The organism is Pseudomonas agarici (genome assembly GCF_001543125.1).
Lineage (GTDB): Bacteria > Pseudomonadota > Gammaproteobacteria > Pseudomonadales > Pseudomonadaceae > Aquipseudomonas > Aquipseudomonas agarici.
In genome coordinates this window covers 5125498-5183168 of record NZ_CP014135.1, presented here as the reverse complement: position 1 = coordinate 5183168, position 57671 = coordinate 5125498, and the positions used below count along the sequence as shown (strand labels likewise).

Here is a 57671-nt window from a genome sequence, read left to right as displayed (position 1 = left end):
CCCGTGGGCGAGAGGGTCGTATCGGTGCTCCAGTTGGTCGTGGAGCTGAGTGATCCATCGGCATTGAACGCGAAAGCCCGGATGGTACCGCGCCAATCGGCAGGGTCATACTGCGAGGTATAGAACAAGGTATTGGTGCTCAGGCTCGAGGAGCTCGATGCGCCACCACCGCCAGACCCGGCCTTGGAGGTGATGTCATTCAGCGCCGCCGACAATGCCGCGTTCAACCCCGCACTGTCGGTCGCCTGATAGTAGTTGCCATGCCCGTACCGTGCGCTATCGGCCAGCATCTGATTGTCGGCGGTAAACCCCACGGAGTAGGTAAACATATTTTGTTTCGGGAAGTCTGCGGCGTCCCAACTCTTGCCTGCGGCATCGTTGCCCGAGGAGCGCACGTCGATGTCATAGGCGAACTTGGCGATATCGTCCAGATAAAGCGTGTTGCCCTCGGCATCGCCACTGAGATTGTTGCCGTCGTTATCGATCCTGTCCCAGTTCGGCAGATTGCCGCCACCCAACGGATCGCTGCTCGCAAAGCTACGGTCGTAGGTCGGCAAGCCGTCGGTGATGACCACGCCGTAGTTCTTCTGGCAGCGATACTGGACCGGGCTGGTGTAGGTAGTTGGTGTCGAGTTGTAGTAGGGCGTCATCCCCCGCAAGTAACGCGTGATCTCGTAATAGGTTTCAGCCAGCGGCGTATTGGCGATTGCGGACAAACCGTTGATCGAGGAGATCAACGCACTGTAGTTGGTGTCTGCCTGGGCCTGGGTGGTCGAACCGGTCACCGGAGACAAATCACTGATTATTCGGGCGATATTGCCGCCCCGACCATTATCACTACTGGTCGGGGCGTTGAACGTTGCCAAGCCAATGCGCAGGTTGCGGTTGCTGGTAACCAGCGCCGATGACACGTTGCGGGCAACGTTGATCCGATAATCATTGGGGATGCTGCTGTCGGTGGCGTAATCCTTTTTTGTCAGCCCCGCCGAGATCATCCTGGCGATGAGATAAGCCACATACCGGTTGGAAATCCGCGTATTGCCACCACCGACCGGGTCCGGAAACTTGATGCAGTAAACTGTGCTACTCGGCGTGTTGCTGGCACCTACACCCATTCTGAAACCGTCGTAGTTCGTGTCGCAACCGCCTTGGTAGAAATCGTTGATGAACTGGTTTTCATTCATCATATCGAGCGCGATCAGGCCGTTGACGCTAGTGCTGCAACTGAACGTCGAGGCGCAGTTGTACACCTGGGGAGTGGTCGTCGACTGATGGAAGTCCGTCGCGCGAATCAGGTTGTTCATGCTCCCGGAATTATCCACCAACAGCATCACGTTCGGCGTGACCGAGCCGGCGCTCAACAGCGGCGAGTCAGAAGGTGTGAAGGCATAAACCGGAGCGCTGAGGTACAGTCCGAAAAAGGCGCCGGCTATCAGTTTGACGAGCCGTGAATACACGCTGCCTGCGCCCTTATTTCTTGACATAGATACTCTCCAGCACGGTGCGCGACGTGCCCTGATTGCCCACGCCGGTAATCCTGTAGGTGGTCCAGGAAAGGCCATCCTCCATGCCCGCGGCATCGACATTGACCGGATCCTTGGTGGTGCCCAGCTTCTGTATACCGTAGAAACCGTTGGTCACGGCCACCCAGGTCACTCCAGAGGTGGCATTCGTACCGGCGCTCAGCGGTTGGGCATTGTTAAGCGCTTCGGCAGGTGGCGCGCAGCGCACGGTGCTGGAGCAAACCGGCGGATTGTAGTTCGACGCCTGGACGACAGTTTCCCCTACCCGCAACGCACTTTCCGCGAACTGGAATGACTCGTTGCGCACCTTGACGCTACCGAACATTTTTTCCTGCAGGTTGGCATTTTGCATCGACGAGATACCGATCAGGGTCAGCAACAGCAAAAACACCAGACTGACCAGCAATGCCATGCCGCGCTGGGATTGCCGCTTAAGTGGAATGGCCCTATGGGCAAAGGTATTCAAGGCATGCCCTCCTTATCTGAGCCAGTTGCGCACGGCTGCCACAACGTTGAATGTACGATCGCTGACCCTGCCGGCGGGATCCCTCAAGGTCAGCGTCAGCCTGACACTGCGAATCAACCTGGGATTGCTCGGGGTTGCGGAATAACTGAATGCCGTGCTGTCGAGCAGGGTCCTGGCCATTCCGAACGATACGGCAAAGGCCTGCACATTGCTGATCAAGGGCTGACGGGCATTGAGCGGGCCGATATAGATCTGATTGTTGGCGAAGGAATAGATCGATTGCCTCACCGATAGGGCAATTTGCCCGACGCCTGGCGCCCTGGCTCCGCTATAAGCCGTAGATTGCACCAGGCAATCGGACACAATCGTCCAGGTCGGAGCCGCGCCGTGGTTACCGACATCGGCGGTGATCAGCGTCAGGGCCTGATTAGCACTATCCCAACTGATCGGCGTGTTGAATGCCGCCATGAAGGTGTTATTGAGGCTCGAGTCGTCCACCGTCGCGACACAGCCGAACATCCCGGTCATACGAATTTCCTGGAGCATCTTGCTGAGGACGAACCGCGCATCCTCCTGCATACCGGCCGCACCAGCCTGGCTGGCGTAGGTATTCCTCGCCGCCATGAATATCTGGGTGATACCCGCGACCACAATCAGCCCCAGCATCAGGGCCACCATCATTTCGATCAGGCCAACACCTGCGCAAAACTTTTTCATAGGCCGTTCCACACAGTGGCAACCCGGCTGACCAGGGAGACCGTTGAAGTGACGTTCGCGTTCGCCGCCCGTGTGTCGGTCCAGACGACGGTGATAGTGACGACACCGGCCGCTACCGCAATCGACCCCGAGACGATCCCCGCGCCGGGGATATTGTTCAGGCTGGTAACGAAATCGGACAAATCCTGATCGCGGATCGTCGAGGTCGCGCTTGGCGCCACGAGACTCCCCAACTGATAGTCAGCCCCTGGATTGAGGCAAGGATTGCGCGTGGCATTTGAACAGGGGTTGGCGCGAATACGGTCCAGTATGTCGTAGGTGATAAAACTGATCTGGGTCCCTATCGTCGAGCTGTCGGTGTTCTTCAGGGCATTGAGCTGTAACGCCGCCGCGCCGAGCAGGCCGATCGCCATGACCAGCATGGCCACCAGCACCTCCACCAACGTGACCCCGGACTGATGATTAGCCGTCATTGACAAACTCCATTGAGCACGATCCGGCCTGTCAGGCATACGGTAACCGTATTGGTGTAAGCCCCCTCGACAAAGGTCAAGGGGGTATTCGCGGCGGGATCGGCAAGCCCGCCCAGGTTGTTGAACTCAATGAACGCCACGTTATTGCTCGCCACCGTCGCGGAACTCGACATTGCCGGCGTGCTACGCAAAATCGTCGAGTTGGAACTCAGGGTGGTGGTCAGCGCCGTGGTCCAGGCGGCGCCGGCAGTCGAGGGGGCAATGCGCACATTCACGCCTCGATTGATTGCCTCCAGGCGGGTGTAATTGAGCGCGCGCATCAGATCGTTTGCCTCGGTCTCGGCCTTGGATCGCTGGATGCTCGATGTGAATGAAGGCACCGCGAGGGTCAACACAATTGCCAGCACCGCCACCGTGACCATCAGCTCGACCAGCGTGAAACCTTTGGCACGTTGAAACATATGCGTACTCCCACCCCGCCTGCACGGAACTATAACTAGCCCTGTCGCGCAAACAATCGACAACAGGATATACGGTTGTTTTGGATGGACCAGCAAGCATCAGGGTAAAAATCAACAGGGAGTTGGTCGATATGCCACAACGAGGTTTCACATTGAGCGAACTGCTGCTCGGGCTGAGCCTGATCGCCATTTTGGCGCATCTGGCCTCCGCATCGTTCGAGAACCTCATGGACTCGCAGCATCGCAGAATTTCCGCCGACGAGCTCGCCACCGGCTTGCGCACGGCCCGCACCGAAGCGATCTTGCGCCAGAGGAGCGTGATCATTCACCCGTTGGACGGTGACTGGAGCCAGGGCTGGAGGATCGTGATCGACCAGAACGGAAATGGCCATGAAGACCCGGACAACCCGATCCTGAGTGAACGGCGCGGTGATGGGCGAACGCCCGTCAGGGGCAATACCACCACCAGAAGTTTTATCCGGTTCACCAGCCTGGGCGAACTGCGCTACGAGAACGGCTCGTCGCGGGGCGGCACGCTGCATATCTGTGCCAGGGAGCAGGCCATCAGCCACCGGCAGGTGGTACTGGCCGCCACCGGCAGGGTGAGAATCACTGCACAAGAGCGCCCCGAGGCGCTCTGTCAAACGGAGGGCTCAGAGCAACGAACGAACGCGTAGCTCCTTGGGCACGGAGAAGGTGATATTTTCCTCGCGACCGGCCAGTTCCTCGGCAGCGCAGGCGCCCCAGGCCTGGAGCTGCTGGATCACGCCACGCACCAGCACTTCCGGGGCCGAGGCGCCAGCGGTGATGCCGATACGCTCGACGCCATCGAACCAGCTACGCTGCATGTCCTGCGCGCCGTCGATCAGGTAGGCTGGGGTCGCCATGCGCTCGGCCAGTTCACGCAAGCGATTGGAGTTGGAGCTGTTCGGGCTGCCAACCACGAGCACCACATCGCATTCGTTTGCCAGTTGCTTGACCGCGTCCTGGCGATTTTGCGTGGCGTAGCAGATGTCGTCTTTGCGCGGCCCGCCAATGGCCGGAAAACGTGCCCGAAGAGCATCGATGACCCGGCTGGTGTCGTCCATCGACAAAGTGGTCTGGGTCACGAAGGCCAACTGGTCGGGGTTGCGTACCTGCAAGGCGGCGACGTCTTTCTCGTCCTCTACCAAGTAGATGGCACCGCCGTTGCTGGCGTCGTACTGCCCCATGGTGCCTTCCACTTCCGGATGCCCCGCGTGACCGATCAGGATGCATTCACGACCCTCGCGACTGTAGCGCGCAACTTCGATATGCACCTTGGTCACCAGCGGGCAGGTGGCATCGAACACCTTCAAGCCACGACCGGCCGCCTCGCTGCGCACGGCCTGGGAAACGCCGTGGGCACTAAAAATGACGATGACGTCATCCGGCACCTGGTCCAATTCTTCGACGAAGATGGCACCACGGGCGCGCAGGTCTTCGACGACAAATTTGTTGTGCACCACTTCGTGGCGCACGTAGATCGGCGGTCCGAAGACCTCCAGAGCCCGGTTGACGATTTCAATCGCCCGGTCCACACCGGCGCAGAAGCCACGGGGGTTGGCGAGTTTGATTTGCATGCTATGCCTCGTGTCTTGCGCGCAAGGGGTCAATCATTGGGTCGCCGTAACGGCCCGATGCTCTTAAAGCGCCTTGACCTCGAATATTTCCACATCGAAGGTCAGGGTCTTGCCGGCCAACGGGTGATTGAAGTCGACGGTCACTTCGACGTCATCGAAAGCCTTGACCACACCGGGCAGCTCGGTATTGGCCGCGTCGTTGAAGATCACCAGCAAGCCTTCCGACAGTTCCATGTCCTGGAACTGCGAACGCGGGATGATCTGTACGTTCTGCGGGTTGGGCTGGCCAAAGGCATTTTCCGCCGCAATGCTCAGGCTACGCTTGTCGCCGGCCTTGAAGCCGAACAAGGCAGCTTCGAAACCGGGTAGCAGGCTGCCGTCGCCGACCTTGAAAGTCGCCGGGGCCTTGTCGAAAGTACTGTCGACCGTGTCGCCGTTTTCCAGGCGCAAAGCGAAGTGCAAAGTCACCTGGGTGTTCTGACCGATCCGTTGTTCAGCCACTGCGTGTTCAGTCATGAACGGTTTCTCCGGACTTTTTGCTTTTGAACATGTCCAGCGCCAGCATCACCGCGCCCACGCTAATGGCGCTGTCGGCAACGTTGAATGCCGGGAAGTACCAGCGGTTCTGCCAGTGCACTAGGATAAAGTCGATCACATGCCCCAGGGCAATACGGTCGTACAAATTGCCCAACGCTCCGCCCAGCACCAACGCCAGAGCGATGGCCAACCAGGTTTCGTCGCGCCCCAGGCGCTTGAGCCAGACCACCAATACCGCACTGACCACCACCGCGATCAAGGCGAACAGCCAACGCTGCCAGCCAGCGCTGTCGGCCAATAAGCTGAAGGCGGCACCGGTGTTGTAGGCCAGGGTCCAGCTAAAGTAGTCGGGAATGATCACAATCTGCTGGTACAGGGTCAGCGAGCTTTCGAAGTGGAACTTACTGACCTGATCGATGACCAGAACCACCAAGGTCAACCACAACCAGCCCAGGCGGCCGAAACGGCCGACACCGGCATTAGGCATAGTGACGCACCTCGCCTTCGCCGCTGATGTTGTCGATGCAACGACCGCAGAGCTCTGGATGCTCCGGACTCACCCCGACATCCTCGCGGCAATGCCAGCAACGGGCACACTTGGCGTGAGCGGACTTGACCACCTTGAGCTTCAGGCCCGGCACTTCGGTGACCACCGCATCCGTCGGCGCCAGCGCCAATGGCGCCACGGTGGCGGTGGAGGTGATCAGCACGAAGCGCAGTTCGTTGCCGAGCTTGTTCAGGTCGCCGACCAGTGCTTCTTCGGCGAACAGGGTAACTTGCGCCTGCAGGTTGCCGCCGATGGCCTTGGCGGCGCGCAGATTCTCCATTTCCTTGTTGACCGCGGCCTTGACCGCCATGATCCGCTCCCAGTAGGCGCGATCCAGCTCGAAGCCTTCCGGCAGCTCGCTGAGACCGTCATACCAGGTGTTGAGCATCACCGATTCGTTGCGCTCGCCCGGCAGGTACTGCCACAGTTCGTCGGCGGTAAAGGCCAGGATCGGTGCGATCCAACGCACCAGCGCCTCAGAGATATGGAACAGCGCCGTTTGGCAGGAACGCCGGGCCTTGCTGTTGGCGCCGGTGGTGTACTGGCGATCCTTAATGATGTCCAGGTAGAAACCGCCCAACTCCTGCACGCAGAAGTTATGCACCTTGGAGTAGACGTTCCAGAAACGGTACTCACCGTAGTGCAGCTCCAGCTCGCGTTGCAGCAACAGGGTACGATCCACTGCCCAGCGATCCAGAGCAAGCATTTCTTCCGCCGGCAGGAGATCGCTGGCCGGGTTGAAACCGCTCAGGTTGGAGAGCAGGAAACGCGCGGTGTTGCGGATACGCCGGTAGGCGTCGGCACTGCGTTGCAGGATCTGATCGGAGACCGCCATTTCGCCCGAGTAGTCGGTCGAGGCGACCCACAGACGCATGATGTCGGCGCCCAGAGTGTCGTTGACTTTCTGTGGCGCGATCACGTTGCCCAGGGATTTGGACATCTTGCGACCCGCTTCGTCGACGGTGAAACCGTGGGTCAGCAGCTCGCGGTACGGTGCGTGGTTGTCGATGGCGCAACCGGTCAGCAGCGAGGAGTGGAACCAGCCGCGATGCTGGTCCGAACCTTCCAGGTACAGGTCGGCACGTGAGCCGCTCTCGTGGCCCATCGGGTGCGAACCGCGCAGCACGTGCCAGTGGGTGGTGCCGGAGTCGAACCAGACGTCGAGAGTGTCGCTGATCTTGTCGTACAGCGGCGCTTCGTCGCCCAGCAACTCGGCGGCCTCCAGCTTGAACCAGGCCTCGATGCCCTCTTTCTCGACACGCTGGGCCACCTGCTCCATCAGTTCAACGGTGCGCGGATGCAGCTCGCCGCTTTGCTTGTTGAGGAAGAACGGAATCGGCACGCCCCAATTACGCTGGCGCGAGATGCACCAGTCCGGACGGTTGGCGATCATCGAATGCAGGCGTGCCTGGCCCCAGGCCGGCACGAACTGGGTCTCTTCGATGGCCTTGATGGCCCGCTCGCGCAGGGTATCGCCGGCCACTGGCGCCTTGTCCATGCCGATGAACCATTGCGCGGTGGCACGATAGATCAACGGGGTCTTGTGGCGCCAGCAATGCATGTAGCTGTGGCTGATGGTCTCGGTGTGCAGCAGAGCACCGACTTCACTGAGCTTGTCGATGATGTTCGGGTTGGCTTTCCAGATGAACTGGCCACCGAAAAACTCCAGGGAATCGACGTACACGCCATTGCTCTGTACCGGCGCGAGGATGTCGTCGTTGACCATGCCGTAGTGCTTGCAGGTCTTGAAGTCGTCCTCGCCGTAGGCCGGAGCGGAGTGAACCACGCCGGTGCCAGCACCCAGTTCCACGTAGTCGGCCAGATAGACCGGCGACAGGCGATCATGGAACGGGTGACGGAAGTTGATCAACTCCAGGGCTTCACCCTTGGCGGTAGCCACCACCGAACCTTCCAGGCCGTAGCGCGACAGGCACGATTGCACCAGTTCTTCGGCCAGCAGCAGCCATTTGTCGCCGACATCGACCAGGGCATAGCTGAACTCGGGATGAACGTTCAGCGCCTGGTTGGCCGGAATCGTCCATGGGGTGGTGGTCCAGATCACGATCGAGGCCGGCTTGGCCAGCGATGACAGGCCGAACGCGGCGGCCAGCTTGTCCGGATCGGCAATCGGGAATGCCACGTCGATGGTCGAGGACTTCTTGTCCTGGTACTCGACCTCGGCTTCAGCCAGGGCCGAACCGCAATCGAAACACCAGTTTACCGGTTTGAGGCCCTTGAACACGAAGCCGCCCTTGACGATTTCGGCCAGGGCACGGATTTCACCGGCTTCGTTCTTGAAATCCATGGTCTTGTAGGGGTTGGCCCAATCGCCCAATACACCCAGGCGGATGAATTCGGCCTTTTGCCCTTCGATCTGCTCGGTGGCGTAGGCACGGCACAGTTCGCGAGTCTTGTCCGCGCCCAGGTTCTTGCCGTGGGTCACTTCGACTTTGTGCTCGATCGGCAAGCCATGGCAGTCCCAACCCGGCACATACGGCGCATCGAAGCCGGCCAGGGTCTTGGAGCGGATGATCATGTCCTTGAGAATTTTGTTCAGCGCATGACCGATGTGAATCGTGCCGTTGGCATACGGAGGACCGTCGTGAAGGACGAACTTCGGACGATCCTTGCCAATCTCGCGCAACTTCCGGTACAGGCCAATGCTGTCCCAGCGCTGCAGGATCTGCGGTTCGCGCTGTGGCAGGCCGGCCTTCATTGGGAAGGCGGTGTCCGGAAGGTTAAGCGTGGCTTTGTAGTCGGTCATTTCAGGCTCTTTTTAAGCGGTGAACCCTGCCAATGGGCACGGGCGACGGCGACGTCCGCATTGATCGCCGTCTTGAGCGCCTCCAGGGAGGCGAATCGCTGCTCATCGCGCAGCTTGTGGTGGAAAACCACGGTCAAACGCCGGCCATAGAGATCACCGGCAAAATCCAGCAGATGCACTTCCAGGTGAGCACTGCCATCACCCGACACCGTGGGTCGCACGCCGATATTGGCGACGCCCGGCCACCGCTGGCCGTCGATCTCGACACTGACCAGGTAGACTCCCGTCAGCGGCACGCGACGGCGCTTGAGCTGCACGTTGGCCGTGGGCGTGCCCAATTGGCGCGCCAGCTTCTGTCCGTGTAATACCCGCCCGCCAATCCAGAACGGACGGCCCAGCAACTGCTCGGCCAAGGCAAAATCAGCTGCGGCCAGGGCATCACGCACCTGCGTGCTGCTGGCCCGCAAACCATCGAGTTCAACCGTCTGCGCCGCTTCGACGGTAAAGCCACGGCGACTACCGGCCTTCAGCAGAAACTCGAAATCACCCGCCCGGTCGCAGCCGAAACGGAAGTCATCACCGACCTCCAGGTGCTGCACGCCCAGCCCGTCCACCAGGATGGTATCGACGAACTCGGCGGCACTGAGTTTGCTCAAGCACTGGTTGAACGCCAGGCACAACACCCGATCCACGCCTTCGGCAGCCAGCAGTTGCAGTTTGTCGCGTAAACGAGCCAAGCGGGCCGGTGCGGTCTCTGGAGCGAAAAATTCACGGGGCTGCGGCTCGAAGATCACCACGCAGCTAGGCACGCCCAACTCCAGCGCGCGCGCGCGCAGTCGAGCCAGGATAGCCTGGTGACCCCGGTGAACACCGTCAAAGTTGCCAATAGTGGCGACACAGCCCCGATGCTGGGGACGTAAGTTGTGAAGACCTCGAACCAGCTGCATAACGCGCTTCTTGCTCATAAAGTGGTCGATTATACCCATACCCGGTGGTGGACGACAGGCAACAGCTGCATCCAAATCAATCGAACAGACAAAACGCTCACACCCAGCCTCTCCCCGACAGAAACAAGCCTGACTCTACAGCGAACAAGCTTGCCCATCACAGCAACGACCGGCGATTGAAATGCCGCAGGCGCAACCCCAACAACAGCAACGTGCCAAAGTAGGCTATCACCCCGGCCGCCACCAATGCGCCCAGGCGCAGGAAGCGTTCAAGCATATGCCCCTGATCCCAGCTCGGCATCCAGTGCATCAAGCCCAGTAATACCACCGACATTACGCCGACAGCGACCAGCAACTTCAGCAGATACGCCGCCCAACCCGGTTGTGGCATGAACAGCTTCTGCTTGCGCAACTGCCAGAACAGCAGACCGGCATTGATGCAAGCACCCCCACTGATGGCCAAGGCCAGCCCGGCATGGGCCAGTGGCCCGATAAAGACCAGGTTGAGCAACTGCGTGACGACCAGGGTAAAAATCGCGATTTTTACCGGTGTGCGAATGTTCTGCTGCGCGTAAAAACCCGGTGCCAGCACCTTGATCATGATGATCCCGAGCAGGCCGATCGAATAAGCAATCAGTGCCCGCTGGGTCATGGACGCGTCGAAAGCACTGAACTGACCGTACTGGAACAGTGAAACGGTCAGGGGTTCGGAGAGCACCGCCAATGCCAGGGAGCACGGTAGCACCAGCAGGCAGCACAGTCGCAGCCCCCAATCGAGAATGCGTGAGTACTCGTGGCGATCCTGGCTGGCGTAGGTCTTGGACAGGATCGGCAGCAGGATGGTCCCCAGAGCCACACCCAGCACGCCGGACGGCAGCTCCATCAAGCGGTCGGCATAATACATCCAGGACACCGAACCCGCCATCAGGAACGAGGCGAAGATGGTATTGATGATCAACGAGATCTGACTGACCGATACCCCGAGAATGGCCGGCAACATCTGCTTCATAACGCGCCAGACCCCGGTATCGCGCAAGCTCAGGCGTGGCAGTACCAGCATGCCGATTTTCTTCAGGTGCGGCAGTTGGTAGAGCAATTGCGCCAGGCCGCCCGCCAGAACCGCCCACCCCAGCGCCATCACCGGCGGGTCGAAATACGGCGTCAAGCACAACGCAAAGATGATCATGCTGACATTCAGCAGGGTCGGCACGAACGCCGGGACCGAGAAGCGGTTCCAGGTATTGAGGATCGCACCGGCCAGGGACGACAGCGAAATCAGCAATATATAGGGAAAGGTCACCCGCAGAAGATCCGCGGTCAGCTTGAACTTCTCGGGCGTATCGGTGAAGCCGGGCGCGGTCGCCCAGATGACCCAGGGCGCAGCAACCATCCCGAGCACCGTCACCAGAGCCAGGACCAAAGTCAGCATGCCGCTCACATAGGCAATGAAGGTGCGTGTCGCCTCTTCGCCCTGCTGGCTCTTGTATTCCGCCAGGATCGGCACGAATGCCTGGGAGAAAGCCCCCTCGGCAAAAATTCGCCGCAGCAGGTTGGGCAACTTAAAGGCAATAAAAAAGGCATCGGTGGCCATGCCGGCACCGAAGGCGCGCGCGATGATGGTATCGCGAACAAACCCCAGAACCCGGGAAATCATCGTGATAGAGCTAACGGCGGCCAACGACTTGAGCAAATTCATTGAGAGATTGTGTGCCTTTGGGTAAAGAACAGGCGAATAAAGCGCCCAGCTATGCGATACTCCGCGCCGCAACAGCACAGAGCCAAAACTCGCGAGTTTACAGGTCATACGCCGGAAAGAAATATCCCGTCACCAGCCCTTGTGAAAACGTAGCGAGCGAAGGCAAGACAAGGCAAAAACAAGCCTGGGGTCCTACCCGACTTAGGGATCTGCATGAGCATTCCGAGCTTGTTTTTGACGCAGTATTGTCGGCGCGGTCGTTTTCACGAAAACTGCATCGACCACTCAGCGGAACGCATTGCCTGCCCTTGACAAGACTTCAACTCATCGGCATGATTCGCGGCCTATTTTGTTTGCTATTTCCTAAAAAGTCTTTCGAGGAGCTCGACGGTGGCCAACTCACCTTCCGCCAAAAAACGTGCAAAACAGGCTGAGAAGCGTCGCAGCCACAACGCCAGCCTGCGTTCCATGGTTCGTACCTACATCAAGAACGTAGTGAAAGCCATCGACGCAAAAGACGCTGCTAAAGCTCAAGCTGCCTATGTTCTGGCTGTTCCTGTTATCGACCGCATGGCCGATAAAGGTATCATCCACAAGAACAAGGCCGCTCGCCATAAAGGTCGCCTGAATGGCCATATCAAGGCCCTGAACCTTGCTGCCGCAGCCTAAGCGACACGCTTGTTAAAAAACCGACCCCAGGGTCGGTTTTTTATTGCCCGGAATATTTACCCTGAATGGCGATGCAGAACACTACAACCTGTCTTCCCGCGCCCATGGGCGACGCGGGAGCCAGCGGCGAAATCAGGGGTTCTGCGGCCAAGGTAGAATCGGAATGGCCGTCACTGCATTCTGCGGACTGCCTTCGATCAAGCGATCGCTATAGACCAGATACACCAGCGTATTGCGCTTCTTATCGAGGAAGCGCACCACCTGCATGGTCTTGAACACCAGCGACGTGCGCTCCTTGAACACCTCATCACCCTCCTTCAACTCACCACTGAAGCGAATTGGTCCAACCTGGCGACAGGCAATCGAAGCCTCGGCACGATCCTCCGCCAAGCCCAGACCACCCTTCAGGCCACCCGTCTTGGCCCGAGACAAATAGCACGTCACCCCTTCGACCTTCGGATCATCGAACGCCTCGACCACAATCCGGTCATTCGGACCGACAAACTTGAACACCGTGGACACTCGACCGATCTCTTCAGCCGACACCAACAACGGCGTCACCAGGAACAACCCCAATAACCCTTTCACCCACTTCATGCCCTTCTCCTTCGAGCCCATTACACTAGAATCAGATTATCGCGATGAACCAGCTCAGGCTCTGCCATATAACCCAGCAAACCGACAATCGCATCCGATGACTGACCAATGATCTTCTGCGCCTCTAAAGCGCTGTAGTTGGCGAGCCCACGGGCAATCTCACGACCATCCGGTGCCACGCACACCACCATTTCGCCACGCCGGAAGCTCCCCTGCACCCGTTTCACCCCTACCGGCAGCAAGCTCTTATGATCACGCACCAGGGCATTGACCGCCCCATCATCCAGCACCAGCGTGCCACGGGTCTGAAGATGCCCGGCCAGCCATTGCTTGCGTGCGGCCAGCATGCCGCGCTCGGGCGACAACAAGGTACCGATACGCTCGCCCGCCTTCAGGCGATCCAGCACCCGCTCCAGGCGACCGCCAACGATGATCGTATGCGCACCGGAGCGCGCCGCCAGCCGTGCCGCACGTAGCTTGGTCTGCATACCACCGCGCCCCAAGGCGCCACCGGTACCGCCCGCCACCGCATCCAGCGCCGGATCATCGGCACGCGCCTCGTAGATCAGTTGGGCATCGGGATTGTGGCGCGGATCGGCGTCGAACATGCCGTCGCGATCCGTCAGGATCACCAGCAGGTCCGCTTCCACCAGATTGGCAACCAGCGCCGCCAGGGTATCGTTGTCGCCGAAACGGATTTCATCGGTGACCACGGTGTCATTCTCGTTGATCACTGGGATCACCTTGAGCTCCACCAGGGCTCGCAACGTACTGCGTGCATTGAGGTAACGCTTGCGATCGGACAGGTCGTCGTGGGTCAGCAGAATCTGCGCGGTATGGCGACCATGCTCGGCAAAGCTCGACTCCCAAGCCTGCACCAGCCCCATCTGACCAATGGCTGCTGCGGCCTGCAACTCATGCATGGCACTCGGTCGCACCGTCCAGCCAAGCCGGCTCATGCCTGCCGCCACCGCGCCGGACGACACCAGCACCAGCTCCACGCCCGCCTCGTGCAAGGCCACCATTTGCTCGACCCAGACCCCCATTGCCGCGCGATCCAGCCCCTTGCCGTCCGCCGTCAGCAACGCGCTGCCGATCTTCACAACCCAACGCCGCGCACCTGTCACCTTGCTCCGCATGATCTTCCAACCTTAGCTTGCGAGCAGCGCGACCGAGCACCACCCACGCAATTATGTGATTGACGTTTACCGATACAGTATTCGCACGAACAGTCGGCCAGCGCAGGCCGGACACGACAAAAACAAGCGAGGAACGACCGGGATCGTGCCCAACTACTGGGATCTACACGAGCGTTCCGAGACTGTCTTTAACGCCGCATGGCCGAGCGCCGCCACTTTTCGCACGGATACTAAAACGCCGCTTCAGTGAGCGGCGTACTAGTTTACCGAAGGAATCAGTCGCGGACGTAAATGATTTCCGGACCATCCTCGTCATCGACATCTTCTTCATCCCAATCATCGTCACCGATATCATGGACGCTCTTGACGCCACTGCGGCGCAAGGCGCGCTGGTCGTCCAGGGCCTGCAACTGGGCACGCGCCTCATCTTCGATGCGCTGGTCGAGGTCGCGCAACTCTTCGGCATAGGCCGGATCGTTGGCCAGGCGGTCGAGACGATCTTCCAAGTAACGCATGATATCGCGAGTCAGGCGCTCGGTCCCTTCCTTGGCAATCGCCGAGATCACATAGACCGGGCCGGTCCACTGCAGGCGCTCGACCACTTCCTTGACCCGCTGCTCATGTTCTTCTTCGAGAATCTGGTCGCATTTGTTCAGCACCAGCCAGCGATCACGCTCCGCCAGCGACGGACTGAAACGAGTCAGCTCGTTGACGATCACTTCGGCGGCGTCCGGCGCACTGCTGTCATCCAGCGGCGCCATGTCGACGAGGTGCAGCAACAGCCGGGTACGCGCCAGGTGCTTGAGGAAGCGAATCCCCAGGCCAGCACCTTGCGAAGCACCTTCGATCAGCCCCGGAATGTCGGCAATGACAAAGCTTTTCCAGCGATCGACACTGACCACCCCCAAGTTCGGCACCAACGTAGTGAACGGATAATCGGCCACCTTCGGTTTGGCGGCCGAGACCGAGCGGATAAAGGTACTTTTACCCGCATTCGGCAAGCCCAACAGACCGACATCAGCCAGCACCTTCATTTCCAGCTTGAGGTCACGCTGCTCGCCCGGTTTGCCGGGCGTGGTCTGGCGCGGCGCCCGGTTGGTACTGGATTTGAAGCGGGTGTTGCCCAGGCCATGCCAGCCACCATGAACCACCAACAGACGCTGACCGGCCTTGACCAAGTCACCGATAACTTCCTGGGTGGCGGAATCGATCACCGTGGTGCCGACCGGCACGCGCAGCTCCAGATCCTCACCTTTCTTGCCGGTGCAATCGGTGCTGCCGCCATTGGAACCGCGCTCAGCATCGAAGTGCCGGGTGTAGCGGTAGTCCACCAGAGTATTGAGGTTTTCGTCGGCGACCATGTAGATCGAGCCGCCATCACCGCCATCACCGCCGTTGGGACCACCGTTCTCGATGAATTTTTCCCGGCGAAAGCTCATACAACCGTTGCCGCCGTCACCAGCCTTTACGCGAATCGATACTTCATCAACGAACTTCATAACACATGCCTCTCGTCACCGGGACGAGCCGAATAACCACAAATATCAAGTATAAGACTCTTGCAAAGATGAGCGCGGCAACTCAGGCCTTGCCCGAAACCTGCCTGCGCGGCGAGCTTTCGAACAAACCCGCTCAACCACCGAAAAATCCAGCGCCGACAGCCCATACAAACAGCTTTGCAAGAGACTCACCCTACAAACGAAAAAGCCCCGTCGCAAGACGGGGCTTCTCCAGCATCCTCGCGATTAAGCCGCGACAACGCTCACGTAACGACGATTGAAAGCGCCTTTTACTTCAAACTTGATCACACCTTCGACTTTAGCGAAGAGAGTGTGGTCCTTACCCATGCCAACGCCGTAACCGGCGTGGAACTGGGTGCCGCGCTGACGCACGATGATGTTGCCCGCTTTGATAGCCTGGCCGCCATACATCTTCACGCCAAGGCGTTTAGCTTCTGAGTCGCGACCGTTACGGGTACTACCACCCGCTTTTTTGTGTGCCATGAGTTCAATTCTCCAAAAAGGGGATTAGGCTGAAATTAAGCCTGAATACCGGTGATTTTGATCTCGGTGTACCACTGACGGTGGCCCATACGCTTCATGTGATGCTTACGACGACGGAACTTGATGATGCGGACTTTATCGTGACGACCTTGGGAGATCACTTCAGCCACAACGGTAGCGCCTGCAACAACTGGAGCGCCGATGTTCACGTCATCGCCATTGGCGACCAACAGAACGCGATCAAAGGTAACGGATTCGCCGGTGGCGATTTCCAGTTTTTCGATCTTCAGGTATTCACCTGGAGCGACTTTGTACTGCTTGCCGCCGGTAACGATTACTGCGTAAGACATGGTATTTCTCCGATAATCCTGCTCACCCAGCGCTTTATAGGTAAAGGTAGTGGCTGGCATGGCTGCAGGGGGCTGGAACGGCCCCGGTGCAATTGCGTAAGGCAGGTGCTGCCCAGGAAGTTCAGGGTGCGCGATTGTACGCAAGCTGCCCGATCCTTGCAAGTGCAGACCAGGCGTCGTGAACGCGTGGCGAGCGAAGGGAAGACCGGGGAAAAAAGCGGGCGAGGACGCGTAGTTTAGTGGTCTAAATGAGCAGTGCGAGCCTGCTTTTGCCGCACGATTATCGAGCGCGGCGACTTGCACTGCGCCTGGCGGCGCCTTGACAGGCCGGGACCCCCGCCCTAGCATGCCGCGCAACCCTTCTGGAGCGACTCTCGCTGATGCAACCCCAAGCATTCTACCGCACGGTGGCGGACGATTTTAGCGCCGTCGACGGCATCATCAAGAAGCAGCTGACTTCTCGGGTGCCGCTGGTCTCGAAAATCGGCGACTACATCACCTCGGCCGGGGGCAAACGCCTGCGTCCTTTATTAGTGTTGCTGTGCGGCAAGGCCCTGGGTCGAGAAGGCGATGACCTACGCCTGCTGGCGGCGACCATCGAGTTCCTGCACACCGCCACCCTGTTGCATGACGATGTGGTCGACATGTCCGGCATGCGCCGTGGCCGCTCCACCGCCAACGCCATGTGGGGCAACGCCCCCAGCGTGCTGGTGGGCGACTTCCTGTATTCGCGCTCCTTCGAGATGATGGTCGAACTGGGCTCGATGCCGGTCATGAAGATCCTCGCCCAAGCCACGCGTATCATCGCCGAAGGCGAAGTGCTGCAGTTGTCCAAGGTGCGTGACGCCAGTACCACCGAAGAAACCTACATGGAAGTTATCCGCGGTAAGACCGCGATGCTCTTCGAAGCCTCCACCCACAGTGCCGCCGCCCTGTGCCAGGCCACGGAGGAACAAGCCGAAGCCCTGCGCACCTTCGGCGACCACCTGGGCATAGCCTTCCAGTTGGTCGACGACCTGCTGGACTACAAAGGCGATGCCCAGACCCTGGGCAAGAACGTCGGTGACGACCTCGCCGAAGGCAAGCCGACCCTGCCGCTGATCTATACCATGCGCGAAGGGACACCGGAGCAGGCCACCCTGGTACGCCAGGCGATCCAAAAAGGCGGGATCGAGGACCTGGAAAGCATTCGCGCCGCTGTTGAAGCCTCGGGTTCGCTGGAATACACCGCGCAACTGGCCCGTGACTACGTCGCACGCGCAATCGCTTGTCTGGAAGTCTTGCCAGCCAGCGAGTATCGCGATGCGCTGGTAGAACTGAGTGAATTCGCGGTCGCCCGTACTCACTGATCGCGGCGGTTTGTGGGAGCGGCCAATCGACGTCCGATTGCCCGCTTCGCTTCTGGCGTCCTTGAGACCCCTTCACAGCCAAGCCGCAATGCCGGACCGGCTGCCACCCCGGCCCGCCCACAACGCTCCTTCTCAGGCAAAACCCTATATAATGTGCGTTTTTAGCCTTCCTGAACCTGAGGAGCCTTAGTGAGCACGTTGCCAGCCTGCCCGAAATGCAATAGCGAATTCACCTACGAAGACGGTACCCAACTGGTCTGCCCGGAATGCGCCCATGAATGGTCCGCTACCGACGAAGCCGGGACGGCGCCCGCTGACAGCGTGAAAAAAGATGCCGTGGGCAACGTCCTGCAAGATGGCGATACCATCACTGTGATCAAAGACCTTAAAGTCAAGGGCACCTCCCTGGTAGTCAAGGTCGGGACCAAGGTCAAGAACATCCGCCTGTGCGACGGCGATCACGATATCGACTGTAAGATCGACGGCATCGGACCCATGAAGCTGAAATCAGAGTTCGTCAAAAAGGTCTGAACAAACACGGCATCTCCCCTGAGAGCCAGCTCCCACGGGAATCACAGCGCACCCCTACGCTTGACGCCAGACAACTCATCCACAGAAAAACCGGGAATTCGCTAATAGGTACTTGTCATTTGTTGAATAAGAACTATTCTCATTGATACCCATCAAGGAGATGAGACCATGACTTATTTGATCGATGCTTGGCTGGACCGCCCACACCCTTATCTGCGCATCCTGCATCGGGAAACCGGTGAAGTTTGTGCAGTCCTGGAAGAAGAAGCCCTGAATGAACTACAGGACCAGGGTGACCTGGATGTCAGCAGCCTGAGCTCCAGTGAGCCGTTGGTGCTCAAAGAACTGGTGCGCAGTCTGTTTCTATTCTGTTATGCCCGGGCCTTGCGCCCGACGGGAGACCTGAACAGCAAGCTGCAGGTGTGACAACGATGCCTGTGCCGGTGCGATTCCCGTGGGAGCAGGACCTGGTGGCCCTCAAGGGTGCCAGAAGCTTCGCGGGCAAGCCGCAATGCCGGAGCACCTGCTCCTACAGGGCCGTAACTTGTTACAGAACGTCGAGCAACTCGACGTCGAACACCAGAACGCTGTGCGGCGGAATGCTGCCAACGCCTTGAGCGCCGTAGGCCAATTCACTCGGCACATACAGGCGCCATTTGCTGCCGGTATTCATCAGTTGCAGGGCTTCGGTCCAACCGGCAATCACGCCGCCTACCGGGAACTCGGCCGGCTGGCTACGCTCGTAGGAACTGTCGAACACGGTGCCGTCGATCAGAGTGCCGTGGTAGTGCGTGCGAACCGTGTCTTCACGGGATGGCTTGGCGCCTTCGCCTTGGGTCAGCACCTCGAACTGCAAGCCCGATGCCAGGGTAGTGATGCCCTCACGCTTGGCGTTTTCAGCCAGGAATGCCAAGCCGGTCGCAGCCGCGGCTTCAGCCTTGGTGGCGGCCTCGGCCTGCATGACTTCACGGATAACCTTGAAGCTGGCGGACAGTTCATCCTGGCCCACACGGCTAGGCTTACCACCGAATGCGTCAGTCAGGCCGGCCAGGATTGCATCGAGACTCACGCCCGGTGGCGGGTTGTCACGCAGTTGGTCGCCCAACTGACGGCCAATACCGTAGCTGACGCGGGTTTCGTCGGTGGACAGATTTACTTCGGACATTTCACTGCTCCGCTATGGGTCTGCTTTGGAAAACACCCTGAAACATGGCATTTCCCTCGCGCCCGGAACCAAAAAGGGCAAGCAGACTAGCACAGAAGCGTCCAGCGTTAGCAGCCTCGCCAACCAAAATGGCAGAAGGCGATGGCACCCGCATGCGCCCCTCGACACCGGCAGGCACTCCACACATTTCGTCGTGTACCGGACCCACTGAAACGGCAGCGTTGGCATCAGCACAAGGCGAAAACGATACCGCCCATGCGTTTCACAACACACGGGCGGCACGAGAGACTACAAAGCGCGCTGATCAGTACTTGGTCAACTTGTCCAGGTAACCCATCGCAAAGGCCGAGACCACAAAGGTCATATGGATGATCACATACCACTGCAAGTGCACCGGATCGATGTTCTTGGCGTCCATGAATACCCGCAGCAGATGAATCGAGGAAATTGCCACGATGGAAGCCGCCACCTTCATTTTCAACGAAGTGGAATCCATCTTGCCCAGCCAACTGAGCTTCTCCTTGTCTTCGTCGATATCCAGTTGGGAAACGAAGTTCTCGTAGCCGGAGATCATCACCATCACCAGCAACCCGCCCACCAACGCCATGTCGATCAGCGACAGCAGCACCAGGATCAAGTCGGCCTCGGCCATGGCGAACACGTTGGGGATGACGTGAAGCACCTCCTGGAAAAATTTCAGCGCCAATGCCAGCAATCCTAAGGACAACCCGAAGTAGATCGGCGCCAGGAGCCAGCGCGAGGCATACATTGCATTTTCGATAAACCGTTCCATGAATCTCACATATCGCCTGAAAATGGCGACGAGTATACCAGCCGTGAAACTCGAGGGAAAAAAGCACGCGGCAACTGCCTCGTTCAACAGAGTGAGCGCTCTACAACGGCGATTTTCTGCTAGTGTCGACATCAACGACCTCGCGCATGCACTGTGGACAGGAAAATTCAACAATGGATTTGCGACGCCCCCTGGGTTGCCTCGGACTATCGGTAGCTCTGCTGATAAGCGGCTGCTCCCCCAACGATAAACAGCAACAGATCAGTCTCGAGGAAAAAACCGCACAATTCGAAAAAACCCTCGACGCAATCCAAGACCCCAAGCTCAAGGACGCCGTCGCAGACCTCGGCGGCTCATTGCTGCTGCTCGAACGCGCCCGAGCGCGCCTGCAGAACAAGCCGATCGAGACCCAGTACAGCGACGATGCCCTGGCGCTGCTTAAGCACTATCCCACTCCGCAGGCCTTGGCCGACACCTATATCAACGGGTTGTTCGTGCTGCGCAAGGACTCCAGCTCCGACTACCTGACTGACCTGCAGCCGATCTTCCCGTTCAGTTTCAACTATCCCGCGGGGTTCCCCTTCCCCCATGCGTTGGAATGGCAGTCGGTAACCTTAAGTAACAAGCAGGTCGTTCCCTTCCAACCAGAATGGTCGGAAACCGATCCCGGCATTCAGTTGAGCCCGTCCAGCGCCAACGTGACCAATCCGGACGAGCTGACGGTGACCTACCCTTACATCGATGGGGTAGAAGTCGAAAATCGCAACCAACCCCAGCCATTGACCCTGCACGGCAAGATCGAAGTGATTGCGCCTCGCAAGGTCTTTACCTTCAACCTGACCCGCCAAGACATCGGCAAGCAACAGAACAATGAAAACATCAATCTGACCCTGGTCTCCCTTGACCGGAACAATGCTGAGATCGAACTACGCAATAGCGCGTCGCAAGCCGCGCCGGTCGGCGATACCCCGCTGAACTCACTGATCGTCCAGGCCAAGGACAGCACCGGACAGTTCCTGGCGCGCTCGGGGGCCATCAATGAAAACGCCGCGCAGATCGCGTTCTACCAGCAGCAGTTGGATGAAATGCTCAAGCAGAAAAGTTGGAGCGACGCATTCGAGCAGAAACTCGACAATCAGCGAAAAGACTTCGAGGCCAAGCAGAGCAGCCATTACATCCGTGTGTACTTCAATGGCATCGTTGACACGCTGGAAATCAGCGTGCTGGATTTCTCCGGCGCCACCGTCAACCGCAAGGAGTTAGACCTTCCGATACGCCAGTTCGACAACACCACCCGCCAGGAAATTCGCCCACTGCCGATGCCAGTAGTGGTGTACGACGACCAGGCGACCCACTACCTCAAGGGCGCCAACCTCGACGCCGAACACCTGAAAAAAAGCATCAGCATCAGCCAGTCAGTGGACGACGCCAGTGCCGCGCGCATTGAGTTCTACCATCCGAAGACCTTCAACGACGAGCTGCTCGGTACCTCTTTCAGTCCTGGCGACAGCCCCGTAACGTTCTTTGCCGAAGACGAACAGGGAAAACGCGGTAAACCGCTGGAACTGTCCAGGGAAGCGTTCGAGGTCAATCCACTGGAAAGCACCATCACCTACGACCTCAACCTATTCCCGGAAACGCCGGCCTATGCTGTCGGTTCGATACCGCTGTTTCTCGCCGAGGTCCAGAAAAACACCCTGGACGCTCGCCAGCTTCCCAAAGGCCTGGAACTCAAGGGCAACGCGCTGGTGGTCGAGCAGAAGCTGTTCCCGGTCGAATCCTGGCGCTTTTATGCCAAGGACGACAGCGGCAACTACCTGAAGGAAATACTCGCCACCCGCCACAATGAGAAAGCCGACTCGCCGCCGCTGTATGAAGTGCACTACTTCTACGGCCAACCGACACATCTGGAAAGCTACCAGCGCACGAACCTGAAGACCATCGAGTACGGTTTCGAAGTCAAGCTCGACAAGGCGCGCAGCAACGAACCTGCCGAGTAGTGCCTCAGTGCAGTTCGCAGCCGCCGGGATGTCGACCGCGCTTGCCGTTGATCTGCCGTAGCTGGGCCTGCAGATGCAGGCGCCAAATCTGCGGTTCCTCGGCCAACTGGTAGCCGTGCAGAGTCAGACTTTCGACAATCGAGTCGAGGATCGATTCAGCGACGAAGGGGCCATGGAAAGGCCCCTGGGACTTGATCGCGGAAGGTTGCTCACCGGCCATTCCAGCGGCGAACAAGAGAGTCCACATACCATTATCACCGGCGAGCGGGCGGATAACGCATTCGATACGGGTGACCAGACCCAGGCATTGGCGGGTAAGACAAAGGCTGCGCGACATGGCGGCGACCCTCGGTAAGTCCTGTCTTCAGCCTCCTGCGGGAAGCTGTATCGTTCCAGTGACTACAGTGGATGTCCCTGCCCAGAGAATAGAATAAATCCACCGCACACAGAGTGTTGGAGGACCAACGGACGCAAAAGTTCTGATCATGGAAAACAACTTCAGGCGCAGCGTGCGGGAGCTGGCTTGCCAGCAAAGCTTTTTTGGCGGCTTTAAGGGCTCTTTCGTCGGCCAGCCTACCCCACGAAAGAGCCTACTCTCACAGTCTATGCAGGCCGTTAGCCGTCAGGACGCTTTGACCTGCGCCAGCGCCTGCTCGGCGGCCTCCTTGTCGCCTTCCCTAAGGTCGTCTTCGCCGATCATTTCGGCGATCACCCGCAGACGCTCCACTACCCTTGCATTGACACTGCCCTGCGGGAACTGGCCGTCGGCATCCGGCTCGCCGGCGGGCTCGCCCACCAGTAGGCCCAGCGCCTCGTCGGCCTGACGTACCGCATACACATGGAATTGTCCGGCGCGCACGGCGTGCAGAACCTTCTCATCAAGCATCAGCGTGGCGACGTTGGCCTGCGGGATGATCGCCCCCTGCTCGCCGGTCAGGCCACGGGCTTCACAGAGCCGGAAGAAGCCCTCGATCTTCTCGTTGACCCCGCCGACCGCCTGCACTTCCCCGAACTGGTTGATCGAGCCGGTAATGGCGAAGCATTGTTTGAGCGGAGTTTTCGACAAGGCCGAAATCAGCGTGCAGGCCTCACCGAGAGAGGCGCTGTCGCCGTCAACATAACCGTAGGACTGCTCCAGGGCGATACTCGCGCAGATCGCCAGGGGAAACTCCTGGGCATAACGGCTGCCCAAGTAGCCAGTGAGGATCATCACGCCCTTGGAGTGAATCGGCTGCCCCAGATTGACTTCGCGCTCGATGTCGACGATCCCGCTGCCACCCGGATACACCGTGGCGGAAATCCGCGCCGGTACGCCAAACGCCGAATCGCCGACTTCCAGCACCGTCAAGCCGTTGCACTTACCGACCGCAGCACCGGCAGTATCGATCAGGATGATCCCCGCCAGCATATCGTCGAGGATCCGCGCCGAAACCCGGCCGGTACGCGTGGCCTTGGCCTTGAGCGCCCGTTCGATATGACCGGCATCGGTCCGCTCGTCGCCGGCCAGGTGACGGATGAAATCCGCTTCGCTGACCAGTTGGAACAGATCGCCGATCCGCGCCGACAGACGCCCCTGATGCTCGGCCAGGCGCGCACTGTAGGTCGCCAGCCGGGCTACCGCATCGGCGGTCAAGGGGGCCATGCCTTCCTCCGAGGTACGGGTCTTGAGCAACTGGGCGAACTGCTCCAGGCTTTCATCGACCATCGGGATGTCTTCGTCGAAGTCCACCAGCACCCTGAACATTTCCTGGAAGTCCGGATCCAGGTCCTGCAGGGTGTAGTACAACTGTCGCGCGCCGATGATGATGACCTTGACCTGCAATGGCATCATCTGCGGCGTCAGGGTCACGGTCGCCAGACGCCCCAACTCGCCCAGCGGCGACTCCATCTTCAACTTGCGCGACTGTAAGGCGCGCTTGAGTGCATCCCAGACGAACGGCTCGCTAAGCATCTTCTCCGCTTCGAGGATCAGGAAACCACCGTTGGCGCGATGCAGCGCACCCGGACGCAATTGCCGGTAGGTGGTGTACAGCGCCCCCTGATCGGTGCTGTATTCGATACGACCGAACAGATTATCGTAGGTCGGGTGCGGCTCGAACACCACCGGCGCACCGCCGCTGGCCGGATGGCCGACCACCAGGCTCGGCGCGTACTGCTCTTCCAGCACCTTGCGGGCCACGGCGTCGGTCTTGCTGTCGTCCACCAATTGCTCGACCACGGTCTTGAGCAGGTTGACCTGCATCGCTTGCAGGTAACCGCAGACTGCCGCGTTCTCGGCATATTTCTCCGACAGCGGCGCGAGCAAAGGCTGTAAGGCCAGGGTAATGGTTTCTTCGTTCAACTGGCGTAACTGATTGCTCGATTCGCGCTTCCATTGCGGCAGGCTCGCGAGCTCTTCGTTGAGACGCTCTTCGAGGTCGGCGATATCGGTATGGAAACGCTCGCGCTCGGCCTCCGGCAATTGGGCGAACTCCGCCTCGTCGAGGGCTTTGCCGTCACTCATCGGGGTAAAGGCGATATTGCTGCTGTCGCGATACAGGGCGACTTCCTTTTCCAGCGCCAGGCGTTCGATCACATCCAGGGCACGGTCATAACGCTGGTTGAACGCACGGTCGATGGCACTTTTCTTCTGCTGGTAGGACGGATGCTCGAACACTGCCGGAAACGTCGCCAGCAGATTGTCGATCAGACCGTTGATATCGCTGATGAACGCGCCGGCCTCGCCTGCGGGCAACTCCAGCGCCCGTGGCTCGCGCGGCTCATCGAAATTATTGACGTAGACCCAATCCGAGGGGGTCTGCAGGCGTTTGCCTTCCGCCTTCAGGTAGCGTTTGACGAAGGAAAAACGCCCGGTACCAGGCTCTCCCATGACAAACACGTTGTAACCGGGGCGTGGCATCGCCACCCCAAACTGCAACGCTTCGACCGCGCGTTCCTGGCCAAGCACACCGCGAAAGGGCTCCAGATCATTGGTGGTAGAGAAGCTGAACTGTTCAGCGGAGAAAGGGCGAGTCAGCGCTTCGGGCGCTAGACGCAGGCTGGCAGCAACAGAATCAGGCATCGGGCTTCCTTACATCAGGCGGGGCAGATAACGGCATTCTGGCGCTGGCCGTACCCGACTGGCAAGGCAAGCGACAGGTGATTCCGCACAACGGGACAAAAGCCCTGGAAACAGGGCTGCAACACGATGTCTATCTTATTCACCCGGGGAAAAAACACGGAACCCTCGGATCGTGCCTAAACTCCAATGTGCACGGCTGGACTGATAACCGGCCCACCGGCGCTCTCACAGGCCGGACACCCTTGTCCATTGGTATGCACATAAAGAGAATAAAGCTATGAAACGGATTCTTCTCGGTACTCTCTTCACCGTTGTCTCCTTCCAGGCCATGGCCCAGGCGCCAGGCGGCCCGGATTGCGGTTGGGGCAACATGCTGTTCAAAGGTCAACGTGGCACCCCGGCACACTTCCTGGCCTCCACCACCAACGGCACTTCAGGTAACGCCACCTTCGGGATGACGTCCGGCACCAACGGCTGTACCACCAAAGACGCCCTGACCTACGGCGGCAAATCCTGGATTGCCATGAATGGCATGATGAACGAGCTGTCCGAAGACATGGCCAAGGGTCAGGGCGAGGCACTGACCACCTATGCCGTGGTCCTGGGTGTGGCGCCGCAAGACCGCGCCCATTTCGCGGCCGTGACCCACGAGCACTTCCAGCAGATCTTCAGCCAGGCTGACGTGACCGCCGACGACGTGCATACCAATACCCTGGCCGTACTCAAGAGCGATCCGCGCCTGGCCAAATACGCGCCTCAGGCTTAACCGCACCCCGCCCGCTCCTCCTGGAGCGGGCACTCCCTGCCCGACCCTCGTTCGTCTGACAACAGTTGCCCATCATGCTCAAACGCCTTGCCTACCTGGCGCTCAGTGTCTGCGCCCCGCTCCAAGCCGCCACGCACCTCGATGATCAACGTTTGCAACAACTGGCCAACGACCCCTTCTGGATCTCCCTGGGCCATTACGAAAGTGCCAAGCTGGGTGGCTGGCGCAGCTATGTGAGCGATAAGACATTCTTCCTCGCCGCCGACGGTGCCCATCACCCGGACGCGGAACTGAAGGCCACCGTCGCGGCGTTATACGCCCCGGCCAGCGCCGGTAACCAACACGCCCAATGCGTCTATCCAGCGCGCAGCCGCTGGCTCAAAGCGCAACTGCAACTGAGCGATCTACCGGCTGTGGACTGCTCCGACTTCAACCAATGGTTCAAGGACGTCTCGCCCCACAGTACGGTGATGATCTTTCCGGCGGCCTACCTGAACAGCCCCTCGTCGATGTTCGGCCATACCCTGCTGCGTATCGACCAGGAAGATGTCCAGCGCGACCAGACCGCGCTGCTCAGTTATGCGATCAACTTCGGGCCTATATCGAAGGCTCGGACAACAGCATCCTGTATGCCTGGAAAGGCCTGATGGGTGGCTATCCGGGACTGTTCGCCCTGGTGCCCTACCAGGAAAAACTCGCCGAGTACCGCAGCCTGGAAAACCGCGATCTCTGGGAGTACCGATTGAACCTGACGCCGGCAGAAACCCAACGCATGGTCGAGCACGTCTGGGAGCTGAAGCAGATCCAGTTCGATTACTTCTTCTTCGACGAAAACTGCTCCTATCGCCTCCTGGAGTTGTTGCAAGTCGCCCGACCGAGCCTGCGCCTGACCGGGCAGTTCCCGCTGACGGCCATCCCCACCGACACGGTGAAGGCAGTCAAGGCCGCCGGCCTGGTGGAAAAGATCGACTATCGTCCCTCCCGCGAGCGTGAATTGCTGGAACGGGCCAAACCGCTGAGTGCCGATGAGCAGCAGTGGGTACTCAAAGCCAGCGCGGATCAGAAAGTCCTCCAGGACCCACTTTTCAAGGCCCAGCCCAGGGCTCGCCAGGCGCTGATCGTCGACGCCGCCTATCGCCTCGAACGCTACCGGGCCAACGGCCTGGAGCGCGATCCGGTGCGCTCGCAACGCAGCTTCGAACTACTCCGGGCGATCAACCAAAATTCCGCGCCAGAACTGCGGATCACACCGCCAGGATTGCCGGAAAACGGCCATGAGTCGCGCACCTGGCAGGCCGCAATCGGCTCTCGCGGCGACAAGGCCTTCGCCGAGTACGGCCTGCGCATGGCCTACCACGACTTGAACGACAACGCCGAGGGCTTCCCGCTCGGCGCTCAGATCGAAATCCTGCAGATGAAACTACGCCAGTACGAAGGCAATCACTGGCAGTTGCAGCAACTGGACCTGGCGACCATTCGCTCGCTGACACCGCGCAACACGCTGCTGCAACCCTGGTCCTGGCAAGTGACCGGTGGCCTGGAACGGGTGCCCGGCAAACACGACGACCAGACCCTGGTCAGCCATGTCAATGGCGGAGCCGGTGGCACCTGGCAGTTGAGCGACCAATTGCTCGGCTTTGCCCTCGGCACCGTGCGCGTCGAACACAACGCCGATTTCGCCGCGTTCGTCTCGCCGGCCAGCGGGTTCAATACCGGCCTGTTGTGGAAAAACCCGCTGGGCAACCTGAGCCTGGAGGCCAAGGGCGACTACTTCACCAATGGCGAGGTGCGGCGCAGCCTGAGCCTGAACCAACAATGGCAACTGTCGCGCAACCTCGGCCTGCGCCTGAGTGCCGAGCGCGAGTTCAGCAAACTGGCGACGCCAGAGAACGAGGTGAAGCTGGAAGTGAAGTGGTATCACTATTGAGCCGGGCCTGAAGGCAGGTGGGCGCTATTCACACCGCCCGCACGCACCGGCGAGCGGGCTGTCGGTCAGACTGCAGATCGTTCTTAGCTGACAGGCATGAGCCCCGAAGGGCTGCGCTTTTCAACCTCGACCCGATCAGGCCAGTTTCTTGTGTCGTACCCGATGCGGCTGGGCCGCCGCGTCGCCGAGACGTTTCTTACGATCCGCTTCGTATTCGCTGTAGTTACCTTCGAAGAACACTGCTTGCGAGTCGTCTTCGTAGGCCAGGATGTGCGTCGCCACACGGTCCAGGAACCACCGATCGTGGGAGATCACGATGGCCGCACCCGGGAAGTCCAGCAGTGCCTCCTCCAGGGAACGCAGGGTTTCAACATCGAGGTCGTTGGAGGGTTCGTCGAGCAGCAGAACGTTGCCGCCTTCTTTCAGCGTCAGGGCCAGGTGCAGGCGGCCACGTTCACCACCGGACAGGTCCTTGACGAACTTCTGCTGGTCGCCGCCCTTGAAGTTGAAACGCCCGACATAGGTGCGCGACGGAATCTCGTAGTTGCCGATGCGGATCTGGTCGGAACCGTCGGAAATCTGCTGGAACACCGTCTTGCTGCCGTCGAGGTCGTCACGGCTCTGGTCCACGCAGGCCAGCTGCACGGTCTCGCCGATCTCGATACTGCCCGAGTCCGGGGTTTCCTTGCCCATTAGCATGCGGAACAGTGTGGACTTACCGGCACCGTTACCACCGATCACGCCGACAATCGCGCCCTTGGGCATGCTGAACGACAAGTTGTCGATCAACACGCGGTCGCCATAACCTTTGCTGACGTTCTTGAATTCGATGACCTTGTCGCCCAGGCGCGGACCGGCCGGGATGTAGATCTCGTTGGTCTCGCTGCGCTTCTGGAATTCCTGCGATTGCATCTCTTCGAAGCGTTGCAGACGGGCCTTGGATTTCGACTGGCGAGCCTTGGCGCCTTTGCGTACCCACTCCAGCTCTTCCTTCATGGCCTTTTCATGGGCCGACTGCTGCTTGGACTCCTGGGCCAGACGATCGGACTTGGCCTGCAGCCAGCCCGAATAGTTGCCTTCGTAGGGAATACCCGCGCCACGGTCGAGCTCGAGGATCCAGCCAGCGACGTTGTCGAGGAAGTAACGGTCGTGGGTGATGGCGACCACGGTGCCTGGGAAGTCGTGCAGGAAGTGCTCCAGCCAGGCCACGGAATCAGCATCCAGGTGGTTGGTCGGTTCGTCGAGCAGCAGCATGTCAGGAGCCGACAGCAGCAGGCGGCACAGCGCCACGCGGCGTTTTTCACCACCCGAAAGGTGTTCGACCCTGGCATCCCAGGCCGGCAGGCGCAGCGCATCGGCGGCGACTTCCAGTTGGCGTTCCAGGTTGTGACCGTCGCTGGCCTGCAGGATCGCCTCAAGCTTGGCCTGTTCGGCGGCCAGCTTGTCGAAGTCGGCATCCGGATCGGCGTAGGCGGCATAGACTTCGTCCAGGCGCGCCTGGGCGTCCTTGATCACGCTGACCGCTTCCTCGACCACTTCACGCACAGTCTTGCTCGGATCCAGCTGCGGTTCCTGCGGCAAGTAGCCGACATTCAGCTCCGGCATCGGTCGCGCTTCCCCGTCGAACTCGGTATCGACGCCGGCCATGATTTTCAACAGAGTGGATTTACCCGAACCATTCAGGCCAAGCACGCCGATCTTGGCGCCTGGGAAAAAAGACAAGGAGATATTTTTCAGGATTTCCCGCTTCGGCGGAACAACTTTGCTCAGCCGATGCATGGTGAAGACGTATTGAGCCATGGAGAACCTAGCGTCAGTGACTGTTGAATAAGGGCGCGAGCCTAGCTCGGACAAGGCGGGATCGTGCGGCATGCGTCATGCCTGGCCAACGCGACGCCAATCCCAGCCTCAATGAGGAGCGCAAACCTCCCGCGTAACCAGCAAAGCTACCTGAATGCGTGAAACAGGGCAAACCGCTCGGCCGAACAGCACTGGCACTTTGCCACAAGTCAAGGCATGCTAGGCGCCCTTCGGGCGTCCGGCTTATAGTGCATGTCGCGCCAATCCAGCCCAACCGCAGGATCACAGTTTGACCAACGCCAACCCGCCATCGCCCGTGTGCGCACCCCATCATGTGGTCGGTACGCCCTTACTCGGCACAATCAAAGGCATACTGGCGATACCGGTGCTGTTCCTGCTCGCCCTGCTGTTCTGGCAACTGATCGATCAATTCCAGCAAACCCGCCAGATGCAGCGCCAGTACAGCATCGACTATAGCGCTGAGCAGGCCGATCACTTCAGTATGAAGATGAAGCTCAATGCGCAGATTGCGGCCAACCTGTTGCCGATCTTCGAGCCGCCCAAGACTCGCGAGCAGCAACAGCAACTACTGGGCAAACTGCGCCTGTCCCTGCCGGATATCCAGAGTATTGCGCGGCTCGACGCCAAGGGCAGCCTCATCGGCGACAGCGCCGTCGACAGCCAGGATACCGGCTACCTCGCCGAGCTGGTCCGGCGCGGCACCCGCTCCCAGGTCTATTACTTCAGCAATGACAACGACGGCGCGCGGGTGTACCTGCTGCTGCACCAGGCCAGCGGCGAGACCAACGGCTACTGGGCATTGCGCCTGTCGCCAAGGCTGTTCCAGGACCTCGCCCATCAGACCGAGCAAAAACTTCGACCCACCTGGATCATCGAGAACCGCCGGAATCATCGCGTCATCAGCCGCGATAACGACATCATCCCACAGCCTTCGGTGCTACAACCGGATGACGAAGCCAACAGCGTACTCATCGTCCCGCTGTCCAACAGCGACTGGCAGTTGCGTGGCCTGCTCGACCAGCGCCAGGTACTCAAGGAGCTGCTCCCTGCGTTGATCGGCAAGTGCCTGCTGGGACTAGGACTGTCAATGCTGCCGGTGCTGGCACTGATCAATAGGCGCCGCCGCCAGCGCCTGGTACATGAAGGACAGCGGCGCTACCAGGATATGTTCGAAGGCACCGGCGTGGCACTTTGCGTCCTCGACCTGTCAGAGTTGCCGGCGTTTCTCGAAAGCCACCGCCTGACCGACAGTGAAAGCCTCAAGCGTTGGATCGTTCAGGATCCCGAACACCGGCGCTTGCTGCTGGAAGCATTGCGCATCACCGAGATTAACCGGGTGGCGCTGCGCCTGCTCAGTGTCGACTCTCGCGAGACCGCCTGGAGTTGTCTGATCGACGGTCGCCCAATGCAGATCAGCGGTATCGGCTACCCACTGGTGGAAGCGCTGATCAACCGCCAGAGCCAATTGGAACTGGAGATCAAGCTCACCGACGCCCACGGCCAGGACCAGCACCTCTGGCTGGTCCTGCGTCTGCCGCAAGACCCTCGCGACTACCCGACGGTCATCCTCAGCATCACCGATATCACCAGCCGCAAGCTGATCGAACTCTCGTTGCTGGAGCGCGAGGGGTTCTGGTCGGATGTCGTGCGTACCGTGCCGGATCACCTCTACGTGCAGGACGTGATGAGCCAGCGGATGATCTTCAGCAACCACCATCTGGGCCAGACGCTCGGCTACAACAAGAGTGAACTGCAGCAGATGGGCGAGTACTTCTGGGAGATTCTGTTGCATCCCGAAGACGCCGAACACTATCACCGCCTGCGCCATCAGGAGCGCCATGGCGGGTACAGTCAACTGCTGCACTGCCAGTTGCGCTTTCGCCATCGCGATAACAAATGGCGGCGCTTCGAGATCCGCGAGCAGGCCCTGGCCCGGGACCAGTATGATCAGGTCACACGGATCATTGGCGTGGCCAAGGACATCACCGACCAGATCGAGGCCAGCGAATCCCTGCGCGACAGCGAACAGCGCTACCGGATGCTCGCCGAAAGCATCAGCGATGTGATTTTCTCCACTGACAGTGAGCTGCGCCTGAACTATGTCAGCCCGTCGGTGCAGGCCGTGCTCGGTTATGAAGTCGACTGGGTCCTCCAGAACGGCTGGCACTCGACCATCGCCAACCCGCTGCAACTGACCGGTATCTACCAGTTGATGGAACGTGTCAGCAAGGCTCTGGACAAACCCGACCAACTGGCAGAGCTGCGCAGCCAAGTGCAGACTCAACTGTTTCTGTTCGATTGCCTGCGGGCCGATGGACGCAAGATCCCGGTTGAACTGCGCCAGGTGCTGATCTGGGACGAACAGGGGGCCTTCGAAGGCATTCTGGGCGTCGGTCGCGATATCAGCCAGCAGCGTAGCGCGGAAAAAGACCTGCGCATGGCCGCCACGGTTTTCGAGCACTCGACCTCGGCGATCCTGATTACCGACCCGGCCGGCTATATCGTCCAGGCCAACGAAGCCTTCAGCCGCGTCAGCGGTTATGCTGTCTCCGATGTCCTTGACCAGTTACCTAACATGCTCACGGTCGACGACCAACAGCAAGCCCACCTGCGCTATGTGCTCAAGCAACTGCAACAGCACAACACGTGGGAAGGTGAAGTCTGGCTCAAGCGGCGCAACGGCGAGCATTATCCGGCCTGGGTGGGCATCACCGCCGTGGTCGATGACGAAGGCGACCTCGCCAGTTATGTGTGCTTCTTCAGTGATATCAGTGAGCGCAAGGCCAGCGAACAGCGGATCCATCGCCTCGCCTACTACGACGCCCTGACTCACTTGCCCAACCGCACACTGTTCCAGGACCGCCTGCACACCGCACTGCAACAGGCTGAACGGCAAAAGTCCTGGGTGGTGCTGATGTTCCTCGACCTCGACCGGTTTAAGCCGATCAACGATTCCCTGGGCCACGCCGCCGGCGACCGCATGCTCAAGGAAATGGCCTCGCGTTTGCTGGCGTGCGTCACCGAAGATGACACCGTGGCCCGCATGGGCGGCGACGAGTTCACCTTGCTGCTGCAACCACGGACCACTCGCGAAATGGCCTTGAACCGGGCGATTAACGTCGCCGAGCAGATCCTCTCAAGCCTGGTGACGCCCTTTGTGCTCGAAGGACGAGAGTTCTTCGTCACCGCCAGTATCGGCATCGCCTTGAGCCCACAGGACGGCTTCGAGCTCAGCCAACTGATGAAAAACGCCGATACCGCGATGTACTACGCCAAGGAGCGCGGTAAGAACAACTTCCAGTTCTACCAGGCCGACATGAACGCCAGCGCCCTGGAACGCCTGGAATTGGAAAGCGACCTGCGCCACGCCCTGGAACAGAATGAATTCGTGCTTTACTACCAACCACAGTTCAGCGGCGACGGCAAGCGCCTGACTGGCGCCGAAGCGTTGCTGCGCTGGCGCCATCCACGACGCGGACTGGTGCCGCCGGGCGACTTTATCCCAGTGCTCGAAGAACTTGGGCTGGTGGTGGATGTCGGTGACTGGGTGCTGTCCGAGGCCTGCCGCCAGCTCAAAACCTGGCACCAGAACAAGGTTCGGGTACCGAAGGTGTCGGTAAATATCTCCGCGCGGCAGTTCTCCGACGGACAGTTGGGGACGCGGATCGCCACCATTCTGCGGGACACCGGTTTGTCACCGGCCTGCCTGGAGCTGGAGCTGACCGAAAGTATCCTGATGCGCGAAGTCAGCGAAGCGATGCTGATCCTCGCCGGCCTGAAAAATCTCGGCCTGAGCATTGCCGTGGACGACTTCGGCACCGGCTACTCGTCGCTCAACTACCTCAAGCAGTTCCCCATCGACGTGTTGAAGATCGACCGCACCTTCGTCGACGGCTTACCGTCGGGCGAGCAGGATGCCCAAATAGCCCGTGCGATCATCGCCATGGCCCACAGTCTGAACCTGGCGGTGATCGCCGAAGGCGTGGAAACCCACGAGCAACTGGATTTTCTGCGCGAGCACGGTTGCGATGAAGTGCAGGGCTACCTGTTCGGCCGGCCAATGGCCGCCAATCGATTCGAGGCACAGTTCAGCAATGATGCGCTGTTCATGTTCGACTGACCTCGTGACGAGCGGCTCGGTCAGGACGCCGCACCCGCAGCAGCCGTAAAACCGCGCCATTTTCCCCCGCGGGCCCACCCCGCGCCCTGACTTCGCTGCGAGCCAAACGCAGCGTGAACGCCGCTTATCCGCGACGTGATGCCCTTTCATATGCCAGACAAAACCCATTGGGTTAGAATGCCTTCCTTTTCTGCCCCGATCCTTGAGGACCGCCATGTTCAGCCGTGATTTGACTATTGCCAAGTACGACGCCGATCTCTTTGCCGCCATGGAGCAAGAAGCTCAGCGCCAGGAAGAGCACATCGAGCTGATCGCCTCGGAAAACTACACCAGCCCAGCAGTGATGCAAGCTCAGGGCTCCGTTCTGACCAACAAGTACGCCGAAGGCTATCCGGGCAAGCGTTACTACGGCGGCTGCGAGTACGTCGACGTGGTCGAGCAGCTTGCAATCGACCGCGCCAAGGAACTGTTCGGTGCCGATTACGCCAACGTCCAGCCACACGCCGGCTCCCAGGCCAACGCCGCCGTCTACCTGGCCCTGCTACAAGGCGGCGACACTATCCTGGGCATGAGCCTGGCCCACGGCGGTCACCTGACCCACGGCGCCAGTGTTTCCTCCTCCGGCAAGCTGTACAACGCCGTACAGTACGGCATCGACGCCAACGGCCTGATCGACTACGACGAAGTCGAGCGCCTGGCGGTCGAGCACAAGCCGAAAATGATCGTGGCCGGTTTCTCCGCCTACTCGCAGATCCTCGATTTCCCGCGCTTTCGCGCCATTGCTGACAAGGTCGGCGCCTATCTGTTCGTCGACATGGCCCACGTGGCCGGTCTGGTCGCCGCTGGCGTCTACCCGAATCCGGTGCCGTTCGCCGATGTCGTCACCACCACCACCCACAAGACCCTGCGCGGTCCACGTGGTGGCCTGATCCTGGCTCGCGCCAACGCCGAGATCGAGAAGAAACTCAACTCCGCAGTATTCCCAGGCGCCCAGGGCGGCCCGCTGGAGCATGTCATCGCCGCCAAGGCGATCTGTTTCAAGGAAGCCCTGCAGCCTGAGTTCAAGGCCTACCAGGAGCAGGTGGTGAAGAACGCCCAGGTCATGGCCGAGGTGTTCATCGAACGCGGTTTCGACGTGGTTTCCGGGGGCACCAAGAACCACCTGTTCCTGCTGTCGCTGATCAAGCAGGACATCTCCGGTAAAGACGCCGACGCGGCGCTGGGCAAAGCCTTCATCACCGTGAACAAGAACTCGGTGCCAAACGACCCACGCTCCCCGTTCGTCACCTCCGGGCTGCGCTTCGGCACTCCGGCGGTCACCACCCGTGGCTTCAAGGAAAGCGAGTGCCGCGAGCTGGCCGGCTGGATCTGCGACATCCTGGCCGACCTGAATAACGAAGCGGTGATCGAGGCCGTTCGCGAGAAGGTCAAGGCTATCTGCCAGAAGCTGCCGGTCTACGGCGCCTGATAGCCGCTCGCCGAAAGCGCACATGGCCACCGATGCCCCGACTTGTCGGGGCATTTGCGTTTTAGGCGTGCACAAAAAACCAATGGCCGGCCAAGGTCTTTACAACATGCCCATCGGGTTTCGCACACCAAGACGGAAACGCCTTTCTGCCCCTGGCGGCTTTCGCCAATAGGGATATCGACGTACACAGGACATGCTGAGCACTCATTCACAACGAGGTTTCAACCATGATCCAAGCCATTATCCGAGGCACGGCACTGGCCGTATTGTGCACTCTGCCATGCACTGCCGTGTATGCGGACACCACAACGGATAACGAACACCACTGCGTTGCCCTTACGCCGTCGCCTCAGGCACCGCAAGGCGTTGAGGTCGTCTATGAACGAATTTCCGCGTCCAGTGCGCAGGCTGCCGAGGTGAAGATGGCGCGCAAACATCTCCAGGCCGAAACCGTTCGCTGCTTCTAGGCTCCGCAAGAAATGTCTCTACGCTCGCTCAGGCGGCGTTGACAGCCAGCTCGCCCAGCTCATTACCCCGTCAACCGCCGGTCAGTCGCGCAAACCCCTCGCGGATCTTCTGCTCCGGCAATTCGTCGGCAATGAACACGATCACACTTTCCCGCGCCGCACCCTCTTCCCATTCGGTGTCCCAGTCGAAGCCGTAGAGCTTGAGTACCCCCTGGAACACCAGGCGGCGCGGTTCCCCGGCGATATTCAACACGCCCTTGTAGCGTAATAGCTGTTTGCCATGATCTTCCAACAGCTCGTTCATGAACTCACTGAGCCGGTCGATATCCAGCGGCCGATCGGTGCGCAGTACCAGGCTGGAAATGCGATCGATGGAGGACGCCGTGCCGACCGGGCGCAAACTCAAGCCGCCGCCCAGGTCGGCATTGAGATTGAAGCCGCGCACATCCAACAGTTGCGCCAGATCGATAGCGCCATGCTCGACGATACGGATCGGTGCTCGCCGGTTGATTCGTGTCAGGCGCTCGCTCAACGCGTTGAAGGTTGCCTCGTCTACCAGATCGCGTTTGCTCACCAACAGGCGGTCGGCAAAACCGATCTGCGCCTGGGCGATGGTCTGGCTCAGGTGGTGCTCGGCGTGGGCCGCGTCCACCAGCGTGATGATGCCATCGAGGATATAGCGCTCACGTAGTTCCTCGTCGATAAAAAAGGTCTGGGCCACGGGCGCCGGATCGGCCAGCCCGGTGCATTCGATCACCAGCCGATCAAAGACGATTTCACCGCTGTCCAGACGTTCGAGCAACAGATACAGGGCCTTGGTCAGGTCAGTGTGAATGGTGCAACAGACGCAGCCATTGGCCAGGGTCATTACCTGCACCGGCTCGACGCCCAGCAACTGGGTGTCGATACCGGCGTCGCTGAATTCGTTCTCGATCACGGCGATTTTCAGGCCGTGCTCGGCCTTGAGCAGATAGCGCAGCAACGTAGTCTTGCCGGCACCGAGAAAGCCACTGAGGACAGTGACGGGAATAGGGACTGACAAAAGAACATCTCCCATGCGCTAAAAAAAGTGGGAGCCCGGCTAGCCGGCTCCCACAGTGACGATGTTCAACCTTGAAGATCCCAATACGCCCTCAAGAGAGCGCCCGCTGAATCAACAACACTTCGGCCCACCCTTACCGCCATAACGGGCTTCCTGACGCTCCCGGAAGAATACCTCGTAGCTCATGATGGGCTTATCCGGGTGCTTGCCCTGCATGTGCTCGACGTAGGTGTCGTAATCGGGCATACCGACCATCAGGCGCGCAGCCTGACCGAGGTATTTACCGAGGCGGCTCAGGTCATTGAACATCGCAGTATTCCTCCATCAGGCTTCAGGCAGGGCCTGGAACGGTGTTTCCTTGTCCGTGCGTGCCTTGTTGCCCCAGGCCGCGACACCGACCTTGAGCGCGTAGAACAGAATGCTGAAGACCACGAACAAGAACAGCGCCGTCAACGTCGCGTTGGTGTAGGCGTTGAAGATTACGTGCTGCATCTGCGTGATGTCCTTGGCCGGGGCAATCACCTGCCCGGCCTCCAGCGCGACACTGTATTTCTTCGCCAGCGCCAGGAAGCCGATGGCCGGGCTCGGATCGAACAGTTTGATAAAGCCCGCAGCCGTGGTACAGATCAACAACCAGACCGCCGGCAGCAAAGTCACCCAGACGTAGCGCTGGCGCTTCATCTTGATCAGCACGACGGTACCGAGCATCAGGGCGATACCGGCCAGCATCTGATTGGAGATACCGAACAGCGGCCACAAGGTGTTGATGCCTCCCAACGGATCGATCACGCCCTGGTACAGCAGGTAACCCCAGAGTGCGACGCAGCCGCCGGTAGCGATCACGTTAGCGGTCCAGGACTCGGTGCGTTTGAGCGACGGCACGAAAGAGCCGAGCAGGTCCTGCAACATGAAGCGCCCGGCACGGGTGCCCGCATCGACGGCCGTCAGGATAAACAGCGCTTCGAACAGGATCGCAAAGTGATACCAGAACGCCATGGTGTTTTCACCCGGCAGGACATGGTGGAGGATCTGCGCGATACCCACCGCCAGGGTCGGTGCGCCACCGGCACGGGCCAGGACGGTGGTTTCGCCGATGTCCTTGGCCACTGCCTGGAGCGCCTCCGGAGTAATCGCGAAGCCCCAACTGCTGACGGTCTGCGCCACGGCCACCACATCGCCGCCGACAATCGCCGCCGGACTGTTCATGGCGAAGTACACGCCCGGCTCGATCACCGAAGCGGCGACCATCGCCATGATTGCCACGAAGGACTCCATCAACATGCCGCCGTAGCCGATGTAGCGGGCGTTGGTTTCGTTATCCAGCAACTTGGGCGTGGTCCCGGATGAGATCAGCGCATGAAAACCGGACACCGCGCCACAGGCAATGGTGATGAACAGGAACGGAAACAGTCCGCCTTTCCAGACCGGCCCGGTGCCGTCGGTGAACTGGGTCAGCGCGGGCATTTTCAGCTCGGGCATGGTGATCAGGATGCCGATCGCCAGGGCGACGATGGTACCGATCTTGAGGAACGTCGACAGGTAATCCCGTGGTGCCAGGATCAGCCACACCGGCAGCACTGCGGCGACGAAGCCGTAGCCGATCAACATCCAGGTGATCTGAATGCCCGTGAAGCTGAAGGCCTTGGCCCAGACCGGATCCGCCGCGATCTGACCTCCCAACCAGATCGAGCCAAGCAGCAGGACCACGCCGATGAGGGAGATTTCCCCGATACGACCCGGCCGGATGTATCGCATGTAGATGCCCATGAACATGGCGATCGGGAGGGTCGCCATGACGGTGAAGATTCCCCATGGGCTCTCGGCCAGGGCCTTGACCACGATCAGCGCCAGCACCGCGAGGATGATGATCATGATCAGGAAGCAGCCGAACAAGGCAATGACCCCAGGAATGCGACCCATTTCCTCACGCACCATCTCGCCCAGCGAGCGACCGTCGCGCCGGGTCGACAGGAACAGCACCATGAAGTCCTGGACCGCACCGGCCAGCACCACCCCGGCAATCAACCAGAGCGTGCCGGGCAGGTAGCCCATCTGCGCCGCCAGCACCGGGCCGACGAGCGGGCCCGCACCGGCAATCGCCGCGAAGTGGTGACCGAACAGAATGTGTTTGTTGGTCGGTACATAGTCCAGACCATCGTTATTCAGCACCGCCGGGGTCGCCCGATTGCCATCGAGCTGCATGACATTGTTGGCGATGAACAGACTGTAATAACGATAAGCAACCAGATAGATTGCCACGGCGGCGACCACGATCCACAAGGCGTTGATCGCCTCGCCACGGCGCAAGGCCACCACGCCCAAGGCGCATGCTCCCACGATGGCCAGCACCAACCAGGGTACATGGCGAAAAGGGCTACTATTATTTTTCATTTTTTTATTCCAGCCAGATGGACAGAAAAACAGCCACCCTGAGTTTAACGCCAAAGCGGCCAATGGCTATACCCGACATTGGTATAGAGTGATCTTTTATTGTCGTCGGATACATCAACCTGTCATCACGACCCTGGCAGAACCATGCAGCGTCAGCCCAGGCACTTGCCTGGCCCGGCAGGCGGTCCGCAGGCGGTCTATAGTCAGCGAATCGGCACAGAGACCAGAACATGACCGACCACCCGATCAATCGCCGCCGTTTCAAGCGCATCGCCTTCGATGCCGTCACCACCCTCGGCCAGGGGGCCACGATCTGGTCGGCACCACTGGTGGACCTTTCACTCAAGGGTTTGCTGGTCCGCCGACCGGGCAACTGGCATGACGGCACACGCGGTGTCTTCTTAGTCGACATTCGCCTGGCGGAACACGCCCATGTCGAAATGGATGCCGAGCTGGTCCATGAGGATCATGGCCAGTTGGGTTTCAAATGGCTGCATATCGACCTGGAATCGATCCAACACCTGCGCCGCCTGATCCAGTTGAACCTGGGGGACGAAGCGCAGATGGAGCGGGAGCTGGACGCCCTGTTCGACGATTGAGCGACTCGACGGCACCAGCCAAAGCCCTCCATTGCATTATTCGAACAATGCATCCAACGCCTGTTCCAGGCGCGTGACGGCAATGACTTTCAGCCCCGGCGGCGCCTCTTTCGGCGCATTGCCCTGGGGCACGATAGCGCGCTTGAAACCGTGCTTGGCCGCTTCCTTGAGCCGCTCCTGGCCACTGGGCACCGGACGCACCTCGCCGGACAGGCCGACCTCGCCGAACACCAGCAAATCATGGGGCAGCGGTCGATTGCGCAAGCTGGACATCACCGCCGCCATCAGCGCCAGGTCGGAGGCGGTCTCCAATACTTTCACGCCACCGACGACGTTGAGAAATACATCCTGGTCATGGGTAGGAATACCACCATGGCGGTGCAGCACCGCCAACAGCATCGCCAGGCGATTCTGGTCCAGCCCGAGGGTCACTCGCCGAGGGTTGGCCATATGGCTGTCGTCGACCAGGGCCTGGACTTCCACCAACATTGGCCGGGTACCTTCCCAGGTGGCCATGACCACACTGCCAGGCACTTCCTCCTGGGCTCGGGTGAGAAAAATCGCCGACGGATTGGAGACCTCCTTCAGTCCCCGGTCGGTCATGCCGAATACTCCCAACTCGTTCACTGCGCCGAAACGATTTTTTACCGCCCGCAGCAGACGCAGGCGACCGTCGGACTCACCTTCGAAGTACAGCACGGTATCGACCATATGTTCGAGTACGCGCGGCCCCGCCAGGGCGCCCTCCTTGGTCACGTGCCCGACCAGGAAGATCGCCGTGCCGCTCTGCTTGGCGTAACGCACCAGCAAGGCCGCACTTTCGCGCACCTGGGACACTCCGCCCGGTGCCGATTGCAGTTGCTCGGTGAAAATCGTCTGGATCGAGTCGATCACCATGACTTTAGGTTTTTCCACCCGAGCGGTAGCGATGATGGTTTCGATACAGGTTTCGGTCATCACCCGTAGTTGATCCTGGGGCAGCCCCAAGCGACGCGCGCGCATCGCCACCTGTTGCTGCGACTCTTCGCCGGTGACGTACAGCGCCGGCATGCGCGTAGCGAGGTTGCACAGGGTCTGCAAGAGGATGGTCGACTTGCCGATGCCGGGATCGCCACCGATCAACACCACTGAGCCCTCCACCAGGCCGCCGCCGAGCACGCGATCCAGTTCACCGGAGGCGGTGGAGAAACGTGGCATCTCCTCGACGCTGACCTGCGCCAACGTCTTGATCTGCGCCTGCTGCCCGGCCCAACCGGTGCGGCCGCTGGGCGCCGCCGCGCCACCGCTTTCCACCAGGGTTTCGCTCAGGGTATTCCAGGCACCACATTCGCCGCACTGGCCCGCCCACTTGGGAAAGGTCGCGCCGCACTCGGTACAGCCGTACATGCGCTTGGCCTTGGCCATCTCAACCCCCATGGAAAAACCGCGATGATAGCTCAGCCAGGAACGATTGGTTATATGACTGTCATCACGGCCTTGCACGTCAAGGATGGATGGCACTTTGCAAACTTATCGCCGCACAGTGGGTCGATTAAGGCGGGCGCGGGCAACCTGAGTATCGAGCAAGATACTCGCGGCTGAATTACACTGCGCCCACTCAACTCATCTGTAACAAGGAGTAACCAATGGGCGTGTTAAGTGAGTTCAAGGCCTTTGCAGTCAAAGGCAATGTGGTAGACATGGCCGTCGGCATCATCATCGGTGCGGCCTTCGGCAAGATCGTGTCGTCGTTTGTCGGCGACGTGGTAATGCCGCCGATCGGCTTACTCATTGGTGGAGTGGACTTCAGTGCCCTGGCGATCACCTTGAAGGCCGCTGACGGTAACGTGCCTGCGGTAGTCCTGGCCTATGGCAAGTTTATCCAGACCTGCATCGACTTCATCATCGTGGCGCTGGCCATCTTCATGGGCGTCAAGGCGATCAATCGCCTGAAACGCGAGGAAGCCGTGGCCCCGAGCCTTCCACCGGTACCGACTGAGGAGCAAAAGTTGCTGGAAGAGATCCGCGATCTGCTCAAGGCCCAAAACAACAGGCCTTGAATCACAGCTTGTAACTAAACGGCGCCCGCGAGGCGTCGTTTTTCTACCAGTAGTTTTCAACCGCAACCTGGCCAGGACGACGACTCAGGCTCAATTGCATACCTCGCTGCTTCAGCACTTGGCGAACATCGTCGATCATCTGCGGGTTGCCGCAGATCATCACCCGCGAGTGTTCGGCGTCCAGGGCCACCCTGGCCGCGCGCTCCAGTTCACCGTTGTCGATCAATTGGGGAATCCGTCCTGGCAATACCCCGGACACCTCCTCGCGGGTGACGCAAGGGATAAAGCGCAGCTTGTGAGTGTGCTCGGCCAGGTAGTCACGCTCGCCCAGACCGGCGATTAGTTCCCGATACGCCAGTTCGCGTTCATGGCGAACACTGTAGACCAACAGGATCCGCTCGAATCGCTCCCAAACCTCGAAGTCCTGTAGGATCGAAAGAAACGGCGCCACGCCGGTACCCGTGGCCAGCAGCCAAAGATCACGCCCGTCGACGAATCGATCAAGGGTCAGATAACCCACGGCCTGGCGCTCGATCAGCACTGAATCGCCCACTTGCAGGCGACTCAACTCACTGGTGAACTCACCGCCCGGCACGACGATGGAAAAAAACTCGAGAAACTCGTCATGGGGCGAGGACACCATCGAGTACGCCCGCCACACCACGCTGCCATCTGCCTTGGTCACACCTAGCCGAGCAAATTGTCCGGCACGAAAACGAAACCCGACATCCCGCGTGGTACGCAGGGTAAACAAGCTGGAGGTCAGTGGGCGGACATCAAGCAGGGTCTGTCGGGTAAATTTTTCTGCGCTTGCGGTCATGGTGCGCTCCATCGAAAATGGAGTCCAGTGTCTCGCAAAGCCGACCCGAGAAACACCGATGTTTTGTAGTGGTATAAGTTTTACCTTAAAACATGTACAACCCTACAAACAAAGTACAGCGCCCTGAAAAAACAAAAACTTATAAACATAAAACTTAAATTCACACTTTTTCACAAAACAAATTACACCGTTTAAAATACAAAATATATCAAAATGACATCTATCGTTTAACTCACCAAACGACACCTGACGCGATAACACCCTACCTTTAAAGACAATAAAAATATCATTAGCATATAAAAAATTCACACCGAAACCAGGAATTTTCCTACACTAGTTCTGGCACCTTCGGTTCAAGAGAACCGCATCAAGCGTCAGGGAAGGGAACCTCAATGGAGAACTGGCAGGATACTCAACTGCACCAGCTCATGAGTGAAAAAGAAGAACAGGCAGTCTTCAATGCAGTTTTCAATCTGGCAGGGCAAATACACTTTAGCTACGTATCATTCAGGGTCAGCACCTTATTAGGAGGCGTCCAACCGAATAGCTCATCTTTCAACAACTATCCAGCTGAATGGAATTCGTGTTATCAGCGCAGCAACTACATCGCGATTGATCCACTGATAGCTCACTGTCACAGCTCAGTGTTTCCCATACTCTGGGTGCCGGAAACCTTCAGAAATGCACCGGCATTCTGGCGCGACATGCAGGCTCATGGTCTCAACCATGGGTGGTCGCAGTCGGTACACGATGTTCGCGGCATCGTCAGCATCTTGAGCCTGGCCAGGACCTACGAGCCCATCACGTCCAGAGAGTTTTACTCGAAGACGGGTCATATCCTGTGGCTATGCAATTGGTTGCATTCGTACATGGCGGAAAAGCTGATCAGCTCTTGTCAGCCGCAAAGCTACCATCCGCTTTCACCTCGGGAAACCGAGATCCTGAAGTGGACCGCGGAAGGCAAGACCGCTGCCGAGATCGCCAATATCCTCAACCTGACGGCACGCACCGTAGGCTTTCACATGAGCACGATCATGAGAAAACTGGGGGTGAGCAATAAGGCATCGGCGGTATTACGCGCAGCCAAGTCGGGACTGCTGTACTGATTGACACGATCTCTCATCCGGCAGAAGGACCTGCCATTAACGCCCACACGGGCAATATCCTCCAAACCCACGTAAAATTGCTCGCTGGCGATATCACCGCCAGCCATGCTTACCCCAAGCGCCCGTTCAACACAGCCGCAAACTGCCCTCCAGAGCCTGTACTTCATGCCCCTGCTAGAAAGCCCGTTCGCCCAGCTCGATCTGATCCGCCAACCCGAACAGCAGAACGAACCGCTGCAAGCGTTCGACGCCGCCGATCAATACCTGCTCGATCATCTGGCCGGGCAAGCTGTCCCGCGCGATGCCCGAGTGCTGGTGCTCAATGACAGTTTCGGTGCGCTGGCCGCCAGCCTGGAGGGCCATGTTCAACTCACCAGCAGCGGCGATTCGTTCCTGGCGGCGCTAGGCCTGGAAAAAAACCTGGTGCGCAATGGCAAGGCCTTCGATGCCGTTCGCTATGTGCCGGCCAGCGGGAACCTGGCTGGCCCGTTCGACCGGGTGCTGATCCGGGTGCCCAAGACCCTGGCCTTACTGGAAGAACAACTGATTCGCCTGCAAGGCCAACTGGCGCCGGGCGCGCAGGTCGTGGCCGGGGCCATGGTCAAGCATTTGCCCAGGGCCGCAGGGGACCTGCTGGAGCGTTATATCGGCCCGGTACAAGCCTCATTGGCACTGAAGAAAGCGCGGTTGCTGATCGCGACCCCCGAAGCCAAGGCCACGTTCGCCTCACCCTACCCGACGCGCTACACCCTCGAACAACCCGCGGTTGAGCTGCTCAACCATGCCAACGTTTTCTGCCGCGAAGGACTGGATATCGGCACCCGCGCCTTCCTTCCCCATTTGCCCGCCAACCTGGGCAATGCCCGGGTCGCCGATCTTGGCTGTGGCAACGGTGTGCTGGCCATCGCCAGCGCACTGCAGAACCCGCAAGCCCACTACACCCTGGTGGACGAGTCATTCATGGCCGTGCAGTCGGCGCGGGAAAACTGGCAGGCGATACTCGGTGAACGGGACGTGACTCTCCGCGCCGATGACGGTCTGGCCGGTCAGGCTGCGCAGTCACTGGATGTGGTGCTGTGCAACCCACCCTTCCACCAGCAGCAAGTCGTCGGCGACTTCCTCGCCTGGCGGATGTTCCGCCAAGCCCGTGAAGCGCTGGTGGTCGGTGGCGCACTGTATATCGTCGGCAATCGCCACCTGGGCTATCACAGCAAGCTGGTCCGCCTGTTCCGGGGCGTCGAGCAAGTGGCTGCGACGCCCAAATTCGTCATCCTCAAGGCCCGCAAGTAAGGGCGCTGAGCTATCGGCTTAGTGGGTCGTCAGCCCCGCCGCGTTCATGAACAGACGCATCAGGCTGGCGACCACGAACAACGCCAGCACACTGCCGGTCCAGATCATCGCCAGCCAGCCCAGGCGCTGCCAGAGCGGCTTCTTCTCGGCCTGTTGGATGTCGTGCAACGAATGTTTACCTGTCATATCGGGCGCCCTCGGCCTCAGAAAAACGGCGCCCCGAAGGACGCCATCGCCACTAGTGATAACCGTCCTCGTGGGTCACTTTGCCGCGGAACACGTAGTAGCTCCAGAAGGTGTAGCCCAGGATGAACGGGATGATGAACAGCGTTCCCACCAGCATGAAGCCTTGGCTTTGTGGCGGTGCGGCGGCATCCCAGATCGAGATCGACGGCGGCACGATATTCGGCCACAGGCTGATACCGAGGCCGCTGTAGCCGAGGAAAATCAACACCAGAGTCAGCAGGAACGGAGTGTAATGGGCATTGCGCGCCACCGCGCGAATCAGGCCATACAAGGTGACAAGCACCAGGATCGGCACCGGCAGAAACCAGAACAGGTTCGGCAGCGTGAACCAGCGCGCCGCGATCTCGGCATGGGCCAATGGCGTCCAGATACTGACGATACCGATCACCGCCAGCAAAACGAACGCCAACGGCCGTGCCAGATCATGCATCTGCTCCTGCAACTTACCTTCGGTCTTCATGATCAGCCAGGTACAGCCGAGCAAGGCATAGGCCACCACCAGCGCCACGCCGCAGAACAGGGTAAACGGCGTCAGCCAGTCCAGTGAACCGCCGGCGAACTGCCGGTCGACCACCGTAATCCCGTCGATAAAAGCCCCCAGGGCCACGCCCTGGAAGAAGGTTGCCGCCAGTGAACCGCCAATGAAGGCCTTGTCCCAAATGTGCCGCTTGTCGTCCTTGGCCTTGAAACGGAACTCGAAGGCCACGCCGCGAAAGATCAGCCCAATCAGCATGAATATCAGCGGCAGGTACAACGCCGATAGCACCACCGAATACGCCAGCGGGAAGGCGCCGAACAGCGCCGCGCCACCGAGTACCAGCCAGGTCTCGTTACCGTCCCAGACCGGTGCCACGGTGTTCATCATCACGTCACGGTCGCGATCGCCCTTGATAAAGGGAAAGAGAATGCCAATCCCCAGATCGAAGCCATCCATGACCACATACATCATGATGCCGAAGATGATGATCACGGCCCAGATCAGCGCAAGATCAATACCCATGATTCAGTTCCCCTTGTTCAGGTGGTCGCCATGATCGTTTTCACTGCCTTCATCGGCAGCAGAAAGCGGACGGGCCGGTGTGCGTCGCTGGCCGGGACCGCCGTGGCTCGGCTCGGCGCCTTCGTTGATCTTCGGCCCCTTACGGACCAGGCGCATCATGTAACCCAGACCCACGCCGAACAGTGAGAAATACACCACGACAAACAAGGCGAGTGTGATACTCATCTGCACAAAGCTATGCCCGGAGGAAGCATCCGCCGTGCGCATCAGGCCGTAGACCACCCAGGGTTGGCGGCCGATTTCCGTGGTGAACCAGCCCGCCAGGATCGCGATCAGACCCGAGGGGCCCATCCACATAGCCAGGTGCAGGAAGAGGCGGTTTTCGTAAAGGCGGTCACGCTTGCGCAACCACAAGCTCCATAGACCGGTGAAGATCATCAGGAAACCGAGGCCGACCATGATCCGGAACGACCAGAACACAATGGTCGAGTTCGGCCGGTCTTCTGGCGGGAACTCCTTAAGTGCCGGCACCTGTTTGTCCAGCGAATGGGTCAGAATCAGGCTGCCCAGATAGGGAATCTCCACGGCGAAGCGGGTTTTCTCAGCCTGCATGTCCGGCCAGCCGAAGAGAATCAACGGGGTCGGTTGGTTGCCGACATTCTCCCAGTGACCTTCGATGGCGGCAATTTTTGCCGGCTGGTGCTTGAGGGTATTAAGGCCATGGAAGTCGCCGATCACCGCCTGGATCGGCGCCACGATCAGCGCCATCCACATGGCCATCGACAGCATGGTGCGAATTGCCGGGTTGTCCCGGCCACGCAGCAGGTGCCAGGCCGCCGAGGAGCCGACGAAGAACGCTGTCGCGACAAACGCGGCCGTGGCCATATGCATCAGGCGGTAAGGGAAGGATGGGTTGAACACCACCGCCAGCCAATCCACCGGAATCACTCGACCATCGATGATTTCATAACCTTGGGGCGTCTGCATCCAACTGTTGGACGACAGGATCCAGAAGGTCGAGATCAGGGTGCCGATCGCCACCATCACGGTGGAGAAGAAGTGCAGGCCGCGGCCAACCTTGTTCCAGCCAAACAGCATGACGCCGAGGAAGCCGGCTTCGAGGAAGAACGCCGTCAGCACCTCATAAGTCAGCAAGGGTCCGGTGACTGCACCGGCGAAGTCGGAGAAGCGACTCCAGTTGGTCCCAAACTGGTAGGCCATGACCAAGCCGGAAACCACTCCCATGCCGAAGTTGACGGCAAAGATCTTCGACCAAAAATGATACAGATCGCGGTACGTATCGTTACGCGCCTTCAGCCACAGCCCTTCGAGCACCGCCAGGTAGCTCGCCAGGCCAATGGTGATGGCCGGGAACAGGATATGGAATGAAATGGTGAACGCGAACTGGATTCGGGCGAGATCAAGCGCCTCCAAACCGAACATAAGTCTTCCTCTCTCAGGTGATACTGGCTGCCGACCTGGAGGCCTGCATCCACTGCCCCCACGGATATGGAGTGTGGCGAATTGGAATTCGTTCTTTTAAACCATCGCGACGCAGGGAGTCGGATCAAGATCAGTGCCGTAAAGGGAATTGACTGAGATCAATCAACGTCGAAAGAGTAGTCTCATTCCGACGACCGGGTTATGTGGTCTTTTGCCGCGTGACAGGTTGCCTCAGGTGCAGCGTCATGCGATCCGCAAAAAACAATAGGCGGAGAAAAACACCGGTCGCTCAGCAACTTTTTGTTACATGGGAATGATAATCTGCCTTACCCCTACCCAGGTGAGTCACCCCAATGCCCACCGAGACACCGTTGCTGCTGCGCCATCACCGCCCTTTCCTCGCTTTCTGGCTGGCTCGGATCTTTACCGCCAGCGGCTTTCAGATGCTTACCGTAGCCATTGGTTGGAATCTCTATCAATTGACCGGCAACGTACTCGACCTGGGGTTGGTCGGGTTGGTGGAGTTCGCCCCACGGGTGCTGTTCATGTTGCATACCGGCCATGTCGCGGATCGTTATGACCGGCGCAAGGTCGCGGCGCTGTGCCAGACCTTGCAGGCCTTGATCGCCCTGAGCCTGGCAATCGGCAGCGCGACGAACCACGTGACCCGGGAAATGATCTTTATCCTGGCCTTTCTGCTCGGGGCCGCGCGCTCCTTTGAGATGCCCACCACCCAGGCACTGCTGCCGTCCATTGTGCCGGCGGCGCTGTTCCCCCGCGCAGTGGCGGCCGCACAGTCGGCACAGCAACTGGCGACCATTGTCGCGCCGGCCATCGGTGGCCTGCTGTATGCCTTTGGCAGTGTCTGGGTCTACGGCCCGACCGTCGCCTTGTACGCCATTGCCTGCCTGCTGATGCTCAACCTGCCGACACGCCAGACACCGCTGAACAAGACCAAGGCCACCCGGGACTCCCTGTTGGCGGGGATTCGCTTCATTCGCAGCCGCCCGGACATTCTCGGGGCCATTTCCCTGGACTTGTTCGCGGTGCTGCTGGGCGGTGCGACGGCACTGTTGCCCGTGTTCGCCAAAGACATCCTGTTGACCGGCGCCTGGGGCCTGGGCCTACTACGTTCGGCACCGGCAGTCGGGGCGTTGCTGATGTCGCTGTGGCTGGCGCGGTTCCCCGTGGAGCGCAAGGTCGGGCGCATCATGTTCACCGCCGTCGGGGTATTCGGCGTCGCCACCATCGCCTTCGGCCTATCGACCTCATTCTGGTTTTCCCTGGCGGTGCTGATGGTGCTGGGCGCGGCGGACATGATCAGCATGGTGATCCGAGCCTCCTTCGTGCAACTGGAAACCCCGGATGAAATGCGCGGCCGGGTCAGCGCGGTGAACGGCCTGTTCATCGGCGCATCCAACCAACTGGGCGAGTTCGAGTCCGGGCTGACCGCCCATTGGTTCGGTACCGTGCCGGCGGTGGTTCTCGGCGGGGTCGGTACCCTGGTGATTACCGGGACTTGGATGAAGCTGTTCCCGACCCTGGCCAACCGCGACCGCATGCACGTCCAAAAGTATGAAACCGCGCCCGTCGCTAGTTGATCTCGATGGTCGCCGTCATCGTCCGCACCGGCATCGTCAGCGACCGGTCACTGAAGCTGAAGGTACCCTGCTGCTGGTCCTGCAGGTCGTAGATATAGCTGTATCCGACCACCGCCCCGCCGTTGCAGGGCGCGAACGGTTTGTTGAACTTACACAAGGCATTGCGTTGGCTGTAATTGAGCGGGGCACCGTTGAACGTCGCTCCCGCCGCACGCCCATAGCCTAGCTCGACCACCGTGACGGTGATATTCGGCCCGCGATGAGCAATTTGCGTGCGTCTGCGGCCGTCGGAAACATCCTCGACCGCCGCCGAAGACGCCACCGTATAGATGGCGACCCCTTTTAATGGCGCCGCCGGTGCCGCATAGGCCGGGATGCCGACCGACAGCAGCAGTACACCGGTACACCGAGCTAGGCGATTAATCCGTTGTTTCATGATTGGCTTCATAAAGCGCCCTCGTCTGTCGACGAGTATGCCTCAGGCACGGCGTTGGCAGTAGCTCATGCAGGGTGCTGACGCAATAGCATCATCACTCCGTCCCATTCCTGCCGCCGACTGGTATGATGCGCGGTTTTTCCCACAGGCGAATTTCACCAGGCCACCAGAGTCTGTGCTTTGCTGTTGGGACCCATTCATTCGAGGCGTCGAAGGCGCCATTGGGGAGCAGAGATGCTGGAAAGGCTGTTTCAACTCAAGGCACACAATACCAACGTGCGCACCGAGATTCTCGCGGGCGTCACGACCTTCCTAGCCATGGCCTACATTCTGTTCGTCAATCCGAGCATTCTCGGCGAAACCGGCATGGACAAGGGCCCGGTCTTCGTTGCCACTTGCCTGGCAGCCGCCATCGGCTCGGCGGTGATGGGCCTGATCGCCAACTACCCGATCGCTCTCGCACCGGGTATGGGCCTCAATGCCTTCTTCACCTACACCGTGGTTCTGCACATGGGGCATACCTGGCAAGTGGCGCTGGGGGCCGTATTCATTTCGGCGGTCTGCTTCTTTCTCCTGTCGATTTTCCGTATCCGCGAATGGATCATCAACAGCATCCCGCTGCCGCTGCGCTCGGCAATTGCCGCCGGTATCGGTCTGTTCCTGGCGCTGATCGCCCTGCACAACGCCGGTATCGTGATCGGTAACCCGGCGACCATGGTCGGTCTCGGCGACCTCAAACAACCGGCACCGATCCTCGCCACCTTGGGCTTTGCCGCCATCGTCGCCCTGGAGGCCCTGAAAGTCCGTGGCGCGGTACTGATCGGCATCCTGGGAGTAACCATCGTCTCGATCCTGATGGGTTTCAGTCCGTTCGGTGGCATCATCTCGGCCCCGCCGTCGCTGGCACCGACCTTCCTCCAACTGGACATCAAGGGTGCCCTGGATATCGGCCTGGTCAGCGTGATCTTCGCCTTCCTGTTCGTCGATCTGTTCGACAACTCAGGCACCTTGATCGGCGTCGCCAAGCGCGCCGGATTGATGGGCAAGGACGGGCACATGCCGAAAATGGGGCGTGCGCTGATCGCCGACAGCACCGCCGCCATGGCCGGTTCGCTGCTAGGTACCTCGACCACCACCAGCTACATCGAATCGGCAGCGGGCGTCAGTGCCGGCGGCCGCACCGGCCTGACCGCCATCGTGGTCGCCGTACTGTTTCTCCTGGCGTTATTCTTCGCGCCACTGGCCGGCAGTGTCCCGGCCTTCGCCACCGCGCCGGCGCTGCTGTTCGTGGCCGTGCTGATGGCTTCGGGCCTGGCCGAAATCAACTGGGATGACGTGACTGAGGCGGCTCCGGTGGTCATCACCGCCCTGGCCATGCCGTTCACCTACTCCATCGCCAACGGCATCGCTTTCGGCTTCATTGCCTGGACCGCGATCAAGCTGCTGTCTGGCCGCGCACGCGAGCTGAACCCGGCGCTGGTGATTCTGTCGATTCTGTTTGTGATCAAGTTGGGTTGGTTCAACGCATGACTTTTGATTCCTCGACCTACGCCGCTCAGCTCAACGACAAGGTGGCGCGCCTGCGCGACCTGCTGGCGCCGTTCGATGCCCCCGAGCCGCAAGTGTTCGACTCGCCGCGGCAGCACTTTCGCCTGCGGGCAGAATTCCGCCTGTGGCGCGAAGCGGGCGGGCGCCATTACGCCATGTTTTCCCAGGACGACAAGCGCACGCCGATCCTGATCGAAGACTTCCCCATCGCCAGCCCGCGCATCAATCAACTGATGCCCCAGCTCAAAGCCGCCTGGCAAGCCAGCGCCCCCCTGAGCCACAAGCTGTTCCAGGTGGAATTCCTGACCACCCTGGCAGGCGATGCGCTGATCACCTTGTGCTATCACCGCCCGCTGGACGAGCACTGGCAAACCGCCGCCGAGCAACTGGCCGCTGAGCTGGGCGTGAGCATCATCGGCCGTTCCAAAGGCAAGCGTGTGGTGATCGGCCGTGACTATGTGGTGGAAACGTTCGATGTTGCCGGTCGCACCTTCAGTTACCGGCAACCGGAAGGTGCCTTTACCCAGCCCAACGGCACGGTGAATCAGAAGATGCTCAACTGGGCCTATGAGGCGTTGGGCGAACGCTCCGACGATCTGCTGGAGCTGTATTGCGGCAACGGCAACTTTACCCTGCCGCTGGCGACCCGGGTGCGCAAGGTGCTGGCCACCGAGATCAGCAAGACCTCGGTCAATGCCGCTCTAAGCAACCTCGACGAAAACGCCGTGGACACCGTTACCCTGGTGCGCCTGTCCGCCGAGGAGCTGACCGAGGCATTGAATGAGGTCCGACCGTTTCGCCGCCTGCAGGGCATCGACCTGAAAAGCTACGCGTTCGCCAGTGTGTTCGTCGACCCACCGCGTGCGGGCATGGACCCGGACACCTGCGAGCTGACTCGGCGCTTCGACAACATCCTGTACATCTCCTGCAACCCCGAGACCCTGGCGGCGAATATCGCGCAACTGCACGATAGCCACCGCATCGAGCGCTGCGCGCTATTCGATCAATTCCCCTGGACCCATCATATGGAATCCGGCGTCTTGCTGACTCGTCGCTGACGCCCACACCGCTGGTGAGTTCGCATGGACGCGGACTTGCCGCCAAGGGGACCGCGCGGTGTACCAGCTATTGCGCGTCAGCCCTTCACAAACCCGAACAACTGCGCCGCTGTGTTGCACAGTAGATGCTGGCGCAACGGTGCGGCGCCAGCCAGACGGCGCAGACGCCCGAATTCGGAACCGAAATCCACTTGTTGTTCATGCTGGGTATGGGGCCAGTCACTGCCCCATAGCAAGCGATCCGGTCCCAATCCCTGCAACATCAACGACAAGGCCTTTTCGGCGAAATGCTGGTTTTCCATGGGCGTACCACCGAGCCGATAGATAGCCGAGACCTTGATCCACAGCTGCCCGCTTCCCCCCAGCTTCAGCAGACGGGCAAAGGCTGACTGTTCGACCCCGAGTCGCGAATCGGGACGACCGAAATGATCCACCACCACTCGACAACCCTGCTCTAGCAATGGCTGGAGCAACCCCGGCAGGTCCTCCAATTGACGATGCAGTTCGACATGCCAGTCCAAGCGGCGCAGGTGCTGGAAGAACACCTGCCACGATGCCTCGGCAAAGTCCGGCAGCGCTTGCCCCATCAGGTTCAGGCGCACCCCCACTACACCGAGCTCGGCCATCCGCGCCAGTTCCGCAAAGGCAATGTCGCGCTCGACCACCACCACACCGCGTAACCGCGCAGGCATCTGCTTCAACGCCGCCAACAGATAGCCATTGTCGGTGCCGAGAAAACTCGGTTGCACCAGCACGCCGTGACTCAGGCCGTTTTCCTGCAAGCGCGCCAAGTAATCGGCCAGGGGCGCATCATACTCCGGTGCATAACGACGCACGGTCGCCAGCCCCAGGCCACGCTCGAAAACATGCGCATGGGCGTCGATGCCGCTAATCGGTATTGAGCAAATCTCGGACATGGAACTCATCGATGGAAAGGTTGAACACAATCCCTATAGAAAGGGCCAATCGACGCTCGGTGGCTGGACGTTATTGCCGGCTATCGAGCGGCGACTTCTACAGCTTTTGTAGCGCTTTCAAGATAGCTGATGAGCATTGCCGCTCTTGGCGGATAACGCATCCGACGCAGCTCCCAGCAGGTTAATACCTTTGGTTTCCGGTAATGCCAACGCGGCCAGCACCGCGACACCATAGGCGACCCCGGCATCGATACCGATGGCCGAACCGAGGGACATCGATTCGCTCATATGCCCGACCATGAAGGGGAATACTGCCGACAGCACCCGACCGAAGTTGTAGCAGAAGCCCACGCCGGCACCGCGTACATCCGCCGGGTACAACTCATTGAAGAAGGAACCGAGGCTGGCCGGAATCCCGGCGGCGAAGAAACCCAAGGGGAAACCGAGGAACAACATCTGCGTATTGCTCAGCGGCAGGAACAGATAGCACTGCACCGTGATCACGCAACAGAAGGCAAAGAGAATGATGTTCTTGCGCCGACCGATACGATCCAGCAGCAGGCCGCTGACGACGCAGCCGAACCAGAACGCGACGATAATCACCGCCAGGTAGCCGCCGGAGCTGAGTACCGAGAGATGGCGTTCGGTCTTAAGGAAGGTCGGCAACCAGGTCATCACCGCGTGATAACCGCCGTGAGCCCCCAGGCCGAGAATACCGCCCAACAGCGTGACCCGCAACAACTCGGGACGAAAGATCCCCGCCATCGAAGCCAGCAGGCCGCGCCCTTCGGCTTTGGCTTGGCGTTGCGTGCTGTCAGGCTCGACCACACTGCGTCGCACATAAACCACCAGCAGCGCCGGCAACAGGCCCACCACGAACATCACGCGCCAGGCCATGACCTCGGGTACGAAGGTGTAGATCAGGGTAAAGGCGCCGACCGCCACGCCCCAACCGATCGCCCAGGCACTCTGGACCGCGCCCATGACCTTGCCTCGATAGCGAGCCTGGATGGTCTCCGCCATCAGCACCGCGCCCGCCGCCCACTCGCCGCCGATGCCGACGCCCTGTAGCGCCTTGACCACCAGCAACTGGTTGAAATCGGTGACAAAGGCCGAAAGGAAGGTGAACAGCGAGAACCAGAGGATCATCCATTGCAGGGTGCGCACCCGCCCGTAGCGATCGGACAGCGTGCCGCCGAGCCAGCCGCCGATGGCCGAGGTGATCAGGGTTACGCCGCTAACCAACCCGGCATCGCCCTTGCTCAGGGCGAAGGCGGCGATCAGCGCCGGAATAGCCAGGCCGAACATTTGTACTTCCAGGGCATCCAGGGACCAACCGCCAAAGCACGCCCAGAATGTCTTGCGCTCCCGTGAAGTGATGTCGCGATACCAACTGAACATGATTTTTTATCCTTTATAAGTGAACACGGAGCCGGTCTGGTGGCCTGTGTGATTAGTTCGTTAGCTAAAGTTCGGATGCCGTACCTTCATGACCCAGGCGCTGTGACGAGTCATAGCCGGCTATGGCGAGGAACAGCAATGCGGGTCAGGGGCTTATGACGCCGAAACTGACTCACAGCACTCGCCACACAGGCCACCAGGGTCAGCGGATTTCAACGCTGTAGCGGAAGTGGCTGGCATGGCCACGCGAACGCCACCACTCCAACGGTCGGCCAGCGTAGTCGCGAGCCAGTCGTTCGATCACTACCACCGGGCTGCCAGGCTCGATCTGCAGCAGTCGCGCCGGCACCTCGCCCACGGATTCGGCGGTGAGGGTTTCTTCGGCACAGGCAACGACCTGGCCGCACAACTCTTCGTAGATCGGATAAAGCAGCGGCCCCTGGCGGTCCAAATCGACGCTCAACAAGGCTTGGAACGGTGTCTTCGGCAGCCAGATTTCCTCGGCCAACACCGGCATGCCTTCCAGCAACCGCAGCCGGACCAGGCGAATCACCTCGGCCTCGGGCGCCAGCCCCAGTGCCTGGCTGACAGCGGAGGGCGCGGCCAGGGAATCGATGGTGAGAATCCGGCTTTGCGGCACTTGCCGTTCACCGACCAGGCTCTTGAAGCGAAAAAAGCGGAACAGCGAAGACTGGAACTGCGGACGACGGATAAAAGTGCCCCGGCCCTGCTGACGGTCAAGGATGCGCTCCTCCACCAACTTGTCGATGGCCTTGCGCACGGTGCCGATGGACAACTGGTATTCGCCGGCCAGCACCGCTTCGGTGGGAATCGCTTCGCCTGGGCGCCAGCGGTTGTTGGCAATTTGCCGAGCCAGCTCGTCGCGCAGGCGTTGATAGAGCGGAAGACGTTCGTCGCTGGAAAGTGTGCTCATTTTTATAGTTATCCAGTCATCTATATGAATTCACACTCAGTATTCTCCTTGTATGAAAAAGCGTCAAGTACACAAAGATAAAAGGCGTCACCGCCCCTGATCGTTCTTCATGGAGCCTGGAAGCGATCCAGGAGCCAACAGACCGAGTGGGATTCGGCGCTTTGCAATGGAGCTACCTCAAACCACCGAGCTATCGGAAATATTCTGCTGCCATACACCGTCCGATAGAGATAACCCAGGGCACTATGGCGGTACTCCTCGCGATAAAGGCGTTCGAGCTGTGCAGTCGCGTGGCACCTGATGTGCAACGTCAAACTTTATAAGGCGCATAATTTTGAGCCTTATCCTATATAAAGCTCTTGATATTGAGCTTTATAATAAAATATCTATCACATAAGGCGTGTTACAGTGAACCTTATCAACTATAAGGCTTATTCTGGTAAGTGTTATGAAGGATTTTTTTCCAGTTGGCTGTAGCGATACCCTCAGTAAAATCGGGCTTCTGGTAAAAGCCAGGCGCCTGGATCTCGGTCTGCGCCAGTCAGACTTCAAATCCAGCCTGGGGATTTCCGAGCATACGTTGCGCAAGATCGAGAATGGCTCGGAGCAGGTAGACCTCAGGTCCTTTATGCTGGTGCTCTGGCGCCTGGGCATCAACGAAAGGATTTTCGATTCACTGGAAGGTATTGAAAACACCTCGCAAATCACCAGGTACACCACTGACCAGGACAGCCATACAAGCCTGTCCTCCAAACGTGTTCGCCTGTCCAAACCCAAGACGGAAGATTTCTGATGTCCCGTGCCTATCTCTACATGGAGCACCCGCAGACAGGCGCAGTCATCACCCTCGGTCGACTGCCTCTCCAGGGCAAGGTCGGCGAGTTCCTGTATGCCCCCGACTACGTGGCCAGCAAGGGCTGGGTCCCGACCCCATCAACTATCCGCTGCGTGTTGAAGCCTATACCGGCATCGCCAAGAATCGCGGTATTCCGGGCTTCATCAACGATGCCATGCCGGACGGCTGGGGGGAACGCCTGCTTCACCGCGTCCACGGCCAGGGACTAACCACCCTCGATTTCCTGCTCAAATCACCGAACAACGACCGCATTGGCAACCTGATGGTGGGACGATCCGCCTCCCCCGCTCCAGGTCTGGGCTCCGAGCCTGTACCTACATTAAGAGGCCTGGCGAAATTCGTCGAGGCCTGCGAAGCGGTCTACGACAGCCAACTGGATCAGGAGTCGGTCTCGATATTGAACCTGCGCCAGCAGCGCTCGTCACTGGGCGGCGCTCGCCCGAAGCGCACCTTGCAGGATCACGGCATGTTGATCCTGGCCAAACCTCGCGACCGCTTTGACCAGTACGACCTACCCGCTGTCGAGTATGCGTGCATGACCTTTGCCGCCTCCAAGGGCCTGAAGGTCGCCCGGACTGCCCTGCACGCGCAAACCCCGTCCACACTATTGGTGGAACGGTTTGATCGGACACCGCTGGCCGAAGGCGGCAGTCGCATCCCCATGCTCAGTGCGCTCACCTTGCTCGACGCCGAATGGATGACCCGGCATGACTGGCGTTACGCGGGTGTGGCCGACGAGATGCGCCGTCGCGGTGTTCCCCACCAGGGTATGCGTCCGGCCAAGTCATCTACCCAACCCCGCAACGCCAGGACATGGTGTGCACTTAAATTAAGTGGACGCCAGTTCTAGCCTTTTAAGCGGGTATGTCATGCGTAAGGGGCGCCGTTCCTATTCCAAATCCTTCAAGGCCCAGGTCATTCAAGAGTGTGTCCAGCCCGGCGCTTCGATTGCCAGCGTCGCCCTCAGCCATAGCCTCAACGCAAAC

53 protein-coding genes and 1 pseudogene (1 of these 54 running past the window's edge) are annotated in these 57671 nt (G+C 59.7%); 21 read left to right on the top strand and 33 right to left on the bottom strand.

Features of this window, described 5'->3' with window-relative positions:
* The 5 genes in view from AWM79_RS22660 to AWM79_RS22640 are tightly spaced (at most 12 nt apart) and all read right to left on the bottom strand, a layout consistent with a single transcriptional unit that may run on beyond the window.
* Positions 1–1484, bottom strand: partial view of a pilus assembly protein gene (locus tag AWM79_RS22660; RefSeq protein ID WP_060783821.1) — the 5' portion only. Its footprint begins 1672 nt before the window's first position; the window shows 1484 of its 3156 coding nt (coding positions 1–1484); the start codon lies at positions 1482–1484; the stop codon falls past the left edge of the window.
* On the bottom strand, positions 1471–1989 hold the full coding sequence (locus AWM79_RS22655; RefSeq protein ID WP_425262046.1) for a pilus assembly PilX family protein: 519 nt from the start codon (positions 1987–1989) through the stop codon (positions 1471–1473). The genes AWM79_RS22660 and AWM79_RS22655 overlap by 14 nt, the downstream gene beginning before the upstream one ends.
* Before the next feature lie 12 nt (positions 1990–2001).
* Positions 2002–2706: a PilW family protein gene (locus tag AWM79_RS22650; RefSeq protein ID WP_060783820.1), complete on the bottom strand. Its 705-nt coding sequence runs from the start codon at positions 2704–2706 to the stop codon at positions 2002–2004.
* Positions 2703–3179 carry a type IV pilus modification protein PilV gene (pilV, locus tag AWM79_RS22645; RefSeq protein WP_017132833.1) on the bottom strand — a complete coding sequence of 159 codons (477 nt, stop codon included), beginning with the start codon at positions 3177–3179 and terminating at the stop codon, positions 2703–2705. The genes AWM79_RS22650 and pilV overlap by 4 nt, the downstream gene beginning before the upstream one ends.
* Positions 3176–3640, bottom strand: coding sequence for a GspH/FimT family pseudopilin (locus tag AWM79_RS22640; RefSeq protein ID WP_017132832.1), 465 nt, complete (start codon positions 3638–3640; stop codon positions 3176–3178). Before AWM79_RS22640 ends, pilV begins: the two co-directional genes overlap by 4 nt.
* A 152-nt stretch (positions 3641–3792) precedes the next feature.
* On the opposite strand from AWM79_RS22640, the gene AWM79_RS22635 reads away from it, so the two are divergent.
* Positions 3793–4317 (top strand): GspH/FimT family pseudopilin, encoded by a 525-nt coding sequence (locus AWM79_RS22635; RefSeq protein ID WP_244159593.1) that lies wholly within the window; start codon positions 3793–3795, stop codon positions 4315–4317.
* On the opposite strand, the gene ispH is transcribed toward AWM79_RS22635, so the two are convergent.
* The 6 genes from ispH to murJ form a co-directional block, all read right to left on the bottom strand.
* Positions 4294–5241, bottom strand: a complete 948-nt coding sequence (gene ispH, locus AWM79_RS22630) for a 4-hydroxy-3-methylbut-2-enyl diphosphate reductase (protein ID WP_017132830.1) — start codon at positions 5239–5241, stop codon at positions 4294–4296. The genes AWM79_RS22635 and ispH overlap by 24 nt on opposite strands.
* A gap of 63 nt (positions 5242–5304) precedes the next feature.
* Positions 5305–5742 (bottom strand): FKBP-type peptidyl-prolyl cis-trans isomerase, encoded by a 438-nt coding sequence (gene fkpB, locus AWM79_RS22625; protein ID WP_176986833.1) that lies wholly within the window; start codon positions 5740–5742, stop codon positions 5305–5307.
* Positions 5743–5749: 7 nt separating this feature from the next.
* Positions 5750–6265 (bottom strand): signal peptidase II, encoded by a 516-nt coding sequence (gene lspA, locus AWM79_RS22620; RefSeq protein WP_017132828.1) that lies wholly within the window; start codon positions 6263–6265, stop codon positions 5750–5752.
* Positions 6258–9089, bottom strand: coding sequence for an isoleucine--tRNA ligase (ileS, locus tag AWM79_RS22615; RefSeq protein ID WP_060783819.1), 2832 nt, complete (start codon positions 9087–9089; stop codon positions 6258–6260). The genes lspA and ileS overlap by 8 nt, the downstream gene beginning before the upstream one ends.
* Positions 9086–10036, bottom strand: coding sequence for a bifunctional riboflavin kinase/FAD synthetase (gene ribF, locus AWM79_RS22610; RefSeq protein ID WP_060783818.1), 951 nt, complete (start codon positions 10034–10036; stop codon positions 9086–9088). The genes ileS and ribF overlap by 4 nt, the downstream gene beginning before the upstream one ends.
* 157 nt (positions 10037–10193) lie before the next feature.
* On the bottom strand, positions 10194–11732 hold the full coding sequence (gene murJ, locus AWM79_RS22605; RefSeq protein ID WP_017132826.1) for a murein biosynthesis integral membrane protein MurJ: 1539 nt from the start codon (positions 11730–11732) through the stop codon (positions 10194–10196).
* 390 nt (positions 11733–12122) lie between these two features.
* Here murJ and rpsT point away from each other — a divergent pair, with 390 nt between their 5' ends.
* On the top strand, positions 12123–12401 hold the full coding sequence (gene rpsT / locus AWM79_RS22600; RefSeq protein WP_017123459.1) for a 30S ribosomal protein S20: 279 nt from the start codon (positions 12123–12125) through the stop codon (positions 12399–12401).
* 132 nt (positions 12402–12533) lie between these two features.
* On the opposite strand, the gene AWM79_RS22595 is transcribed toward rpsT, so the two are convergent.
* From AWM79_RS22595 to rplU, 5 genes are all read right to left on the bottom strand, one after another.
* A complete protein-coding gene (locus AWM79_RS22595; RefSeq protein WP_017132825.1) occupies positions 12534–12998 on the bottom strand; it encodes a CreA family protein in 465 nt (154 codons plus the stop codon).
* A gap of 20 nt (positions 12999–13018) precedes the next feature.
* Positions 13019–14137, bottom strand: coding sequence for a glutamate 5-kinase (gene proB / locus AWM79_RS22590; protein ID WP_017132824.1), 1119 nt, complete (start codon positions 14135–14137; stop codon positions 13019–13021).
* A 275-nt stretch (positions 14138–14412) separates the two neighbouring features.
* Positions 14413–15636 carry an Obg family GTPase CgtA gene (gene cgtA / locus AWM79_RS22585; RefSeq protein WP_017132823.1) on the bottom strand — a complete coding sequence of 408 codons (1224 nt, stop codon included), beginning with the start codon at positions 15634–15636 and terminating at the stop codon, positions 14413–14415.
* Between the two features lie 246 nt (positions 15637–15882).
* A complete protein-coding gene (gene rpmA, locus AWM79_RS22580) occupies positions 15883–16140 on the bottom strand; it encodes a 50S ribosomal protein L27 (RefSeq protein ID WP_017132822.1) in 258 nt (85 codons plus the stop codon).
* A 35-nt stretch (positions 16141–16175) separates the two neighbouring features.
* Positions 16176–16490, bottom strand: a complete 315-nt coding sequence (gene rplU, locus AWM79_RS22575; protein ID WP_003176051.1) for a 50S ribosomal protein L21 — start codon at positions 16488–16490, stop codon at positions 16176–16178.
* Positions 16491–16870: 380 nt separating this feature from the next.
* On the opposite strand from rplU, the gene AWM79_RS22570 reads away from it, so the two are divergent.
* The 3 genes from AWM79_RS22570 to AWM79_RS22560 all read left to right on the top strand — a co-directional run bounded on the left by AWM79_RS22570 (position 16871) and on the right by AWM79_RS22560 (position 18796).
* Complete coding sequence (locus AWM79_RS22570; protein WP_017132821.1) at positions 16871–17839, top strand: polyprenyl synthetase family protein; 969 nt, start codon at positions 16871–16873, stop codon at positions 17837–17839.
* A gap of 189 nt (positions 17840–18028) precedes the next feature.
* Complete coding sequence (locus AWM79_RS22565) at positions 18029–18370, top strand: zinc ribbon domain-containing protein YjdM (protein WP_060783817.1); 342 nt, start codon at positions 18029–18031, stop codon at positions 18368–18370.
* Positions 18371–18538: 168 nt separating this feature from the next.
* Entirely contained in the window at positions 18539–18796 is a 258-nt protein-coding gene (locus AWM79_RS22560) for a PA4570 family protein (protein ID WP_017132819.1), read from the top strand.
* 121 nt (positions 18797–18917) lie between these two features.
* On the opposite strand, the gene bamJ is transcribed toward AWM79_RS22560, so the two are convergent.
* Both bamJ and AWM79_RS22550 read right to left on the bottom strand, forming a co-directional pair.
* A complete protein-coding gene (bamJ, locus tag AWM79_RS22555; RefSeq protein WP_017132818.1) occupies positions 18918–19535 on the bottom strand; it encodes a BamJ family beta-barrel-assembly machinery protein in 618 nt (205 codons plus the stop codon).
* Positions 19536–19839: 304 nt separating this feature from the next.
* Positions 19840–20328, bottom strand: coding sequence for a TIGR00645 family protein (locus AWM79_RS22550; RefSeq protein WP_017132817.1), 489 nt, complete (start codon positions 20326–20328; stop codon positions 19840–19842).
* A gap of 173 nt (positions 20329–20501) precedes the next feature.
* On the opposite strand from AWM79_RS22550, the gene AWM79_RS22545 reads away from it, so the two are divergent.
* Complete coding sequence (locus tag AWM79_RS22545; protein ID WP_060783816.1) at positions 20502–22328, top strand: hypothetical protein; 1827 nt, start codon at positions 20502–20504, stop codon at positions 22326–22328.
* Between the two features lie 4 nt (positions 22329–22332).
* Here the strand turns inward: AWM79_RS22545 and AWM79_RS22540 are convergent, their stop codons facing one another.
* Positions 22333–22665 (bottom strand): PA4575 family protein, encoded by a 333-nt coding sequence (locus AWM79_RS22540; RefSeq protein ID WP_017132815.1) that lies wholly within the window; start codon positions 22663–22665, stop codon positions 22333–22335.
* A gap of 285 nt (positions 22666–22950) precedes the next feature.
* Positions 22951–25389 carry a Lon protease family protein gene (locus AWM79_RS22535; protein WP_060783815.1) on the bottom strand — a complete coding sequence of 813 codons (2439 nt, stop codon included), beginning with the start codon at positions 25387–25389 and terminating at the stop codon, positions 22951–22953.
* A 277-nt stretch (positions 25390–25666) separates the two neighbouring features.
* Here AWM79_RS22535 and AWM79_RS22530 point away from each other — a divergent pair, with 277 nt between their 5' ends.
* Entirely contained in the window at positions 25667–26155 is a 489-nt protein-coding gene (locus tag AWM79_RS22530) for a DUF3015 domain-containing protein (RefSeq protein WP_017132813.1), read from the top strand.
* Positions 26156–26229: 74 nt separating this feature from the next.
* Positions 26230–28082, top strand: a pseudogene (locus AWM79_RS22525) (Lnb N-terminal periplasmic domain-containing protein).
* A 135-nt stretch (positions 28083–28217) separates the two neighbouring features.
* Here AWM79_RS22525 and ettA read toward each other — a convergent pair.
* Positions 28218–29882, bottom strand: coding sequence for an energy-dependent translational throttle protein EttA (gene ettA, locus AWM79_RS22520; RefSeq protein ID WP_060783814.1), 1665 nt, complete (start codon positions 29880–29882; stop codon positions 28218–28220).
* A 289-nt stretch (positions 29883–30171) separates the two neighbouring features.
* Between ettA and AWM79_RS22515 the strand changes: the two genes are divergently transcribed.
* From AWM79_RS22515 to AWM79_RS22505, 3 genes are all read left to right on the top strand, one after another.
* A complete protein-coding gene (locus AWM79_RS22515; protein ID WP_060783813.1) occupies positions 30172–34023 on the top strand; it encodes a bifunctional diguanylate cyclase/phosphodiesterase in 3852 nt (1283 codons plus the stop codon).
* Positions 34024–34237: 214 nt separating this feature from the next.
* Positions 34238–35491: a serine hydroxymethyltransferase gene (gene glyA / locus AWM79_RS22510; protein ID WP_017132809.1), complete on the top strand. Its 1254-nt coding sequence runs from the start codon at positions 34238–34240 to the stop codon at positions 35489–35491.
* Positions 35492–35718: 227 nt separating this feature from the next.
* Positions 35719–35958, top strand: coding sequence for a hypothetical protein (locus tag AWM79_RS22505; RefSeq protein ID WP_060783812.1), 240 nt, complete (start codon positions 35719–35721; stop codon positions 35956–35958).
* A gap of 70 nt (positions 35959–36028) precedes the next feature.
* On the opposite strand, the gene yjiA is transcribed toward AWM79_RS22505, so the two are convergent.
* The 3 genes from yjiA to AWM79_RS22490 form a co-directional block, all read right to left on the bottom strand.
* Positions 36029–37015, bottom strand: a complete 987-nt coding sequence (gene yjiA, locus AWM79_RS22500; protein ID WP_167375441.1) for a GTPase — start codon at positions 37013–37015, stop codon at positions 36029–36031.
* Between the two features lie 96 nt (positions 37016–37111).
* Positions 37112–37309: a YbdD/YjiX family protein gene (locus tag AWM79_RS22495; RefSeq protein WP_017132806.1), complete on the bottom strand. Its 198-nt coding sequence runs from the start codon at positions 37307–37309 to the stop codon at positions 37112–37114.
* Between the two features lie 15 nt (positions 37310–37324).
* On the bottom strand, positions 37325–39391 hold the full coding sequence (locus AWM79_RS22490) for a carbon starvation CstA family protein (RefSeq protein ID WP_017132805.1): 2067 nt from the start codon (positions 39389–39391) through the stop codon (positions 37325–37327).
* Positions 39392–39621: 230 nt separating this feature from the next.
* On the opposite strand from AWM79_RS22490, the gene AWM79_RS22485 reads away from it, so the two are divergent.
* Positions 39622–39990, top strand: coding sequence for a PilZ domain-containing protein (locus AWM79_RS22485; RefSeq protein ID WP_060783811.1), 369 nt, complete (start codon positions 39622–39624; stop codon positions 39988–39990).
* A gap of 36 nt (positions 39991–40026) precedes the next feature.
* Here the strand turns inward: AWM79_RS22485 and radA are convergent, their stop codons facing one another.
* On the bottom strand, positions 40027–41394 hold the full coding sequence (gene radA / locus AWM79_RS22480; RefSeq protein ID WP_060783810.1) for a DNA repair protein RadA: 1368 nt from the start codon (positions 41392–41394) through the stop codon (positions 40027–40029).
* A 221-nt stretch (positions 41395–41615) separates the two neighbouring features.
* On the opposite strand from radA, the gene mscL reads away from it, so the two are divergent.
* Entirely contained in the window at positions 41616–42029 is a 414-nt protein-coding gene (gene mscL / locus AWM79_RS22475) for a large-conductance mechanosensitive channel protein MscL (RefSeq protein WP_017132801.1), read from the top strand.
* A 43-nt stretch (positions 42030–42072) separates the two neighbouring features.
* Here the strand turns inward: mscL and AWM79_RS22470 are convergent, their stop codons facing one another.
* A complete protein-coding gene (locus AWM79_RS22470) occupies positions 42073–42849 on the bottom strand; it encodes a ferredoxin--NADP reductase (protein WP_060783809.1) in 777 nt (258 codons plus the stop codon).
* 392 nt (positions 42850–43241) lie between these two features.
* Here AWM79_RS22470 and AWM79_RS24655 point away from each other — a divergent pair, with 392 nt between their 5' ends.
* Together AWM79_RS24655 and AWM79_RS22460 are read left to right on the top strand one after the other, a co-directional pair.
* Positions 43242–43955 (top strand): autoinducer binding domain-containing protein, encoded by a 714-nt coding sequence (locus AWM79_RS24655; protein WP_017132799.1) that lies wholly within the window; start codon positions 43242–43244, stop codon positions 43953–43955.
* A gap of 165 nt (positions 43956–44120) precedes the next feature.
* Positions 44121–45245 carry a methyltransferase gene (locus AWM79_RS22460; RefSeq protein WP_060783808.1) on the top strand — a complete coding sequence of 375 codons (1125 nt, stop codon included), beginning with the start codon at positions 44121–44123 and terminating at the stop codon, positions 45243–45245.
* An 18-nt stretch (positions 45246–45263) separates the two neighbouring features.
* On the opposite strand, the gene AWM79_RS24650 is transcribed toward AWM79_RS22460, so the two are convergent.
* Genes AWM79_RS24650 through AWM79_RS22450 form a run of 3 tightly spaced genes read right to left on the bottom strand, consistent with a single transcriptional unit; the run spans position 45264 to position 47934 of the window.
* Positions 45264–45431, bottom strand: a complete 168-nt coding sequence (locus tag AWM79_RS24650) for a DUF2474 domain-containing protein (protein WP_017132797.1) — start codon at positions 45429–45431, stop codon at positions 45264–45266.
* Between the two features lie 52 nt (positions 45432–45483).
* Positions 45484–46491, bottom strand: coding sequence for a cytochrome d ubiquinol oxidase subunit II (cydB, locus tag AWM79_RS22455; protein ID WP_017132796.1), 1008 nt, complete (start codon positions 46489–46491; stop codon positions 45484–45486).
* Positions 46492–46494: 3 nt separating this feature from the next.
* Positions 46495–47934 carry a cytochrome ubiquinol oxidase subunit I gene (locus tag AWM79_RS22450; protein ID WP_060783807.1) on the bottom strand — a complete coding sequence of 480 codons (1440 nt, stop codon included), beginning with the start codon at positions 47932–47934 and terminating at the stop codon, positions 46495–46497.
* A 353-nt stretch (positions 47935–48287) separates the two neighbouring features.
* Here AWM79_RS22450 and AWM79_RS22445 point away from each other — a divergent pair, with 353 nt between their 5' ends.
* Entirely contained in the window at positions 48288–49535 is a 1248-nt protein-coding gene (locus AWM79_RS22445) for an MFS transporter (protein WP_017132794.1), read from the top strand.
* Here AWM79_RS22445 and AWM79_RS22440 read toward each other — a convergent pair.
* A complete protein-coding gene (locus AWM79_RS22440) occupies positions 49528–49971 on the bottom strand; it encodes a DUF4879 domain-containing protein (RefSeq protein WP_017132793.1) in 444 nt (147 codons plus the stop codon). The genes AWM79_RS22445 and AWM79_RS22440 overlap by 8 nt on opposite strands.
* 234 nt (positions 49972–50205) lie before the next feature.
* Between AWM79_RS22440 and AWM79_RS22435 the strand changes: the two genes are divergently transcribed.
* On the top strand, positions 50206–51501 hold the full coding sequence (locus tag AWM79_RS22435) for an NCS2 family permease (protein ID WP_060783806.1): 1296 nt from the start codon (positions 50206–50208) through the stop codon (positions 51499–51501).
* Positions 51498–52577 (top strand): tRNA (uridine(54)-C5)-methyltransferase TrmA, encoded by a 1080-nt coding sequence (trmA, locus tag AWM79_RS22430; RefSeq protein ID WP_017132791.1) that lies wholly within the window; start codon positions 51498–51500, stop codon positions 52575–52577. The genes AWM79_RS22435 and trmA overlap by 4 nt, the downstream gene beginning before the upstream one ends.
* A 77-nt stretch (positions 52578–52654) precedes the next feature.
* Here the strand turns inward: trmA and AWM79_RS22425 are convergent, their stop codons facing one another.
* From AWM79_RS22425 to AWM79_RS22415, 3 genes are all read right to left on the bottom strand, one after another.
* Positions 52655–53494 (bottom strand): amidohydrolase family protein, encoded by an 840-nt coding sequence (locus AWM79_RS22425; RefSeq protein ID WP_017132790.1) that lies wholly within the window; start codon positions 53492–53494, stop codon positions 52655–52657.
* A gap of 117 nt (positions 53495–53611) precedes the next feature.
* The gene (locus AWM79_RS22420; RefSeq protein WP_017132789.1) at positions 53612–54895 is read right to left on the bottom strand and encodes an MFS transporter; all 1284 of its coding nucleotides are present in this window, start codon (positions 54893–54895) and stop codon (positions 53612–53614) included.
* A gap of 202 nt (positions 54896–55097) precedes the next feature.
* Positions 55098–55829, bottom strand: coding sequence for a GntR family transcriptional regulator (locus AWM79_RS22415; protein WP_060783805.1), 732 nt, complete (start codon positions 55827–55829; stop codon positions 55098–55100).
* Positions 55830–56277: 448 nt separating this feature from the next.
* Here AWM79_RS22415 and AWM79_RS22410 point away from each other — a divergent pair, with 448 nt between their 5' ends.
* The 3 genes from AWM79_RS22410 to AWM79_RS25960 all read left to right on the top strand — a co-directional run.
* A complete protein-coding gene (locus AWM79_RS22410) occupies positions 56278–56622 on the top strand; it encodes a helix-turn-helix domain-containing protein (protein WP_017132787.1) in 345 nt (114 codons plus the stop codon).
* A 217-nt stretch (positions 56623–56839) separates the two neighbouring features.
* Positions 56840–57535: a HipA domain-containing protein gene (locus AWM79_RS22405; RefSeq protein WP_244159592.1), complete on the top strand. Its 696-nt coding sequence runs from the start codon at positions 56840–56842 to the stop codon at positions 57533–57535.
* Between the two features lie 19 nt (positions 57536–57554).
* Positions 57555–57671, top strand: a 117-nt coding sequence (locus tag AWM79_RS25960; protein ID WP_279615816.1) for a transposase, incomplete at its 3' end; no start/stop codon positions are given.

What these genes read in the sequence shown, in the direction of transcription:
- AWM79_RS22650 (WP_060783820.1), bottom strand. Translation starts at nt 2,706, where the DNA reads ATGAAAAAGTTTTGCGCAGGTGTTGGCCTGATCGAAATGATGGTGGCC.
- pilV (WP_017132833.1), bottom strand. Translation starts at nt 3,179, where the DNA reads ATGACGGCTAATCATCAGTCCGGGGTCACGTTGGTGGAGGTGCTGGTG.
- AWM79_RS22640 (WP_017132832.1), bottom strand. Translation starts at nt 3,640, where the DNA reads ATGTTTCAACGTGCCAAAGGTTTCACGCTGGTCGAGCTGATGGTCACG.
- ispH (WP_017132830.1), bottom strand. Translation starts at nt 5,241, where the DNA reads ATGCAAATCAAACTCGCCAACCCCCGTGGCTTCTGCGCCGGTGTGGAC.
- lspA (WP_017132828.1), bottom strand. Translation starts at nt 6,265, where the DNA reads ATGCCTAATGCCGGTGTCGGCCGTTTCGGCCGCCTGGGCTGGTTGTGG.
- ileS (WP_060783819.1), bottom strand. Translation starts at nt 9,089, where the DNA reads ATGACCGACTACAAAGCCACGCTTAACCTTCCGGACACCGCCTTCCCA.
- ribF (WP_060783818.1), bottom strand. Translation starts at nt 10,036, where the DNA reads ATGCAGCTGGTTCGAGGTCTTCACAACTTACGTCCCCAGCATCGGGGC.
- murJ (WP_017132826.1), bottom strand. Translation starts at nt 11,732, where the DNA reads ATGAATTTGCTCAAGTCGTTGGCCGCCGTTAGCTCTATCACGATGATT.
- AWM79_RS22595 (WP_017132825.1), bottom strand. Translation starts at nt 12,998, where the DNA reads ATGAAGTGGGTGAAAGGGTTATTGGGGTTGTTCCTGGTGACGCCGTTG.
- proB (WP_017132824.1), bottom strand. Translation starts at nt 14,137, where the DNA reads ATGCGGAGCAAGGTGACAGGTGCGCGGCGTTGGGTTGTGAAGATCGGC.
- cgtA (WP_017132823.1), bottom strand. Translation starts at nt 15,636, where the DNA reads ATGAAGTTCGTTGATGAAGTATCGATTCGCGTAAAGGCTGGTGACGGC.
- rpmA (WP_017132822.1), bottom strand. Translation starts at nt 16,140, where the DNA reads ATGGCACACAAAAAAGCGGGTGGTAGTACCCGTAACGGTCGCGACTCA.
- rplU (WP_003176051.1), bottom strand. Translation starts at nt 16,490, where the DNA reads ATGTCTTACGCAGTAATCGTTACCGGCGGCAAGCAGTACAAAGTCGCT.
- AWM79_RS22570 (WP_017132821.1), top strand. Translation starts at nt 16,871, where the DNA reads ATGCAACCCCAAGCATTCTACCGCACGGTGGCGGACGATTTTAGCGCC.
- AWM79_RS22560 (WP_017132819.1), top strand. Translation starts at nt 18,539, where the DNA reads ATGACTTATTTGATCGATGCTTGGCTGGACCGCCCACACCCTTATCTG.
- bamJ (WP_017132818.1), bottom strand. Translation starts at nt 19,535, where the DNA reads ATGTCCGAAGTAAATCTGTCCACCGACGAAACCCGCGTCAGCTACGGT.
- AWM79_RS22550 (WP_017132817.1), bottom strand. Translation starts at nt 20,328, where the DNA reads ATGGAACGGTTTATCGAAAATGCAATGTATGCCTCGCGCTGGCTCCTG.
- AWM79_RS22545 (WP_060783816.1), top strand. Translation starts at nt 20,502, where the DNA reads ATGGATTTGCGACGCCCCCTGGGTTGCCTCGGACTATCGGTAGCTCTG.
- AWM79_RS22540 (WP_017132815.1), bottom strand. Translation starts at nt 22,665, where the DNA reads ATGTCGCGCAGCCTTTGTCTTACCCGCCAATGCCTGGGTCTGGTCACC.
- AWM79_RS22535 (WP_060783815.1), bottom strand. Translation starts at nt 25,389, where the DNA reads ATGCCTGATTCTGTTGCTGCCAGCCTGCGTCTAGCGCCCGAAGCGCTG.
- AWM79_RS22530 (WP_017132813.1), top strand. Translation starts at nt 25,667, where the DNA reads ATGAAACGGATTCTTCTCGGTACTCTCTTCACCGTTGTCTCCTTCCAG.
- ettA (WP_060783814.1), bottom strand. Translation starts at nt 29,882, where the DNA reads ATGGCTCAATACGTCTTCACCATGCATCGGCTGAGCAAAGTTGTTCCG.
- glyA (WP_017132809.1), top strand. Translation starts at nt 34,238, where the DNA reads ATGTTCAGCCGTGATTTGACTATTGCCAAGTACGACGCCGATCTCTTT.
- AWM79_RS22505 (WP_060783812.1), top strand. Translation starts at nt 35,719, where the DNA reads ATGATCCAAGCCATTATCCGAGGCACGGCACTGGCCGTATTGTGCACT.
- yjiA (WP_167375441.1), bottom strand. Translation starts at nt 37,015, where the DNA reads ATGGGAGATGTTCTTTTGTCAGTCCCTATTCCCGTCACTGTCCTCAGT.
- AWM79_RS22495 (WP_017132806.1), bottom strand. Translation starts at nt 37,309, where the DNA reads ATGTTCAATGACCTGAGCCGCCTCGGTAAATACCTCGGTCAGGCTGCG.
- AWM79_RS22490 (WP_017132805.1), bottom strand. Translation starts at nt 39,391, where the DNA reads ATGAAAAATAATAGTAGCCCTTTTCGCCATGTACCCTGGTTGGTGCTG.
- AWM79_RS22485 (WP_060783811.1), top strand. Translation starts at nt 39,622, where the DNA reads ATGACCGACCACCCGATCAATCGCCGCCGTTTCAAGCGCATCGCCTTC.
- radA (WP_060783810.1), bottom strand. Translation starts at nt 41,394, where the DNA reads ATGGCCAAGGCCAAGCGCATGTACGGCTGTACCGAGTGCGGCGCGACC.
- mscL (WP_017132801.1), top strand. Translation starts at nt 41,616, where the DNA reads ATGGGCGTGTTAAGTGAGTTCAAGGCCTTTGCAGTCAAAGGCAATGTG.
- AWM79_RS22470 (WP_060783809.1), bottom strand. Translation starts at nt 42,849, where the DNA reads ATGACCGCAAGCGCAGAAAAATTTACCCGACAGACCCTGCTTGATGTC.
- AWM79_RS24655 (WP_017132799.1), top strand. Translation starts at nt 43,242, where the DNA reads ATGGAGAACTGGCAGGATACTCAACTGCACCAGCTCATGAGTGAAAAA.
- AWM79_RS22460 (WP_060783808.1), top strand. Translation starts at nt 44,121, where the DNA reads ATGCCCCTGCTAGAAAGCCCGTTCGCCCAGCTCGATCTGATCCGCCAA.
- AWM79_RS24650 (WP_017132797.1), bottom strand. Translation starts at nt 45,431, where the DNA reads ATGACAGGTAAACATTCGTTGCACGACATCCAACAGGCCGAGAAGAAG.
- cydB (WP_017132796.1), bottom strand. Translation starts at nt 46,491, where the DNA reads ATGGGTATTGATCTTGCGCTGATCTGGGCCGTGATCATCATCTTCGGC.
- AWM79_RS22450 (WP_060783807.1), bottom strand. Translation starts at nt 47,934, where the DNA reads ATGTTCGGTTTGGAGGCGCTTGATCTCGCCCGAATCCAGTTCGCGTTC.
- AWM79_RS22445 (WP_017132794.1), top strand. Translation starts at nt 48,288, where the DNA reads ATGCCCACCGAGACACCGTTGCTGCTGCGCCATCACCGCCCTTTCCTC.
- AWM79_RS22440 (WP_017132793.1), bottom strand. Translation starts at nt 49,971, where the DNA reads ATGAAACAACGGATTAATCGCCTAGCTCGGTGTACCGGTGTACTGCTG.
- AWM79_RS22435 (WP_060783806.1), top strand. Translation starts at nt 50,206, where the DNA reads ATGCTGGAAAGGCTGTTTCAACTCAAGGCACACAATACCAACGTGCGC.
- trmA (WP_017132791.1), top strand. Translation starts at nt 51,498, where the DNA reads ATGACTTTTGATTCCTCGACCTACGCCGCTCAGCTCAACGACAAGGTG.
- AWM79_RS22425 (WP_017132790.1), bottom strand. Translation starts at nt 53,494, where the DNA reads ATGTCCGAGATTTGCTCAATACCGATTAGCGGCATCGACGCCCATGCG.
- AWM79_RS22420 (WP_017132789.1), bottom strand. Translation starts at nt 54,895, where the DNA reads ATGTTCAGTTGGTATCGCGACATCACTTCACGGGAGCGCAAGACATTC.
- AWM79_RS22415 (WP_060783805.1), bottom strand. Translation starts at nt 55,829, where the DNA reads ATGAGCACACTTTCCAGCGACGAACGTCTTCCGCTCTATCAACGCCTG.
- AWM79_RS22410 (WP_017132787.1), top strand. Translation starts at nt 56,278, where the DNA reads ATGAAGGATTTTTTTCCAGTTGGCTGTAGCGATACCCTCAGTAAAATC.
- AWM79_RS22405 (WP_244159592.1), top strand. Translation starts at nt 56,840, where the DNA reads ATGCCGGACGGCTGGGGGGAACGCCTGCTTCACCGCGTCCACGGCCAG.